Raw genomic sequence first — 57,671 nt, forward strand, 5'->3', positions numbered from 1 at the left:
CCTGAATTGCTGCTATTGAGTCTGTTTTACTTGCCTTTGCAGCCTGTAATTCTTCTTTAGTTTGTGAAAAGGAATAGACCGTGCCCGCTAGCATTGCTAACATCAACAATATTTTTTTCATAATTTCTAGTTTTTAATTTAGAGCAGCAAATGTAATGATAGTTTGGAAAATATAATAAACCGTGTTTATTTCCTTTTAAACAAGGGTACCGATGAGCAGGCTTCGCCATACATAATACTCTTAGCAACAGCTTGAAGTTTAAGAGTTGCCCATAAATAGGCATTTGGTGGTACAGGTTTATTACTACACCCCTTGATTATAACTGGTTTGCCTTTAAAGGGAGTGATATCCAAATCTTCAATTATAGGTGAAAAAAGCGCAGATTCTAAATCCTCCAAAGAACCTAAAACCAATTTTTTAGCGTAGGGTTGCAATTTTGATGCAATTAACATGTACGCCCAGCCCGGAACAATTGCTTCGGTAGAACAGTTGAGTGCCACATATGCCCCCTCATATTGTTCCCAATTATGTGAAGCGATGTAGTCCCTGAAATCCTTTTCTTTAAGAATTAGCCCTTCGTATAACCAGTCCTTAATATCAATTGTTATCCTGGAGCCCTCGGGATAGTAATCCTCTAAATCCAGGGTCACAAGTTTACTTTGGGCTACACGATTTACTATTTCAGACATCTTTTAAGATTTTCTTTGAGATAACAGAAGGTCTAGAGAAGTCCTAACTCCAATTTCGCCTCCTCACTCATCAAATCCTGCGTCCATGGAGGGTCAAAAGTGATTTCCACCTCGGCATCTTTAACCAGATCCAGAGATTTTACCCTTTCTTCGACCTCAACAGGCAAGGTTTCCGCTACAGGGCAGTTAGGAGAGGTTAAAGTCATCAATATTTTGACATCCATGGTTTCATTTACAAAAACATCATAAATTAATCCCAATTCATAAATATCAACCGGAATTTCCGGATCATAGATTGTTTTGAGAACCGTAACGATTTTTTCACCCAATTCCCTCGTATTAATGGCTGTTTCACTCATATTTCCAGGATTATCTCTTTAATTCAATTGTGTTTGGTAAGCCAAAGCATATAATTTTAGCTGTTTGATCATACTCACAAGACCATTGGCCCGAGTTGCCGATAAATGCTCCTTCAGGCCTATTTCATCTATAAAATCGGTGTTTGCATCAATGATGTCTTTAGGCCTTTGATTACTAAATGCCCTTATCAAAATAGCAATGATTCCCTTGGTAATTATGGCATCACTATCCGCTGTAAAAACCAATTTGTCCTCCTTCAGTTCTGCATGTACCCAAACCTTACTCTGGCAGCCTTTTATGATATTATCTTCTGTTTTATATTCCTCTTCTATTAAAGGAAGGGATTTACCTAATTCAATCATGTATTCATAGCGCTGCATCCAGTCGTCAAACATGGAAAATTCTTCTACAATTTCATCCTGAATTTCTTCAATAGTCATAAAAAAGATTTTGGGCTAAAATACGATAACTATCAATGGTTTTCAATAGTTTGGGAAAATGATAACATCCTATATTCAGCTTAGCATTAGCCTGGCCTTCTTTATTCCTTCCACTAAAACGTCCACTTCTTCTTTAGTATTGTAAAAGCTAAAACTCGCCCTTACAGTTCCAGGAATTTTATAGTAATCCATAATTGGCTGAGCACAGTGATGTCCCGTTCTTACGGCAATTCCTAATTTATCCAGGATTGTTCCAATATCGTAGGGATGAATCCCTTCAATATTAAAAGAGATAACTGATGTCTTATTTTCAGAAGTGCCATATATTTTAAGCCCATTAATTGCTAAAAGTTCCCCGGTCGCATATGCCAGTAGCTCTTGTTCATAATTGGCAATTGTCTCATAGCCCAGGGCGTTAATATAATCAAGTGCAGCACCAAAGGCTATTCCACCACTTATATTTGGTGTGCCGGCCTCAAATTTATGAGGTAAATCAGCATATGTAGTTTTTTCAAATGTAACTTCCGCAATCATTTCTCCCCCCCCTTGGTATGGAGGTAATTTTTTGAGCCATTCTTCCTTTCCATATAACATCCCTACCCCTGTTGGACCGCAAATTTTATGTGCTGATATGGTATAAAAGTCAACATTCAATTTTTGAACATCTACTCTTATATGTGGTGCCGCCTGGGCACCGTCAATAAGTACCGCTGCTCCGGCATTATGGGCTAAAGAAATAATTTCCTCTACAGGGTTGATGGTCCCTAAAGCATTAGAAACATGATTGGCAACCACCAGTTTTGTATTGTTTGAAAGTAATTTTGAGTACTCCCCTATCAGAAGCTCGCCATTGTGGTCCATTGGAATCACTTTTAAAGTTGATCCGGTTTGTTCACACAACATTTGCCATGGCACAATATTGGAATGATGCTCCAAAGCGGAAACCAATATCTGATCACCTTTGGTTAGAAATGATGCAAAACCATTGGCTATCAGGTTAATGCTTTCCGTAGTTCCTGAAGTAAAGATAATTTCATGCGGTTCAGCCGCATTTACATGTTGTTGAGCCTTCCCGCGTGCCTTTTCATAAGCATCTGTAGCCTCCTGTGATAAGGTATGGACCCCTCTATGAATATTAGCATTATAGCGGGAATAATAATCTACTATAACATCTATGACTTGTTTTGGCGTCTGGGAGGTCGCTGCATTGTCAAGATATACCAAAGGATAGCCATTGACTTTCCTTTTGAGAATTGGAAAGTCCTTCCGTATAGTTTCAATATCCAATTTGGATGCAATCATATCGTCCATGTTATTTGCAGTTCAACTATTTTTTAAAGGTCAAATCCCAATTGAACACCCAGCTTAGATGCAATCAACTTGTTTATTCTTATTTTCAATTCTGGTATCCGAACACTTTCCAATACATTATTAGAAAATGCATACATCAAAAGCGCCGCTGCTTCTTTCTTCGGAATGCCCCTGGTTTGCAAATAAAAGAGAGCTTCCTCATCTAACTGTCCAATGGTGCAACCATGGGAACATTTTACATCGTCTGCAAAGATCTCTAACTGGGGTTTGGTATTTATAGTAGCCTTGTCGCTTATTAAAATGTTGTTGTTTTGTTGAAAGGCATTGGTCTTTTGGGCAATCTTATCCACAATAATTTTACCATTGAATACCCCAGTGGACTTCTCCCCGTATATTCCTTTATAGTCCTGATGGCTTTCACAATTGGGTTCTTTATGATGTACCAGGGTATGATGATCTACATGCTGTTTGTTACCAAGGATGGTTACCCCTTTCATGGTAGAATCTATATACTCTCCATTCTGGTAATAATTTAGATTATTCCTGGTAAGCTTTCCCCCTAAGGAAAACGTATGAACTTTTACCGTGCTATTACTCTTTTGAGATATGTAAGTGTTATCTATTAAAGAAGCATTTTCAACATCATTTTGAACTTTGTAATAATCTATAATAGCATTTTTTGCTGCAAATATTTCAGTCACTGAATTGGTCATAACCTCGTTAGAGGTCAGATTCTGATGACGTTCTATAATCTGAAGTTCAGCATTTTCTTCTGCAATAATCAAATTTCGCGGTTGAAGTAACAGTGCAGCCTCATTGCCCGTAGCAAAATGTAATATTTCTATGGGTTTTTTTGGCATCTTATTTTTAGGAATATAAATGTAAGCCCCCTCTTTACTGAATGCTGTATTTAATGTGGTTAAAGACTCATCTTTTGAAGCCACTTGATTAAAATATACATCTATTACCTGCTTATACATGGGTTTCCTGAGTGCAGCACTCATAAGGCAAATATCTACTCCCTCATGCGTAGTTTCTGATAAGAATGAGCTATATATACCATCTATAAAGACTATTTTGTAGGTGTCTATCTCATGAAGAAAATAAGGTTTTACATCTTTGTACTCCAGGGCATTTATTTTTTTTGGAAAGATGCTGAAATCTATTTTCTGCAAATTGTTCAAAGACGTATATTTCCATGCTTCCTGTTTTCTATTAGGAAAACCTTTATTCTCAAAGTTCTTAATCGCTTCAGATCTTATGTCATGAACCGGATGGTCTACATCTACATTATTCTCGAATGCCAAGAATGACGAAACCAGTTTTTCCTTTAAATCCATTGTTTTCTTTTCCATTTATGGCCTTATTATAATTCCATCACAACGCTAAACGACTGTTTCATTTTTTATCCAATCGTATCCTTTTTCTTCCAATTCCAATGCTAGTTCTTTTGTTCCGGATTTTACAATTTTTCCTTCGTGCAATACATGTACAAAATCAGGAACAATATATTCCAGCAATCGTTGGTAATGTGTAATAACAACAATGGCGTTGTCCTTATTCCTAAGTTTATTAACCCCATTTGCTACAATACGCAGGGCATCAATATCCAATCCGGAATCTGTTTCATCTAAAATTGCGAGTTTTGGCTCTAACATCGCCATTTGAAAAATTTCGTTACGCTTTTTCTCTCCTCCGGAAAAGCCCTCATTCAACGAACGGGACAAAAATTTTCGGTCTATTTCCAATAATTCGGATTTTTCCCGAATAAGCTTCAACATTTCATTTGCCGGCATATCTTCCTGGCCACGGGCCTTCCTGGACTCATTGATTGCTGTTTTCATGAAATTGGTAACCGAAACCCCGGGAATCTCAACGGGATATTGAAAAGAAAGGAAAACTCCTTTATGAGCTCTTTCTTCAGGAGAAGTGTCTTCCATATCTTCGCCGTCTAGTTCAATATTCCCCTCGGTAATTTCAAATTCTTCCTTTCCGGCAATCACTGCGGCCAGGGTACTTTTACCTGAACCATTCGGACCCATGATTGCATGGACTTCACCTGCATTTACTTCCAGGTTTATTCCGTTTAAAATTTCATTTCCTTCTACACCTGCGTGCAGGTTATTTACTTTTAGCATACGTTTTAGTTTAAATATTGCGGTGCTTTCGGCATCTTTTTAAAGTCTTCCTTTTGATGTTGCAAATATACTTTTGCCCCTTTTTCCCGGGCGAAAGCTTCAAATTCTTTCATGCTCTTTCCCGTTTGAACCACATCATAATTAAAAATTGGAATTCTTTTATACTCCCTATTTTCGTAAAAATGATAGAGGTCTCCCGATAGAAGCAATGGCCCGTGTTCTTTTAAATCCAGAAATAGTACCTGATGACCTGGTGTATGACCGGGCATATATTTCAAAACCACTGTCCCATCGCCAAATACATCAAAATCCCCTTTTATTTTTTTAATTTGTTTTAAGTCCCTGATCGCATTATACATTTCAGGGTTCTTTTCTTTGACCTCTTTCCCCGTGACAAAATCATACTCGTCTTTTTGAACAAGCCAGGTGGCATCCTTGAATGTATTCGCATGACCACTATGATCAAAATGCGTATGTGATAATGAAATATATTGAAAATCTTCAGGGGTCATTCCGATTTCTTTTAATTGATTTAAAACAGAATCCTTTCTGGATACTGTAAATGCTCCATCGGGCGACGTATAGGGTTCGGGGAGGCCAACCAAAGATTCAGGAAGTCCTGCATCCCACATCAAATTTCCCTTTGGATGCTGAATGACATAAAAGGCATCTGCAAATTCCTTACTTTGTCCTTTATAGGTTGAATCCTGGGCAAAAAGTCCCAGCGTATTAACTATTACGGTACCTCCATCAAAAGTGTATAGTTTCACTTCAGGCCCGGAAATGTTCTCCTGGACACCAGAGATATTATTTGCCTGCTTATTTGAATCTTTACAAGCAAACAGTAAGATTACCACAACTAATACCAGATAATTTTTCATAATACTTAACCAACTGATCCTTCAAGACTGATTTCCAAAAGTTTTTGAGCTTCTACGGCAAATTCCATAGGAAGCTTGTTTAACACTTCCTTACTGAAACCGTTTACTATAAGTGCTATAGCTTTTTCTGTTTCTATTCCCCTCTGATTGCAATAAAATATCTGATCTTCTCCAATTTTACTGGTTGTAGCTTCATGCTCAATCTGTGCGGATTTAGACTTGACTTCGATATATGGAAAGGTGTGCGCTCCGCAATCATTCCCCATCAGCAATGAATCACACTGTGAAAAATTCCTGGCATTTTTAGCCCTGCTATTGACCTGAACAAGGCCTCTGTAACTATTTTGAGATTTGCCGGCAGATATCCCTTTGGAAATTATAGTACTCTTGGTGTTTTTCCCTAAATGGATCATTTTAGTACCGGTATCGGCCTGCTGATAATTATTGGTTACCGCGATGGAATAAAATTCCCCTATAGAATTGTCTCCCTTTAAAACACAGGAAGGGTACTTCCATGTAATGGCTGAACCTGTTTCTACCTGTGTCCAGGAAATTTTGGCATTTTTCTCGCAAATCCCTCGTTTTGTAACAAAATTGTAAACTCCCCCTTTACCTGCTTTATCCCCGGGATACCAGTTTTGGACAGTAGAATATTTAATTTCAGCATTATCCAATGCTATAAGTTCTACAACAGCTGCATGTAATTGGTTTTCATCTCTTGATGGTGCCGTACAACCTTCAAGATAACTCACATAACTTCCTTCATCTGCAACTACAAGGGTACGCTCAAACTGTCCTGTTCCTGCCTGATTTATCCTAAAATAAGTAGACAATTCCATCGGACATCTAACCCCTTTTGGGATATAACAAAAAGATCCGTCCGAGAATACAGCAGAATTTAAGGCCGCGTAGAAGTTATCCTTTTGGGGTACTACTGTTCCAAGATGCTTTTTTACCAATTCAGGATGTTCTTTTATCGCTTCCGAGATAGAGCAAAAAATGATGCCTTTTTCTGCTAGTGTTTTTTTGAATGTCGTTGCAACGGAAACTGAATCCATTACAATATCCACGGCAACCCCGGCCAATTTTTTCTGTTCATCCAGGGAAATCCCCAATTTTTTAAAGGTGTCCAGTAATTCCGGATCAACTTCATCGAGACTATTGTATTTTGGTTTCTTATTGGGAGCTGAATAGTAAGAAATGTCCTGAAAATCTGGTTTTTTATAATGGATATTGGCCCATTCCGGTTCCGTCATTTCTTTCCATGCACGAAAAGCCTCAAGGCGCCACGATGTCATCCATTCAGGCTCTTCCTTTTTCTTGGAAATAGCAATAACGATGTCTTCGTTTAATCCTTTTGGAAAAGTGTCAGACTCAATATCGGTATAGAAACCATATTCATATTCTTTGGTTTCCAATTCTTTTTTTAATTCTTCTTCAGTATATGCCATAGGCCTCTATATCCCTTAACGGGATTTCATATTTTTATAATGAAAAACTCTCTCCACAGCCACATGTGCGCTGTGCATTAGGATTATTAAAAACGAATCCCTTACCGTTGAGCCCTCCGGAATACTCCAGTGTTGTTCCAACCAGGTAGAGAAAACTCTTTTTATCTACAATAATGCGTACAGCATTGTCTTCGAAAACCTTATCAGTTTCATCAACTTTATTGTCAAATTTTAATTCATAGGACAAACCACTGCAACCCCCACTTTTTACACCAACCCTAACAAAATCTTTTTCAGCATTAAATCCTTCCTCAGTCATGAGTAAGGTAACACGTTGTTTTGCTGTTTCAGATACTTTTATCATTTGATATCCTTATTTGGTATTATTCTAAATAGTTTACAAATATAAGTTATAGTTAGGGTTTTACAACAATTCCTAACATTATTATAACGTATAAAACCATAGGGTTTATCTATTGCTTTTGGAGAAATACCGGCAATCAGTTGGCAATAAAATGCGGCTTTAGATACCCAGGGTTTAAGGGCGGTCTTGAATTAATGCTATTTATTTGATTTTAATAACTACAATGTCAGAAAGTCCTTTATTTAAAAGGTTTGGGAAGTCATTACTAGAACTTTCACCGACCAGGATAATACTTTTATCCAGATTCTCAACTGCGTCAAATCCATAATCTATGCCAGATCCGCCAAAAGTGCCCTGCCAAACCATATTTCCCTGCGGGTCTGTTTTTATTAACCAAATATCGTTTTCACCCATGTTTTCTTCGGTATCCCCTTCAATGCTTTTTGAATTTCCGGTGATTATAAATCCGCCATTGTAGGTGGTGCTTACACCCTGAGCGGCATCGAACCGCTCACCTCCATAGGTTTTCTCCCAAAGCAGGTTACCATCATCATCTATTTTAATTAACCATACATCAGATTCACCGTGATTCATTGAAACATCCTTATCAGTGCTAAATGTATTCCCGGTAACGACATAACCCCCATCATCGGTCTTTGAAATATCATAGGCGATTTCGATACCCGAGCCCCCGAATGAACGTTCCCATAACAATTCCCCTGTATTCGACAATTTAATTACCCAAAAGTCGTAGCTTCCTTTGGTATTTGAGATATCATAATCATCACTTTCGGAAAATCCTGCCATAACATAACTGCCGTCATCTGCTTCAATTACCGCATGAGCCCTATCATTGTTGGTCCCGCCATAATAACTCCTCCACTCCAGGTTGCCGGAAGCATCTATTTTAGTTCCCCAAAATTCACCTACACCATGCCGGGTAAGAGAGTTCCCTTTGTAATAAGTGCCATCGTCAATTGCTGCTGTAATATCTAAAAATCCTGCAAAGAAAAATCCACCATCGGCAGTTTGTAATAAATCATACGAATGATCATGGCCTGAAAATCCAAAACTTTTTTCCCATTCAATAGCTCCTAATTCATCCAATTTCAATATCCAGTTATCATGAAATCCCTGGTTGCTACTTCCGTCTCCATCATCGCTCATCGCATAACCGGTAACCGCATAACCCCCATCCGAAGTCTGGATAATTGATTGTCCCCGGTCATCCTTACTGCCCCCGTAAGTTTCGCTCCAGACTAAATTCCCTTCAGCATCTAATTTCACTAACCAATAGTCATTTACCTCTGTTGTTTTTCCGGATAAATCTCCATCTGTACTTTTAGAGTAGCCTAAAATTGCATAGCCCCCGTCTGAAGTGCGTATTACAGATTGTGCAGTTTCCTCGTCCGTTCCGCCAAAACTTTTCACCCAATCAATCTCGCCCAAAAACTCAGCCTGGTCATAGCCGTTGTCCTGAATTTCAGAATCGTCATCCGAACATGAAAAAAGAAATAAAACTACTAGAAGCAAAAAAATGTTTTTCACAGTTTTCTAATTTGACTTTTTAATAACGAAAAGACCAGAATTAATATCATTCACCAAAATCTTATCACTTTCAAAATAGGGATAGACACTCCATACACCTTCAAAAGCAGCCGTATTATTTGAGGGGTAGGTATCAAAAAATCCCTGCTCAACAATAGATTGTCCTTCTATGCCTGAAATATCGAGTATTCTAACCCCCGCAGTATAATTTGCGAGATAAAATTCATCCCCTTTCACATAACCATTGTGATCAATTGCCGCCGTCTCACCCAAATATGTGGTGTGTAAACTTGGATTGTCCAGGTCTGACAGGTCAAAGACCAATGTCCGTGAATTAAAACCTGAATTACCAATCTCATCCAATTCATCTCCTAAAAAAAAATAGCGTTGATCCTCAGAAAACCAACCCTGGTGGGTGTAGCCTATATTGCTATACTGAAAAGTACTGATCTGCTGAGGGGTATTTTTATCTGTAACATTTACTATGGCAACCTGATTTTCATTTGCCCCAATAAAAATTTCCTGCCCCGTATAATCCGTGTCAGGACCATTATAGGTAACCACCTGTGCATCATGGGAGTAACCGCCGACGCCATAACCGCCTGCAGCGATTGGATTTTGAGGGTCCTGGATATTTATAAAATGGGCTCCTCCGTTAAAAGTGCTGGTACCAACGGCATAAGCGTATCCGCTGGCTTCATTGATAACAATATTATGTGCATTCCCAAAACCAGTATAGCGGGTATCTGCCTCAAATGTTACAGGAGCATTCGCCACATTTCTCAAATTTGTTAAATCAAAAACCTGCATTCCGTGTCCCCCCGCCTCAGATACAATATAGGCATAGTCCTGATATACTTTTATATCCCTCCAGGTGCTGGATACAGTTGCCGTAGGTAATTTCCCAAGGTATACAAGATTTTCAGTATCGGTTATATCAACAAATGCAGTTCCATTAGGATATATTCCCGCCATCCCATTATTACATGGTAAAAAACCTGTTTGTGGATTCTCAATAATATTACCAGGATTGTCATCATCCATCATCATTGAATCACCATCACCCAGAGGTGAATCATCGCTACTAGAGCAGCTAAATAAAAGGAAAAGGGAAAAAATAATGGGGTAAGACTTGTTCATGGGGCAAAATTAGAAATTCTTTTTCGCCATAAAGATAATATATTATTCCCATCCGCTTATTTTTGTACCATGCTTGAAGATAAGAACCAGGAAAAAACCTCGCTAGAAAAATTGGGTGAATTTGGCTTAATTGATCATCTGACCCAGCACTTTAAAATACAACATAAATCCACAATCAAGGGTATTGGTGATGATGCCGCTGTACTGGACTTCAAAGATAAAAAGACCCTTGTCTCTACAGATTTGTTGATTGAGGGGATACATTTTGATCTTAGTTATATGCCACTGAAACACCTGGGGTATAAAGCTGTAATGGTTAATTTATCTGATGTTTACGCCATGAATGCACGGGCCACTCAGATTACCGTCTCAGTGGCCGTCTCCAATCGCTTTCCTTTGGAGGCTTTGGAAGAATTCTATAGTGGTATTACCCTGGCCTGTGAACTATACAAAATAGATCTGGTTGGGGGAGACACCACCTCCTCTACTACAGGAATGATCATAAGTATTACCGCCATAGGGGAAGCTGTGGAAGAAGACATTGTTTACCGGAGCGGGGCAAAACCCAATGACCTTTTAGTAGTCAGCGGAGATCTGGGAGCTGCATACATGGGGTTACAAGTTTTAAAACGCGAAAAGGAAGTGTTCAAAGTTAATCCAAATAATCAGCCGGATCTCTCGGCATACAGTTATATTATTGAACGCCAATTAAAACCTGAGGCCAGAAAAGATGTGGTTGAACTTTTAGGTAAACTGAATATTAAACCTACTTCCATGATTGATATTAGTGATGGTCTTTCTTCTGAAATTCTTCATCTATGCAAACAGGGTGAAGTGGGTTGCAATCTCTTTGAAGATAAAATCCCATTAGATCCAACAGTTATTTCGGCTTGTGAAGAGTTTAAACTAGATAGCACGCTTGTTGCACTAAGCGGTGGCGAAGATTATGAATTATTGTTTACTATTGATCAAAAAAAATTCCCGGACTTAAAGGGCAATCCTAACTTTACTGTTGTGGGGCACATAACAGATAAGCACGAAGGCGCACACTTAATATCCAGGAATAATTCTAAAATTCCACTTACCGCTCAGGGCTGGAATTCATTTGCCAAAGCATAATTAAGCTACCTGTTGGGTAGTCCTATGTCTTTTTTGGTATAAGTCTTCTAGGGTATCATTGATCTCCTGAAGTTCAGGAGTTAATACGGAGAGATTTCCGCTTACATCTGTTGTGACTTCTTTGCCACAGTGAACACACTTGTATTCTTTTATATGCAAGGTTACTTTCTTGGATACGGAATAATGGTGGCCAAAAATATTACAAAATATTTTCTTCATATTGTAGGTTTTAGGTCTGCATTGGTAGGGTTTGGGGATCCTTAATATGCAATGATAAACTTTCAGTAAAAGTTAATGATACTATTTTATCAAATAACTTATTTTCAGAACGCTTCAAATGCTGGTTTTATTGAGTGATCCCCATAAAAAATATTCTTTTTTCGATGAATGCCACTTTTTTCGATGAACAGGTCGGTTATGAGGTTGGGTTTTATTCCTGCTAAAGGCTTTTTTCGTTTATCTTTCGCTTTTAAAAACTAGTATGTTCAGAACAAAGGAAACGCTTGTAACAGCTTTTGCCCTCTTCTCTCTTTTTTTCGGTGCTGGAAATCTTATTCTACCTCCGCAACTAGGATTTAAAAGCGGGGAATTGTGGTGGCTTGTTTCCCTTGGGTTTGCATTATCTGCTGTTCTAATTCCAATATTAGGTATACTTGGTCATGCCAAATTGCAGGGAACCATGTATGATTTTGCCTCAAAGATATCTCCTACCTTTAGCCTTGTATATTGCTTTACGATTTACGGTGTATCAATATCCTTGCCTTCACCAAGAACGGCTTCAGTCACCCACGAAATGGGTATTGCTCCTTTACTTCATAATTCCTCCTTAAGTACAAGTATTGTCTATTTTGTTTTGGTATTCATTTTTGTTATGAATCGTTCTAAAATATTAGACATTATAGGGAAGTATTTAACCCCGGCTATCATACTAATTCTGTTATTGATATTGGGTATTACACTATTTTCCTTTCCCCTGGAATTTGGAGCGAACACTTTTGAACATCCGGTTACCCGGGGAATATTAGAAGGTTATCAAACTTTTGATGCAATTGGTGCTATTGTGGTGGGAGGAGTAATAATTACATCTATCAACCTCTTTGATAGTGAAGCTACTTATGAGAGTAAAAAAGTATTGATTACCAGGGCAGGATGGCTTGCCGGATTAGGTCTTATTATGATATATGCAGGGTTAATTTTTACAGGAGCAGTTATGCAAGAACAATTTGACCCGTCAATTTCACGCACTTCTCTTATCACAGGGATTAGTAAAATTACCCTGGGGTCTAACGCCAACATACTCCTTGGTGTATTAGTAAGCCTGGCTTGTTTTACCACGGCCGTAGGAATTGTAGCAGGCACCGCAGATTTTGTTAAGTCGCGTCTGCCAAATTCAAATAAAGCCTATTTGATTACAGCACTGATCAGTAGTTTTATGGGGGTGCTAATGGGGCAATTTAATGTAGATTATATAATTGCCATTGCATTGCCTGTACTTATGTTTATATATCCAATAACAATTGTTTTGATACTGCTCAATGTAGTTCCTCAAAAATATAGCTCCCCAAAGATCTTCAGAATTGTTGTGTTCACTACTTTCCTTTTTAGTATCCCTGATTTTTTAGGCAGTGTAGGATTGAGTAATCGTATAGAATCTATTACTGAATATATTCCCCTGAGCAACTTAAGTATGGGGTGGGTATTACCTGCCCTGATCGTATTTATCGTTGCAAATTTTGAAAAAAATACTTAGACGAAGATGCCGGTAACCAAAACAGATGGTAGGCCCATTTATCAATTCCCAAGATGGTTTTACCTCAACTATTCATCAGGTCTTCTATCTCATCTATTTCAATTGGTATATTCCTCATAAGGTTGAATGGAGCCCCTTTTTCCATTATAACTACATCATCTTCCAATCGAATTCCCATCTTCTCATCAGGAATATAAATCCCAGGTTCTACCGTAAAAACCATATTTGATTTCATGGGTGTTTTTAAGGCCCCATAGTCATGAGTATCCAATCCCATATGGTGACTGGTCCCGTGCATAAAGTATTTTTTATAGGCGGGCCAGTCTTTATTTTCTTTTTGAACGTCTTCTTTGTCAAGTAATCCCAAACCAAGTAGTTCAGATGTCATCAGCTTTCCAACTTCAACATGATATTCTGCCCAATCCGTACCAGGCACCAGCATATTTGTAGCCTCATTCTTAACCCGAAGTACCGATTCATAAACCTGGCGTTGCCTTTTGGTAAATTTGCCATTTACCGGAATGGACCGGGTCATATCACTTGCATAATTTGCATATTCGGCACCTACATCCATCAGGATAAGATCTCCATCTTTGCATTGATTGTTATTTTCAATATAATGCAGAACATTTGCATTATTGCCCGACGCTAAGATTGGTGTATATGCAAAGCCTTTAGAACGATTTCGAATAAATTCGTGTAGATATTCGGCTTCCAATTCATACTCCCAAACGCCGGGTTTTAAAAATTTCAATATACGACGGAATCCTTTTTCCGTGATATCACAGGCATGTTGAATAAGGGCAATCTCTTCTTGTTCTTTTACTCCCCTGATTTGTTGCAAAATAGGATTGCTTTTAGCTACCTGATGTCCCGGAAAATCCCTTTTGCATTTCAAAATAAATCGGTCTTCCCTGGTTTGTGTTTCTACAGACTGTCTGTAATGCTCATTTGTATTAAAATATATGATCTCCGATTCCGTCATTAAACTAAAGAACACCTTGTCAAATTCGGTTAGCCAATGCACGGTTTCTATGCCGGAAACGGCAGTTGCCTGTTCTTTATCTAACTTCGCTCCTTCCCAAATAGCTATGTGTTCGTTAGTCTCCCTTACAAATAAAATTTCCCTGTTTTTTTTATCAATGGCATCTGGGAAAAGTAAAAGAATAGATTCTTCCTGATCCACCCCACTGAGATATAAAATGTCCCTGTGCTGCTGAAAGGGCATCGTACTATCAGCACTTATCGGATATATGTCATTGGAATTAAAAATGGCAATACTCTTTGGTTTCATTTGAGCCGTGAATTTTGCCCTATTCTTTTTAAACAGCTCATTGTTTATTTGGTCATATTTCATTTGACAAAGTAGTTTTCTCAAAAATAGTCATAAGGTTGTTCTCTGCAAAAAAGAAGAATACTTATAGAAGTAAACAAATATGGGATACAAGATTTTATATAGCCTGATAAGTTGAAAGCATTCTGAATATCTTTGCATGCGCCGCAACAAATGCATATTTTCACACACTAATTTTTATTCTGAATTCATGAAATTACATCTGCTCATATTTGCTTTTATAACTCTTTTTATTGGCTCACTACAAACAGCATCAGGTCAATCTATAAACATCCAGGAAGCTTTGACCCTCAAAAAGCAAATGGAAACGAATTCCCTGGTTAAAAATATTTCATTTACCTGTATTGGCCCGACTATCATGAGCGGAAGAGTTGTAGATATTGATGTAAATCCTGATGATCCTACGGAATTTTATGTGGCCTATGCTTCGGGTGGTCTTTGGTATACTACCAATAACGGTACTTCCTTTTCTCCTGTAATGGATAATTCGGACACACAAAATATTGGAGATATAGCAGTCCATTGGGGTTCCGGGACCATTTGGGTTGGAACCGGGGAGAATAATGCTTCACGATCTTCATATGCCGGGATTGGTCTTCTAAAATCTGATGATAAAGGTAAATCCTGGCAGACCAAAGGGCTTTTGGATTCGCACCATATAGGCAGGATTGTAATAAATCCAAATAACCCCAACGAGTTGGTCGTGGGTGTAACAGGACATTTATATACTAATAATGAGGAACGCGGAATATATAAAACTTCTGATGGGGGTGCTAGCTGGGAAAAGACCCTTTATATAAATGATGCGACCGGTATTATTGACGTAACTTTTGTGCCCGGTAATTTTAATATAATGTATGCAGCGGCTTGGGAAAAAGATCGAAAAGCATGGAATTTTAAAGGAAATGGTGGTGGTTCCGGAATTTATAAGAGTATTGATGGGGGTAGTAGCTGGAGCAAGATAAGTGCCGAAAACAGTGGATTCCCCTCCGGAGAAAATGTGGGCCGTATTGGATTAGCTGTATATGATGAAAATACCATCTATGCAGTACTGGACAGTCAGTTTCGAAGAGCGAAGGAGGACGTTGATCCTGATGAAACAGACAGACTCACTAAAGATGATTTTAAATCCATGACTATTGACACCTTTCTAAAGCTGGATAATAAGGAGTTGGATAAGTACCTGAAAAGAAATGGATTTCAGGAAAAATACAAGGCTGAGAATGTTAAGCAGCTTATTAAGAGTGGCACTGCTAAACCTAAGGATCTTGCCAGCTATCTTGAAAATGCCAATTCCTTACTATTTGATACCCCGGTTGTAGGAGCCGAAGTATATAGAAGTGAAGATGGGGGATTGACCTGGAATAAGAGAAATGAAAAATATATTGATGATCTTTTTTATAGCTATGGATATTATTTTGCACAGATAAGAGTAGATGCCTCAGATAAGAATAAAATTTATTTAGGTGGCGTACCCCTAATAAAGTCTGGCGATGGTGGTAAATCTTTTACTTCCATTAACGGGGATAATGTACATGCAGACCATCACGCACTCTGGATAAATCCGAAAAATCCGGGTCACCTGATTAATGGAAATGATGGCGGAGTAAATATCTCCTATGATAACGGAGCTAATTGGATTAAAAATAATACCCCTGCCGTAGGCCAGTTTTATGCCATTAATATTGACTATGAAAAACCCTACAATGTTTATGGGGGGCTCCAGGATAATGGTGTGTGGAAAGGCGCCCATGATTCTGAAGAAAATAGTAAATGGCACCAGCAAGGACAATACCCCTGGAAAATGATTCTGGGAGGTGACGGAATGCAGGTCCAGATAGACAAAAGGAATTCAAATATTGTTTACACCGGATTTCAATTTGGCAACTATTATCGTTTGAATTTAAATGAAGACAAAACCACCGGCATACAACCCAAACATGAACTTGGTGAGCAACCTTACCGCTTTAATTGGCAAACACCCATATTGCTTTCTGAGCATAACCAGGATATTCTTTATCTGGGAAGCAATAAATTGCACCGCTCTCTTAATCAGGGTGATACATGGGAAGTAATTTCCGGCGATCTTACAGAGGGAGGTAAAAAAGGTAATGTCGCCTATGGCACTTTAACCACAATCAGTGAATCTCCATTAAAATTTGGGTTGATTTATACAGGCAGTGATGACGGTCTCGTTCATCTATCCAAAAATAATGGGGGTAGTTGGGATTTGATATCAGGTGGGCTTCCGAAAAATCTCTGGATAAGCAGGGTTGTAGCTTCAAAGCATAAAAAAGAAAGGATATATGTGAGCCTAAACGGCTACAGAAATGATGATTTTACGCCTTATGCTTATATGAGTAATGACTATGGTAATTCCTGGAAAAATATTGCTGCTAATATTCCAGCGTCACCTGTGAATGTAATACTGGAAGATCCTGAAAATGAAAATCTCTTGTTTATAGGTACAGATAATGGGTTATACATGTCGATCGATCAGGGTATTTCCTGGGAATTATTTCAAAATGGAATTCCAAATGTAGCTATACACGATTTGGTCATACAGTCAGAGGCTAAAGACCTGTTAGTGGGGACACATGGACGAAGTATATATCGGGCAAATATTTCATATTTACAGGAACTGAACAAAAAAATACTGGAAAAGGAGTTGCATGTTTTTAAACCCGACAACTTAAAGCACTCTCAAAGATGGGGTAATCCTTACAGTTCCTGGTCAAAACCAAATACACCCGGATTAGACGTTGTGTTTTATTCAAAAACAACAACGGATTTCTCGGCAAAGGTTTTTTCTTCTGATAAAACGGTTGTGAGCGAATCAATGCTGAAAGCAGACCAAGGATTGAATATTATGTCCTATGATGTCGCTTTTTCTAAAAAAGGAAAACTGGATTATTTGAAAAAAAATAAAGTGAAGCTTAAAACGGCGAAAGATGGAAAAACCTATTTACCCATAGGTACTTATGAGGTAGAAATATCGTCAGGTAAAATAAGTCAAAGAATTAATTTTAAAATTGAATAAACCTAAATTATATGCAGTTAACCCTAAGTATTCCCGCACTTTTATTTCCGGCCATTTCGTTGAGTATGTTGGCTTATAATGCCAGATATTTGGCGATTGCGGCACTGATAAGGCAATTGCATAAACAATATCAGGAAAAGGCGTCGCGTGGTTTGGGAATACAGGTCCGACAATTGGAAAGACGACTCATTATCATAAAGAACATGCAGGCAGTTGCCATTTTAAGTTTCCTCTTCAGTGCCATTACAATGTTTCTTATTTATATAGAACAAGATTTCTGGGCCAACCTCATCTTTGGTATTAGTCTGCTGGCACTTATGATTTCTTTGGTTTTGTCTCTGGTTGAAGTACAACTCTCTACAAATGCACTTTCTATACAACTATCTGATATGGGAGATAATAAGGAGAAAGAATAATCATTCCCATATTTTAAAGATTTGTTTGAGCTAAAATTCTTCGCTTTACAAAACAGATTCTTTTTAAAGTGAGCCAATCCCTCTGTATTTTCTTAAATTCAATCTAAATACCATGCTAAAAGGTCTGGAAATTTGTTAATGATTTCCTCTTACCGTAAATTTGACATCTTAAAATTTAGCTAATGAGTTCACTGATTAAATCGTCCATAGCCCGAAAAATGGTAATGGCACTTTCGGGTCTTTTTTTGGTTTTGTTTTTGGCACTTCATGTAACCATTAATCTCACCTCAGTAATTTCTCCCGACACATTTAACCAATGGTCCCATTTTATGGGTTATAATGGGTTGGTGCAATACATAATGCAACCCCTGTTAATTATTGGAGTAATAGTGCATTTTGTAATGGGTATTGTTCTTGAGTACCAAAATACGCAGGCCAGGACCATAAAGTACACGAAATTTAAAGGAGCAGCCAATGCTTCATGGGTCTCACGGAATATGATAATTACCGGCCTGGTTGTTCTTGCCTTTCTTGGTTTGCACTTCTACGACTTTTGGATCCATGAAATGACTTATAAATATATACAGGTTAACCCTGAAGATCCTACGCGATATTATGCGGAAACTGTTGAGAAATTTGCTCCTATGTGGCGCACGGTCCTTTATGTTGTTTCTTTTGGGTTGCTCAGCCTCCATTTGTGGCATGGCTTTGCTTCATCTTTCCAAAGTATGGGTTTAAATAATAAATATACCCCTTCTATCAAATCATTTACCAAGATCTATGCAGTTGTAATTCCTTTGGTATTTGTCTTTATTGCTATATATCATCATCTTAACCCTATAACGCATTAATTATGGGAATTCTTGATTCAAAAACTCCATCAGGGCCTTTAGCTGAGAAATGGACGAAACATAAAAATGAAATAGATTTAGTAAATCCAGCAAATAAGCGAAATATAGATGTCATTGTTGTGGGCACTGGTCTGGCAGGAGGTTCTGCTGCCGCTTCCCTTGCCGAATTAGGTTACAATGTTAAAACATTTTGTTACCAGGATTCACCGAGGCGTGCTCACTCTATTGCGGCTCAAGGTGGAATCAACGCATCAAAAAATTATCAAGGTGATGGTGACAGTGACTACCGTCTTTTTTATGATACCGTAAAGGGAGGGGATTATCGCTCTCGTGAGGCCAATGTATATCGCCTGGCCGAGGTATCAGGAAATATCATAGATCAGTGTGTTTCACAAGGGGTCCCATTTGCCCGCGACTATGGTGGTCAATTAGATAACAGATCATTTGGTGGGGTTTTGGTTTCAAGGACCTTTTATGCCAAAGGACAAACCGGCCAGCAATTATTATTAGGTGCTTATGCTGCAATGAACAGGCAGATACATCGTGGAAAGATTAAATCGTATACAAGACATGAAATGTTAGATTTAGTGCTTGTTGATGGTAAAGCCAGAGGAATTATAGCCAGAAATCTAATCACCGGAGAAATTGAACGACATTCGGCACATGCTGTTGTAATTGCATCAGGGGGATATGGAAATTTATTTTTTCTATCTACTTATTGTATGGGGGCTAATGTAATGGCCGCATGGCGAACTCACCGAAGAGGTGCTTTCTTTGCTAACCCTTGTTTTACACAAATTCATCCTACCTGTATCCCGGTTTCTGGCGAACATCAATCCAAGCTTACCCTGATGTCCGAATCGCTTAGGAATGACGGGCGGATATGGGTGCCAAAAAAGTTAGAAGATGCCCAGGCTATCAGGGAAGGAAAATTAAAGCCCACACAATTAAAAGAAGAGGACAGAGATTACTACTTAGAACGAAGATATCCCGCTTTTGGAAATCTGGTACCGCGCGATGTAGCTTCAAGGGCTGCTAAAGAACGTTGCGATGCAGGTTACGGAGTAAATAAAACAGGAGAGGCTGTATATCTGGATTTTGATGCAGCTATAATGCGCTATGGAAGCGAAAAGGCCCTTACATCCGGATTGACAAATGCAGACGATGCACAAGTCAGGAAACTTGGAGAGGCTGTCGTTGAAGCGAAATATGGAAACTTATTCCAGATGTACGAAAAAATTGTGGATGAAAATCCATATAAAACACCAATGATGATTTATCCTGCAGTGCATTATACCATGGGTGGTTTATGGGTTGATTACAATTTACAGACTACCATACCAGGCTGTTACGCAGCAGGGGAAGCTAATTTTAGCGACCATGGAGCAAACAGGCTTGGGGCTTCTGCTTTAATGCAAGGTTTAGCAGATGGTTACTTTGTTTTACCCTACACCATTGGTGACTTCTTGGCAGACGATATTAGAACCGGGCCTATCCCAACAGATTCTGAAGAATTTAATAAGGCTGAGAAAGATGTTATGGATAAGATTAACAGACTTATGTCTGCTAATGGAACAAATTCTGTTGATTACTATCACAAAAAACTGGGTAAAATCATGTGGGATAAATGCGGTATGTCCAGGAATGCGGAAGGACTGAAGGAGGCCATAAATGAAATTTCTGCCTTGAGGAAGGATTTTTGGGAGAATGTAAAAGTTCCCGGAAATGCGAATGACAAAAATCAGGAATTAGAAAAAGCAGGCCGCGTTGCTGATTTCTTAGAGATTGGAGAACTTTTTGCTATGGATGCGCTGGAGCGCAATGAGTCTTGCGGAGGTCACTTTAGAGAGGAGTATCAAACCCCTGAAGGTGAAGCTTTACGTGACGACAAAAATTTCAAATTTGTGTCGGCCTGGGAATATAAAGGGGAACCTAAAGATGCCAAATTGCACAAAGAAGAATTGGTATATGAAAATATTGAATTAAAGACGCGTTCCTATAAATAATAAGCTATGAAGATTTATCTTAAAATATGGCGTCAAAAAGATGCTTCCTCAAAAGGAAAAATAGTAGACTATACCATGAATGGTGTTGAAGGGGATATGTCCTTCCTGGAAATGCTGGATATATTAAACGAGGATTTAATTTCAAAAGGAGAGGTGCCTATTGAATTTGATCATGATTGTCGCGAAGGTATTTGCGGGACATGCTCGCTTCAAATAAATGGAAGGCCCCATGGCCCCGATAGACTTATTACAGCCTGTCAGCTTCATATGCGAAGTTTTAAAGATGGGGATACTATAGTAATAGAACCTTTTAGAGCCAAAGCTTTTCCCGTGATCAAAGATTTGATTGTAGATAGAAATGCATTTGAACGTATTCAGCAAGCCGGGGGTTTTATTTCTGTAAATACATCAGGTAATACCGTTGATGCCAATAATATCCCCATAAGGAAAGAAAATGCGGATAAAGCTTTTAATGCAGCAGCTTGCATTGGTTGTGGAGCCTGCGTGGCGGCTTGTAAAAATGCCAGTGCTATGTTATTTACATCAGCTAAAGTATCACAGTTTGCCCTGCTTCCTCAAGGTAGAGTAGAAGCCACGGAACGCGTACAAAATATGGTTCGGCAAATGGATCTGGAAGGCTTTGGCAACTGCACGAATACCGGTGCATGTGAGATAGAATGCCCAAAAGGTATATCTCTTGAAAATATTGCCAGAATGAACAGAGAGTATTTAAGCGCATCAATAAAAGGTTAAGAGAAGAGCATATATTACTTGCAACCCCGGATAAAACCTATCCGGGGTTTTTATTTGGAATATCCCTGTATCTTTATATATGTTTATACCTAAATAGTATCGCTATGAATTCTTCTGCACACCATCTTACTTCAAAATTACCTCAACTGCCAGAATCAATCTTTAGTACGATGAGTAACCTTGCTAAGGAACATAATGCAATTAACATTTCACAGGGTTTTCCAAATTTTGAACCCGACCCCACTCTCATCCAATTGGTAACAAAATCAATGAAGGACGGGTATAATCAATATGCTCCTTTAGGAGGTATCTATCCGCTTAGGGAAGTTATTGCTCAAAAGATTGAACTCCTATACGGCGCTAAGTACCACCCACAATCTGAAATCACCATAACTGTAGGTGCAACACAAGCCATTTTTACAGCCATCTCGGCATTTGTCTGGCCAAATGATGAAGTTATCGTGCTTAAACCTGCGTATGATTGCTATGAACCAGCTATTATCGCCAATGGTGGTATACCTGTACTAATTCAATTAAGTGGTAAGGACTATCAGGTAGACTGGGATGATTTCAAAGCACATCTTAATGAAAAGACCAGGATGGTTATTATTAATACCCCGCATAATCCTAGTGGAAGGGTCTTTTCAAAATCAGATATGTTGGCACTTCAAAATTGTCTCAAAGACACAAATATCATTTTGCTAAGTGATGAAGTATATGAGCATATCGTATTTGATTCCAACACACATGAAAGTGCTTCTAAATACCCCGACCTTGCTTCCCGGAGTTTTGTTTGTGCCTCATTTGGTAAAACTTTTCATGCCACGGGTTGGAAAATGGGATATTGCGCTGCACCTGCAGAATTAATGCAGGAATTTCAGAAAATTCATGAGTTCAACGTTTTTTGTGTAAATCATCCGTTCCAAAGGGCTCTTGCTGAATATCTCAAAGAACCAGCTCACTATTTAAATCTTAGTCCTTTCTATCAGGAAAAACGAGACTTGTTTTTAAATGCAATTCAAGGCTCCAGGTTCAGATTTACACCTACACAGGGAACCTATTTTCAACTCCTGGATTATTCCGAAATTACAGACGAAAATGATCTCGATTTCGCTTTAAGATTGGTTAAAGATTCCGGTATTGCCTGTATTCCAATTTCTGTTTTTAACAAGGACCTGGCAGATAATAAACAGATTCGCGTATGTTTTGCAAAAACCTCGGAAACCCTTCTCAAGGCCGCCGAAATTATTATAAGCATTTAGCAAAGAGGCATTAGGTGTAAACCAGTTCTTTTAAGTATAGAAATTACTATTTGTTTGCCACAGCATCCTGAATTAGGCGCATCAGATCTCCAATCCTAGAAGGTTCCAGCCATCTTGTGATTACAACCAGATCATTGGCCTTATCAATGACAATAAAATTCCCTCCAAAACCAGCAGCATAATAAATATCCTCGGAGAGTCCTTCCCAATGACGATCCCCCTTTTTATTAAGCCACCACATATAACCATAATTTATATTGGGAACAGAAGGCGTAAGTGCCTCTTCAATCCAAGCTTCACTTAGTAGTTGTTCCTTACCCCATTTGCCATTATTTAAAAATAACAAGCCAAAACGCGCCATGTCCTCAGCACTAATAAATATTCCTGCTCCGGAATGACCCCCCCCTGTTACAGAATTCATTTTAATTCCATCAATTACAGTCCACGCATTGTCGTAACCATACCATCGCCAAGTGGTTGAAGCTCCTATTTTATCCATTATTCGCTCTTTAATTACCACAGGCAAAGGTTTTCTCCAAACATGAGTTAAAGCGTATGCAAGTACATTTACACGTACATCATTATATTCCATTACGGTTCCCGGTTCACGGAGTTCCCTGAATTTCCATTCATCTAAATTTCCTTCTTTTGGAGGCCGGTCTGCCCAATCTTTTCCTCCCCATAATTCACCGGACCAATCTGAATTCTGTTGGAGTAGATGTTTCCAGGTAATTTTACTATTGTGTTCTCCGGCAAATGTGCCATCCCAGATATAGGTGGCTACCTCGTCGTCCGTGCTTCTTATAAGAGTATTATCTTTTGCAAGTCCCGCTACAGTAGATAAGAAGCTTTTGGTTACACTAAAGGTCATATCAACACGTTGAATATCACCCCATTTTTGAACTATATAGCCGTCCTTTATAATTATCCCCGCAGGACCTCCTCGTTTCTTAGTAGGTCCTAAAATTTTATGAAAAGGTTCCCTTTCAAATCCCTTCAAAATAGCAATCCTTAAATCTCTTGAACCAGAATACTCATGGTTTTTTGCAAAATCAACGGCCTCCAGAAGCTTCCCTTCATTGAAACCCATAGCCTTTGGGGGTTTTTCCTGCCAAACGGCATTCCGCTCGGGGAAATAGTAGTCTTGCTGGGCAGTAATTGTACTTATGGAAACTAATGAAAGGACAAGGAGAATTCTTTTTAGATACATGGATGATTCAATTATTTTACCAAGTTAACCAAATCAAACTTCATTAGCCAATCCATTTGTTTATCACTACCAATATAATAAGGGTGTCTTCCAAACTTCATAAAGCCGCTCTTTTCATAGAATCTAATGGCATTGTGGTTCTTCTCCCACACACCCAGCCATAAATAGCTTTTATTTTGATCGACAGCGATACGTTTAATTTGATTTAGCATCCATTCACCAATTTTTTTACCCTGATAGGCTCTTTTTACATAAATTCTTTCCAATTCTATAGCATGCTTATCTTTTGTTTCCGTTTGTGCTACATCTTCATTTAACTTAAAATAGCCTAAAATTTCATTTTCCTGAGTTACAAAATAAAAAGTCATATGCATATCCTCTAATTCCCTTTTTAACTGTTTCTTCGAAAACGCTTTTTGCATATAGGATTTAAAATCCTCAGGATTATTTACAGCTTCAAAAGCCTCAATAAAGGTCTCTCTGGAAAGGGCAATTAACTGATCCAAATCAGAAATAGAACATTTAAAAAATTTAAGTTCCATACCAATAACATTTCCCCTAAAATAAAAAAAGGAGTAAAACGTAATGCTTTACTCCTTAAAATATTTTTTTGTTTCCCTTTTAAAACATAAACAGTTTTCTGGTCAACATTACTATACCGCTAAAAAAATCATTTCGGTAAACTTGGATTTCCTCTTCAATAGGTCTGTGGTTAAATTGTGCGTCCATAGCTTTTGGAATTTAATATAAGATTTGGGGTTTAATTAATATGGTATAAAGATATATTATGTGATTTAAGTATCTAAAAATATGTTGTGAAGTATCCGCAAATTGTTGTGAAAAAAGTAACACCTTTTTATTTATCGATGAAGTGCCTGTTTTGATCGTTAAACGGTCATTTCAGGAATGTCTCCTTTAATGATTAGTGTTCCTTCCGTTGCGTTTTTAATCTCCTCAACACTCACCCCCGGTGCCCTCTCCAGTAAACTAAATCCATCAGGGGTAACTTCCAGAACACCCAGGTTTGTTACTATTTTTTTTACACAACCGACACCTGTGAGTGGGAGGGAACACTTTTTGAGGAGCTTGGATTTTCCGGCTTTGTTGGTGTGCATCATTGCCACAATGATGTTCTCTGCCGATGCCACAAGATCCATGGCTCCACCCATTCCTTTCACCATTTTACCCGGGATTTTCCAATTGGCAATATCTCCATTTTCAGCAACTTCCATAGCGCCGAGAATTGTAAGATCAACATGTTTGCCGCGGATCATTCCAAAACTAGTGGCAGAATCAAAAAATGAAGCTCCGGGTAAGGTAGTAATGGTTTGTTTCCCTGCATTAATTATATCAGCATCTTCTTCACCTTCATAAGGAAAAGGACCCATTCCCAAAACACCATTTTCACTTTGAAATTCGACACTAATATCATCTCTGACATAATTAGCAACTAAAGTTGGAATACCAATTCCAAGGTTTACATAGTATCCATCCTTCACTTCTCTTGCAATTCTTTTTGCTATACCAATTTTATCCAGCATAATATAGGCCTTACATCGTATTTAATTACGTGATCTTACCGTAAGTTGTTCTATTCTTTTTTCGTACTGCTCTCCCTTAAATATTCTTTGAACAAAAATTCCGGGAATATGAATCTCATTGGGATCAAGACTACCGGCCGGCACTAATTCTTCTACCTCAGCAACAGTAATATTTGCCGCTCCACACATGCAAGGATTGAAATTACGCGCGGTTCCTTTAAATAATAAATTGCCTGCTTCATCCCCTTTCCAGGCTTTAACAAAAGAGAAATCGGCTTCATACGCTTTCTCAAGGACGTACATTTTGCCATTAAAGTCCCTCGTTTCCTTGCCTTCAGCAACTTCAGTTCCGTAACCGGCGGGTGTATAAAACGCAGGGAATCCTGCCTGCGCTGCCCTACACTTTTCTGCAAGGGTTCCTTGTGGGGTAAGTTCAACATCTAATTCTCCACTTAACATCTGTCGTTCAAATTCATCATTTTCACCAACATAGGAGGAGATCATTTTTTTAATCTGATGATTCTGCAATAATAACCCCAGGCCAAAATCATCAACGCCCGCATTATTGCTTATACAGGTAATATTTTTTATTCTCAATCGAACAAGCTCAGAAATGGCATTCTCCGGTATCCCACAAAGTCCAAAACCGCCCAGCATAAAGGTCATTCCGTCTTTGACACCACTTAGAGCCTCCTCTACATTGGGTACTGTTTTTCGTATCATATGTACTTGACAAAGTAATTAAATGTGTAATTTCCCAGCAGTACTAAAGTACATTTTTAAATAAAAAATCCCGCAAAAAAAGCGGGATTAGTTTAATTTGATAATTATTTAAATCCGAATGATCTTCTAAAAATCAAGATCATCAAGGTCATCCTTAAGATTATCTATTTTTTTCGGGCCTTCTTCATCTACTTTTGAACAATCAACATTTATGGTAAGTTCCTCAGGCTTTGGAAATTCTTCCATGGAGATTCCTAATTCTTCATTGGCATAATTGCTCTTCATATACAACCCCCAGATAGGCAGGGCCATGGACGCTCCCTGACCATATGTAATGGATTTAAAATGTGTTGCCCTTTCTTCACCTCCAACCCATACACCGGTTACCAGATTGGGTACCATCCCCATAAACCAGCCATCACTTTGGTTCTGTGTGGTCCCTGTTTTACCTGCAATAGGATTTGTAAATTCATAAGGATAACCAGTGATAATTTCTTTATATACCGTTTGGTCTTTATTGAAGGAATGTCTTAATCTGGTTCCTGAGCCCCCTTCTGTGACTCCTTCCATTAAATTAACCATTGCATAAGCTACCTCTTTGCTTAGTACATCTTTGGTTTCAGGAACATACTCATAAAGTACTGCGCCATTTTTATCCTCTATTCTTGTAACCAAAACTGGTTTTACATACACGCCCTGATTCACAAAAGCACCATAAGCCCCAACCATTTCGTATACATTAAAATCCGGTGTTCCCAACGCTATTGATGGAACTTCAAGAATTTCTCCCGTTAAACCAAGGTCTTTTACAATGGACACGACAGGTTTAGGTCCAACCCTGTCTATTAATTGGGCAGTTACCGAATTAACAGAATTGGCAAGTGCGCGTTTTAAAGTATACATCTTTCCTGAAAATTTACCATCGGCATTTTTGGGACACCATGGTTCAGGATTACCATGCTTATTAGCTTCTATACAATATTGACTATCCGGCAGGGAGTCACAGGGGGATAATCTCAGTTGATCAATGGCCGCAGCATAGACGAATGGCTTAAAAGTTGAGCCGGCCTGTCTAGCACCCTGAATTACATTGTCATATTGAAAATGCTTATAGTTAAGTCCACCTACCCAAGACTTTACATGACCTGTTTGCGGTTCCATCGACATCATTGCAGCTCTTAGGAATGTTTTATAATACCTTATCGAATCTAAGGGGGTCATTACGGTATCCTTTTCCTGGGTCTCACTATCCCAATCAAATACGGTCATTTCCGTTTTTTTGGTAAAAGACTCCCTGATTTCCTTTTCAGATACCCCATTTGACTTCATTATCCTCCAACGTTCGGAAGTTCTAATTGCGCGTTCCATAATTCGGTCGGTCTCTTCTGTAGTAAGATCCAGAAAAGGTGTTGTTTTATTTCTTTCAGGTGTATTTTGATGAAAAAACTCTTTCTGGAGTCTTTTCATATGCTGCTTCACGGCGTCCTCCGCATTTTTTTGCATCCGGTAATCCACTGTGGTATATACCTTAAGACCATCTAAATAAATATTCCAACGATCTCTTTCGCCTTCGACGGCTGGTTTGGGGTTCTTTTCAATCCATTCATTAAGAAACCCTTGTAAGTACATTCTAAAATAGGTAGCCAAACCATCTCTATGTGATTCAGGCGTAAAGTTGATATCCATTTTTAAGGCCTGCAGGGAATCTTTTTGTTCTTCAGTAAGGTAGTCGTACTTGGCCATTTGGCCTAAAACCGTATTGCGCCTATTTAAGACCAATTCGCTTCTGCGAATAGGATTATAGAGCGAAGAATTTTTTAACATGCCAACCAGTACGGCCGATTCTTCGGTCTTTAAATCCGCCGGTTCTTTCCCAAAATATATTCTTGCTGCGGAACGTATTCCATCGGCATTATTAATGAAATCATAGGTGTTCAAATACATGGCAATAATTTCTTCTTTGGTATATTGCCTCTCCAGCCGTATGGCTATTACCCATTCTTTTACTTTTTGAATAATTCTTCCCGGGACTCCACCAGATATCCTTTTAGTAAATAATAATTTGGATAATTGTTGTGAAATAGTACTTGCTCCGCCTCGCGTTCCAAGAAATACCATTGCTCTAAGTGTACCTCTTGCATCTATCCCGGAATGTTCGTAATATCTGGCGTCTTCCGTAGCGACCAGGGCATTTACTAAGTTCTGAGGCAAATCATTATAAGACACCGGGGTTCTATTGTCATCTAAATAAAACTTTCCAAGGGTTTGACCATCTGAAGAAATGATCTCAGTAGCTAAATTTGTCTGTGGATTTTCGAGCCGTTCAAATGTGGGCATTTCGCCAAAGACTCCCCAGGAAGCCATTAGAAAAATCAAAAATGCCAAAAACAGACCTGAGGCAAATAGTATCCAAAACCATTTTATAAACTTAAAAAAACTATTGGGATTCTTCTTTTTAGGGGTTTTTGCCATAATTTAATTATGCTTTTCAATTAAGAAACCGACATCCGTAATGCCATTTAGTTCCACAACTCCCTCTGTATTACCATTTTTACGCATTGCATGGGAAATTTGTAATGTATATACGCCCATAACGGGAAAAATGATGTTTTCCTTATACCAAAGTTTATTTTCTTTTATGCTCCCATATCCTTTGCCGAGCCATTTACCATCTGGCATGGCCATTTCATACTCCAAAGTGTCTCTTTGGATGTCGCCATTTGGATATTTGAGATCTGTAATTAAAAAAAGATTACTGTAAGGAAACGATTCATCATTTCTTACAGAAATAAACATATCATTTGCCTGAATAGTGTCATTTTGAGTGAAGCTAAACACCTTGGTGTCATCTATTGCCCAAATTCCTCCCGGATTCGCCTGAAATTCTGAATGCACCAGGTTATTATCACATGCCAATATCAATAGAACACTAATTAAAAAGAAAATCCTTTTAGGCATTTTTGGCAGGTCTTTTTCTATTATTCCTTCTTTTCTTATTTTTTCTTCCCTTGTTCTTCCGTTTAGGGCGATCAAATCGTGTAAGGCTATCTTGTCCTACAACATTTTCGAAAATTAATTCTTCTTCTTCAATATTTTCAGCTGCAAATTCCTCGAGGCTGGCTACCGGTTTTTTCCTTTTGTTACTATCCAGTATTTCATGGACCTGCTCCTTACTGAGAACATGCCAGTTAGATGGGTCATTTTTATAGGAGAACCATAATAGCCCCTTAAAAATATCCGTTTTCTGACAAAAGGCAATTCCCTTTTCGGTGAGTAATTTACTATCCAGCGAAGGAAAATCTTCCAATGCTTCTAAATACAAGTCCAATTCGTAGTTTAAACAGCACTTTAGTTTCCCGCATTGCCCAGCTAATTTTTGAGGATTAAGAGAGAGTTGCTGATATCTTGCAGCAGAAGTGCTTACTGAACGGAAATCTGATAACCAGGTTGAACAACATAATTCCCTCCCACAAGAACCAATGCCACCTAGTCTTTGGGCTTCTTGCCTATAACCAATTTGCCTCATTTCTATGCGGATGCCAAAGGCTTTAGCCATATCCTTAATCAATTGTCGGAAATCTACCCGTTCTTCGGCGGTATAGTAGAAAGTTGCTTTGGAACCATCTCCCTGAAATTCCACATCAGAGATTTTCATCTGCAATTTTAACAAAATGGCCATTTCCCTCGAACGCTTCTTTATCTCCTCCTCCTTATCCCGGCACTTTTGCCATTTGTCTATGTCCTTTTGAGTTGCTTTACGATAAATTTTAGGTATTTCTTCTTCAGAATCAGAGACTTTTTTCCTCTTCATCTGTACTTTTACCAATTCTCCTGTTAAGGTAACAATGCCAATGTCATGACCAGATTTGGCCTGTGTGGCCACAATATCACCAATAGACAATGAGAGGTTTTCTGTATTTCTGAAAAACTCTTTCCTGCTATTTTTAAACCGAACTTCGGCACAATCAAATGGTTGGGAACCACTGGGCAGGGACATGTTTGAAAGCCAGTCAAACACTGTTAATTTATTGCAGCTGTCTGTGCCACAAGTACCATTATTCTTGCATCCACGCGGCTGCCCATCCTTGCCGGTTGAACAACTGTTACAACCCATATTTTGTATCTTGTTTTAGCCGTACGACATTTAGTATGACTAAAGTAGGTTCATAAATTTTACTGAAGGTAAAGATAGTACTTTTTTACTGTGATGGAAAGTAGTGACTATAGCTTCATAAGAATAGATAATTTCATTCCGAAATAACACAGTGAGGTCCATACTGTTGCCCCCGGGAAATATCCTGAAGCAGGAAAATCAATTGAAGGATTGATCTATTTTTTGAACTTCAAAACCTCAGATCTTCCTTTTTTAAATATCTTATTGCTTACCACTTTTCCCTTCCTAAGCCTTTTCTGTTCTTCAAATGGAAGTTCATGTATTTCTTTGCAATGGTTTGAACAACAATCATTCATTTTGCCTGCGCAAGCCTCGCACTGAATGAAAAGGAGATGACAAGCCTCATTAGCGCAGTTTACATGCGTATCACATGGTTTACCACATTGATGGCATTGGGCGATAATATCGTCCGATATACGTTCTCCCCTTCTGTGATCAAAAACAAAATTTTTACCTATAAATTTATTTTCAATATCCTTCTGTCTCACCTGGCGGGTGTATTCTATAATTCCACCTTCTAGTTGAAATACATTTTTAAACCCTTTATGTTTGTAGTATGCACTGGCCTTTTCACAACGAATTCCTCCCGTGCAATACATTACCAGGTTTTTACTTTCCTTATAGTTGGATAAGTCCTTTTCTATGATGTCTAATGAATCTCTAAAGGTATCCACATCCGGCGTTATTGCGGTTTTAAAATGGCCAATCTCGCTTTCATAATGATTGCGCATGTCAACCAAAATTGTATTTGGGTCATCAATCAGCTGATTAAAATGTACGGCATCAACATGTACGCCTTTGTTAGTCACATCAAAAGAAGTATCATTCAGGCCATCTGCCACTATTTTCTTTCTTACCTTAACCTTAAGTTTCAAAAAGGATTTATTATCCTGCTCAATAGCAATATTTAGGCGTACATTCTCCAGAAAGGAAATACTGTCTAAATGTGCTTTGAATTTTTCAAAGTTATTGGCCGGGACAGACAATTGAGCGTTAATACCTTCAGAGGCGACGTAAATTCTTCCGAGAACATCCAGTTCATTCCAATGAATAAACAAATGATTCCGAAATAATTTCGGATTTCGAATATGTGCATATTTGTAAAAAGAAATGGTCAGACGTTCCTGTCCGGCCTCCTCAATAAGAGCTTCTCTTTGTTTTGCACTTAATGTATTGTACAGTTGCATGCTATACCAATTATTAAGTTATATGTATTTGTAATAGAGTGCAAATCTAATCATAATCTGCTGTAGCACAAGACAATCTCTTTTGATTTTAATATAAATCTTCTAATTAATATGACTGTCTCGATTACTGCAAATAAAAAAGAGTCTTGAATTTTCAAGACTCTTTAAGACCACTTCCAGGCCATTTTCTTTTTCATAGATTAACCAAAAAAGGATGCGGTCGTTAGTATAGAAGGTTTAATGGAACTTTCGTTTATTTTGAGTTTTTACACAAATACTTATCCAAGAGATACTGGAATTCCAAAAAGGTTGCTTTTGACATTGTTATATGAAAAAAGAAATGGTAATTTAGCCTTCCTAATTTCATAGATTTTACACATGAGCAGCAATAAAGACGCTAAACTTAAAGCACTAAAACTAACATTAGATAAACTCGACAAAACTTATGGCAAAGGGGCTGTAATGAAAATGGGCGACTATGTTGTAGAAGATGTAGAAGTTATCCCTTCAGGTTCCCTGGGTTTAGATATTGCTTTGGGTGTTGGTGGTTATCCCAGGGGTAGGGTCATAGAAATTTATGGGCCGGAATCTTCTGGAAAAACTACTTTAACCTTGCATGCCATAGCAGAGGCACAAAAAAATGGTGGTATTGCTGCATTTATTGATGCCGAACATGCTTTCGACAGATTTTATGCGCAAAAGCTGGGCATTGACATTGACAACCTTATTATCTCTCAGCCCGACCATGGAGAACAGGCATTGGAAATAGCAGATAATTTAATTCGTTCAGGAGCAATTGATATTGTGATCATTGATTCTGTGGCAGCCTTAACACCAAAAAGCGAAATAGAAGGTGAAATGGGTGATTCAAAAATGGGCTTACATGCCCGATTAATGTCACAAGCCCTGAGAAAATTAACAGGTTCAATAAGTAAAACACATTGCACCGTAATATTTATTAATCAGTTAAGAGAAAAAATAGGTGTCATGTTTGGAAACCCGGAAACTACAACCGGTGGAAATGCCCTTAAATTTTATGCTTCTGTAAGATTGGATATTCGCAGATCTACCCAAATAAAAGATACGGAGGGTGCCGTTCTCGGGAATAAAACCAGGGTAAAGGTGGTTAAAAACAAAGTAGCCTCTCCTTTTAAGACTGCTGAATTTGATATTATGTATGGAGAAGGAATATCAAAAGTTGGTGAGATATTGGATCTTGGCGTGCAATATGAAATTATTAAAAAAAGTGGCTCCTGGTTCAGCTATGGCGATACCAAACTTGGGCAAGGTAGAGATGCCGTAAAATCTCTTCTGCAAGATAACCCGGAACTTCTTGATGAATTGGAAGGCAAAATAAAAGTAGCAATCAGCGCCGTAAAAGCCTGATTTCTGACCGTTGTAATTTTCGTTTATCTTTTTTAAGCAACCTTTGCTTATTCTTATCATCTTGTTCTAAAGATTAAATAGATGATTATGAGAAAAGTTGTTTCCCCCTTTTTTGTAGTATTGGCGTTTGTTTTGTCTTCCTGCAGTTTGGATGATGATCAACCAAATTTTTATTTTATTCCGCTTCAAGTTATTAGTGCAGAAGTTCCAGAATCTTTTAATTTGCATGAAACCTATGAAATTAGTGTAACGTATATGTTACCAAATGGGTGTGCTTCCTTTGAAGGTTTTGATGTTACTCCTATTGAGCAAACAACAAGAAATGTTGTTCCTATTGGTTCTCAATTTAATGACCCGGAATGTGTAGATGGAATGGCCGAAGCCGTATCAACCTTCGACTTTATTTGTCTATATTCAGACACTTACCTCTTTAGGTTCTGGACAGGTGAGGACGAAAACGGTGAGCAGGAATATTTGGAAATAGAAGTTCCTGTAAACCAATAATCTACTAAATTAGATAATTAATCTGACCAAAATTTTGAGTCTGAAAGAACTCATACATAATTGTAAAAAAGGAGATAGATCAGCGCAGGAACAATTGTATAGAACTTATGCAAAAATATTGTTTGGTATCTGCCTGAAATATTCACGTAATAAGACGGAGGCCGAAGATAACCTCCACGATAGCTTTATGATTATCTATGAAAAAATTGGGCAATTTAAATTTAAAGGTTCATTTGAAGGCTGGATTAAACGCATTACAGTTAACACGGTACTTCAGAAATATCGAAAGGAAGAATACCTGAAAGTGGTGTCAGAAAATGTAGCGGAGCTGGACTCAATTGAATCAGAATATCTCGATATTGAACTCCCCACCTTACTGCGATACATTCAGGAACTCCCCAATAAATATAGAATAACCTTCAATATGTATGTCTTAGATGGTTTTACCCATAGGGAGATCAGTCAACAATTAGGGACATCAGAAGGTACATCAAAATCAAATCTTGCAAGGGCAAGAATGATATTAAAAGAAAAAATAAAAAAACAAAATATAAATATTGCTTAATTACCTAAAGCATGAAAAAAGATAATATTGACAAATTGTACCGGGAAAAGTTGAAGGACTTCAACGAAGTTCCTGATGAAAAAGTTTGGGAGGCAATATCCGCTTCCTTAGACAAAAAGAAAAAGTCATCACGCATTATTCCTCTGTGGTGGAAATTGGGTGGTATTGCGGCCGTTTTGGCCATTCTAATGTATGTTTATATCCCTTCAGAAGAAAATATGGGTTCGGATGTAATAATTACGGATGTGGAAAATACCTCTCCAAAGAATGATTCCGGGATAGATGCTCTCGAAAAGGACCTTCCTGTGGGAAATAATGATGAAAGTGAAGATGTGGTTAACCCAGCCGAGAAGAGTGAAGAATCTGAAAATGCCATTCCTTCAAATGATGTTAAAAAATCAAAATTGGGGCTCCAAAATAATTCGGCAATCACCAAATCGGCTGAAAAACAGAATACAAAAAAGAAAGAAAAAGCGGATGACGGCAAAAAGAGTGATGTAGAATCAGGTATTGCTTCGGTTGGTTCTAAGGACTTACAGAATAAAGCACAAAAAGATGATGCCACGGAAGTAGATAGGGAATCTCAAAATACAAAAATTGCAGTTATCGATTCTCCTGACAACAAAGCAATGGATAAGGTAAATCAGCCGCGTCTTCCTCAGAAAAATCCAAATATGGAAAGTCCAACCGTGAAGAAAAATGCGATGGACGGAGTAGCTGTTCTTACAGACAATAAAAAAGAGGAAGAACAAAAGGCTGAAAAACCGAAGAAGTCGATTTTTGACGAAATTGAGAAAACTAAGGAACCAAAAGTAGTTGAAAGCAAAGTTACTAAATGGTCGGTGGGCCCTAATATTGCACCTGTTTACTTTAGTTCATTTGGGAATGGTTCACCAATCCACTCTAATTTTGTCTCCAGTTCCAAATCCGGTAATGTTAATCTAAGTTATGGCTTAACTGTGTCCTATGATATAAGTAAGAAATTGAGTATTCGTTCCGGGTTACACAAGACAAATTATAGTTATGATACCAATGAGATTTCATTTTCAGCTTCACTTACCGCCTCTACAAATAACCAGATTGATAATATAAATTATGTTTCGACTTCCAAAAATTTAGTTGTCAGAAATAATGATGACAACAGAATTTCACAAGAGGCAGTTAATATTGAAGTCTCTGGCCAAAGTCCGGCACGGGATGGCAGAATGACACAGGATTTTGGTTATATAGAATTGCCCCTGGAAGTAAATTTTGCGCTTCTTGACAAGAAATTTGGGATAAATGTCATTGGAGGGTTGAGTTCCCTCTTTCTTGTGGATAACTCCGTGGTTCTGGAATCGAATGGTAATTCTGTTGAAATGGGAGAAGCTAATAATATTAATAATGTGAATTTAAGTACAAATATCGGTTTCGGTCTTAATTATAAGTTTTCGAAGACCTTGCAATTAAACCTTGAGCCTATGTTTAAGTATCAGTTAAACACCTTTTCTGAAACGGCCGGAAATTTTCAACCTTTCTCCGTGGGGGTCTATACAGGTTTAAATTTTAAATTTTAGCTCCTTCTATAAGTAGTCCGCTTTTGAAGAGTGACGTCGCACTGAATAATTATACTATTTGGTATATTTAAACGAGCTTTACTGTGCGTAGTACGTTCCTTATTTCTGAAGTTCATTAAAAATAACTGATCTTACCTTGTCTTTTAATTCTGATTTTTGCTGTTCTGCAAATCCCTCCGTTTTATAAAATGTATGAACCTTCGCCCTTGTAATGCCGGGGCTACCGCTATAAAATGTGAAAGGAAAACGTTTTTTGTTGTCATAAAATGTAATTGGAACAACTGGTATATTATGAGCTATTGCCATCTTAAAAGCACCTTCCTTAAACTCATCAAGTACCACGTGTTCCTCCGGTACGCCCCCTTCCGGAAAAATACAAATACTGAGCCCCTGATTTAATCTTTTCTGCGCTCTGCGGTATACGGCTGTTCTGCTTTGGCTATTTTCACGATCAACGAGGATACATACGCGTTTATAAAAAAATCCGAATACCGGAATCTTCACTAACTCCTTCTTTCCAACAAAAACAAAAGGATTTTTGCTTGTTTTCAACATCATCATAATATCCAGCATGCTGGTATGATTTGCAACTAGCATATAGCTTTGACCTCTTACCAATTTTTGTTCATAATGAATTCTTGGAAAGCAGAACATACCATATAAAATTGTATTTGCCCATATATTTCGCGCTAACCAAAAAAATTGTGGATAGGTTTTGTAGGAAAGCGCCAATAATAGGAGAATGGGGAAAAATATAAAAATGGGGAGGCCAACCAGGATATAAAACCAAATTCGATATAGAACATGTCCCAGTTTTACCATAAGTAAGCGCATAAATCAAAAATAACAATTTTAGCAGGGTAATCGTATTTCTTTTACATTTGCCAATGTAATTTATATTAAATGGCAAGAATATTAACAGGCATACAAAGTACAGGAACCCCACACCTCGGAAATATCCTTGGGGCCATTATACCCGCAATAAATATGGCCAGGGATCGTAAAAATGATTCTTTCCTCTTTATTGCTGATATGCATTCACTTACTCAAATTAAAAATGGTGATGAACTTCGAAATAACACCTATGCAACAGCGGCCACCTGGCTTGCATTTGGGCTTGACATAAAAAATACCGTTTTTTACAGACAAAGTGATGTTCCTCAGGTAACACAGCTGGCATGGTATTTAAGCTGCTTTTATCCATACCAGCGACTTACCCTGGCACACTCCTTTAAAGACAAGGCAGACAGGCTTGAAGATGTAAATGCCGGCTTGTTTAGCTATCCTATGCTCATGGCGGCAGATATACTGTTATATGACGCGAACATTGTACCGGTAGGTAAGGATCAGTTGCAACATATAGAAATGACAAGAGATGTTGCTTCGCGTTTCCATTCAAAAATGGGAGAGACCTTTGTGATGCCGGAAGCCCAGGTCCAAAAGGATACTATGTATATTCCCGGCACTGATGGGGCCAAAATGAGTAAAAGCAAGGGTAATCTCATAGATATTTTTCAGCCGGATAAAAAACTGCGTAAACAAATCATGAGTATTGTCACGGATAGCAAATCTTTGGAGGAGCCAAAAGATCCCGAGACAGATACTACTTTTTCATTATATAAGATTTTGGCCTCTGATACCCAGATTGATGAAATGCGAACAAATTATCTTAACGGTAATTATGGTTACGGGCACGCCAAACAAGCATTATTTGAACTAATTCTTGAAAAATTCAAATCCCCACGGCAAAAGTTTAATTACTATATGGATAACCTTAATGAGGTCGATGATGCGCTATCTTTAGGGGCTGAAAAAGCCGGGAAAGTGGCCGATAATGTGCTTGAAAGAGTCAGGGTTAAAGTAGGGTATTAGTTTTTTGTTTACCAACTACCCGGTTTGTCAGCATTCTTTTATCCTATCCTATAAAATTCAAAACTCCGGGTTCAAAAGTACATTTAATCGATAGATGCAATAAATATCAGCAATTGATACTAGTAATTCAAAGCGAACAAACTACCCGGTCTTAAATTAACCTAAATTGCCTCATACTGTTTCCCGGGCAAAGGCCGTATCATACCTTTCATTTCCATGTTTAAAAGGCTGGATACCGTTTTAAATACCGGCATTTGACATTTCAAGGCAATTTGATCTACCAATTGCCTTCCATCTTTCTGTAAAAAAGAATAAATAATTTTCTCATTGTCATCCAGTTCAACAAAAAGCTGTTTTTGTACAGTAACTGCTTTATTTTCTTCCGGTTGCCAGCCCATGATATACGCAAGGTCTCCGGCAGAAGTAAGCATATGGGCCTTTTGCCCCTTTATAAGATTATTGCAACCTAAACTATACTTGTCTTTTACCCGGCCGGGCACAGCAAATACGTCGCGATTATAACTATTTGCAATATCCGCTGTTACGAGACTTCCTCCCTTTTCAGCTGATTCAATTACAATAGTAGCTTCACTCATCCCAGCTATAATCCTGTTTCTTTTCAAAAAATTTTCCCGATCAGGATTGGATGTGCTCCAGAATTCAGTTAAAAAACCCCCATTTTTACGAATTTCATCTACATATCTGTGATGTGATTTTGGATATATTTGATTTAATCCGTGCGCCAGGCATGCAATGGTCTGCAATCCATTTTTTAAAGCGGCCCGGTGCGCACAAATATCAATCCCATACGCAAAACCGCTTACTATAACGGGATCTAAAGGCGCGATATCTTCTATGAGTTTTTCGCAGAATGCGCTTCCATAAGCAGTATTATTCCTTGTACCTACAATGCTTATGATTTTCTTGTCCTTTAAATTGATATCCCCTTTTTTGAAAATTAGGATGGGGCCATCTATACAATGTTTTAAATAGTTAGGAAATTCCGGATCTAAAAAGTATGAATATGATATTCCGTTTTGAAGGATAAATTCGTATTCTGCTTCTGCCGCATGCAGATATTCCTTTTTATGTAATCCACCCAGGGTTACAGTACCAATTCCTTCAATTTTTTGAAGATGATTCACTTTATCAGAAAAAACTGCCATTGGACTGCCACAGTGAGAAATCAGCTTTTTGGCTGTAATATCTCCAATATGAGGAATCTTTTGTAACCTCAAGACCGCAATTAACTCATCCTTAGTCATTTATGCTATTTTCTTAGTTATTCACAAATTACATAAAATATTATGTTAATAAAAAGTTCTCTCGTCCGGTTTGAAGCCCCCTAAATTTTTTTCATCTTTGTATTAATGGGCATTGAGCATTACATACAGCAACTTTTATATCGCTACAACTGTGTTGTAGTCCCTGATTTTGGTGCATTTCTAACCCAAATGAAGTCGGCAGTACATCAAAAAGCGACCAACACCTTTTATCCTCCTTCAAAACAAATTTCCTTTAACGAACAATTGTCTTCCAATGATGGTTTATTGGTTTCCTATATGGCCAATGCCGAAAACAAGTCCTATGAAGAAATGTTAAAGGAAACATTAGATCTTGCTAAATCATGGAAAAAGCAATTACATTCTGGTGAAAGGCTAAAAATATCTTCTATAGGTGAATTATGGTTAAACAGAGAAGGTAAATTGCAATTCCAGCCTTCAAATGAGATTAATTACCTCACCTCCTCTTATGGTCTGTCTTCATTTGTGTCTCCAAGGGTTACACGCGAAATTCTAAAAGAGCAAGTGGTTGAAATGGAAGAAAAAATTCCTTTTATAATTACCCCTGAACAGCGAGAAAGAAAGTCATTCAGACCATATTTGAAATACGCCGCAATAATTCTATTAGCCTTGTCCACAGGCATGACAGCTTACAGATTTTATGGTGAATCGCTTAACAAAAAGGAACTCGTTCAGCAAGAAGCACAAACACGGGTATACAAAAATATTCAGGAAGCCACATTCTTTAACTCCAAGCCTCTGGAATTACCTGAACTTAAACTCCATGTGACCAAGAAAAGTGTTGGAAATCACCATATAATCGCCGGCGCATTTAGAATTCAGGAAAATGCGGATAAGAAAGTAACCCAATTGCGAAATAAGGGCTATGATGCAACATATCTTGGTGTTAATAGTTATGGTTTGCATCAGGTAACCTACGGTAGTTATGAAAACCCGGAAGATGCACTGATCTTTCTTAGAAAAATTAAGCGCACAGAATCCCAGGATGCCTGGATGTTATCTACAAAATAGTTCCTTTCTTTTTCTTCAATTTAATTGGGCGTATCTTTGATAAAAACGAATATGCAGCCTAAAACACCCAGTGAATCCAGAACAATAATGACGGATATGGTTTTACCCAGTGAAACTAATCCACTAAATAATTTATTTGGCGGCGAATTGTTAGCACGTATGGACAGAGCTGCCAGTATTGCCGCACGAAGGCACAGTAGGCGAATTACCGTAACCGCCTCTGTTAATCATGTTGCATTTAACCGATCTGTTCCATTGGGCAGTGTTGTCACCGTAGAAGCGAAAATATCCCGAACTTTTAGGACTTCAATGGAGGTTTATATCGATGTTTGGATGGAAGACCGGTTTAGTGGTGAAAGTTCTAAAGCTAATGAAGCCATTTATACTTTTGTCGCTGTAGACGAAACAGGCAAACCAACGGCGGTCCCTCCAATAATCCCTGAAACGGAATTGGAAGCAGAACGTTTTGAAGGTGCACTTAGGAGAAAACAGCTTAGTCTTGTTTTGGCAGGCAAAATGAAACCCGGTGAGGCTACAGAACTGCGCGCCCTATTTATAAAAGAATAATTTTCCTGAGTTTCTTAGTTTAGAAATCAAAGTTATCCGGGTCTGGTCCAAAACGCTGTCCTTTGTCTAAACTATCCAGATAAGCTATATCCCCAGCTGATAATTCAAAATCAAAAATATCAGCATTTGATATAATCCTGTCCTTCTTAGAAGATTTAGGAATGGTAATAACACCTTTTTGCAGATCCCAGCGCAGCACTATTTGAGCAATTGTTTTATTGTACTTCTTTGCAAGCTCTTTAAAATTGTCGATGCCAAATATCTTGCCCTGCATCATTGGCGACCAGGCTTCATATTGGATGTTTTTATCTAAACAAAAGTTAAGCAGGTTTTGTTGAACGAGGTATGGATGAAATTCCATCTGATTTACCATTGGGACTATCTCGGCTTTACTCAAAAGATCTTCCAAGTGATGCTGCATAAAGTTACTCACCCCTATGGCTCTAATTCGCTTCTGTTTATAAAGAAATTCCAGTGCTTTCCATGTATTCTTATATTTACCTGAAACCGGCCAGTGTATCAAATAAAGGTCCAGGTAATCCAGGCCAAGTCTTTCGAGGCTCGCATCAAAAGCTTTTAGGGTGCTTTCATAACCCTGATCTGAATTCCATACTTTGCTGACCACAAAAATATCTTCCCTTGGTACGTTACTTTGGACTATCCCTTTACCTACGCCAATTTCATTGTTATAAACAGAAGCGGTATCAATATGTCGATAACCAGCCTCAATAGCGCATTTTACCGCATTTATAACTTCTTTTCCATCCTCCGAAAGGTAAACCCCCAAGCCCAGATATGGCATTTTAACTCCATTATGCAGTGTAAAAGTCCCTTTAATATCTGTAATTGGCCCCATAATTAAATTGATTTTAAAGTCGGTAAATCCACTCCTCCGGATTTAGCCTGGTCGCATCCTTGTAGAGGTAAAATTTCAATTGTGTCAATCCATTATACCGATTAGTATATATTTCTCCGAGTTCTTCTTTAATACTCACTTTATCTCCTTTTTTTACGAACAAGTTGGACAAATTATAATAGGTACTTATGTAATTTCCATGTTTTATCTGCACCCCCTTATTGCCGCCGGGAATAGCCAAAATAGCTATTACTTCGCCCTCAAAAACCGCCCGTGCTTTTGCCCCTTCATCTGTAGCAATTATGACTCCATTGCTCTGATGTTTGATCCCGGGATAAACGGCATCCTTATAAACGCCGAAACCCTGTTGCTTTATCCCTTTTTCCACCGGCCATATCAGTTTCCCTTTATTCGCTGAAAAATTGTTCGCTACCAAAGTAGCTTCCGGTGTTAAAACAAATCTATTGGATGTTCCTCTTTTTCCCGCTTTTTTGTTTGAGGCGGCTATTGCATTACGTATTAATTTTTCAATTTGCTTGTCAATTTTACGCGCTTCTTGCTTCTTTTTTCTTATTGCCGAGGCATAACTGCTCTCATTTTCTCTAATTGTCTTCAAAAGTGCTTTCTGGGCCTTTATCTCAGTAAGTAATTCCCCCTTGGCTTTCGTATTCTGCGCTATCAGGACTTGTTTAACTTTGCGTTGTTCGGTTAAATCCTTGTTTAATTTAGTAAGTTCATCTGTTTTTTGTAAAATATCCATTCCCTGTTGTTTTCTAAACTGGGTATATTGCTTCATATACTGGAGTCTTTTAAAAGCTTGAAAAAAATTCTCAGATGACAAAAGAAACATCAGCCTGCTTTGCTGTGATCTGTTTTGATATGACTTCTGAATCATTAAGGCATATTCTTCCTTCAAGGCATCCAAATCTTCTCTGAGTTTAGAGATATTCCTAATGTTCGCATTTATTTGTCTGTTAAGGAGGTTAGCTTGCTGATTGGTGACCCGGATCAATTGCTGTCTTACATTTATCTTTTGATCTAATACTTCCATTTGATCAAGAACGCTTCCCTTTTGTTTTTTTTCAGCAAATAAGAGCCTGTTGATATCATCTATTTCCTTTTGCAGCTGTTCTCTCCTGGTTTCCAATACTTTTTGCTCATTAGTTTGTCCTTGCGCGGATGAACTCAGCAGCAGTATAAGAATGAATACTAAATAGGTAGAATATTGCTTTGGAATTCTCATCTTATTTCAAAACTATTTCTTCGTAACCTTTAGGTATTTTGTATGGGAAATTTAATGCTCTATTTAATTCAATACTTCTAAATTGTATCGCAATATTTGTGGTTTGATCAATATCAATTGCGGTAATTTGAATTACCTCAGGGAAAACCATTTTATCCTTTTTCTGATATGATTTATAATAGATTTCCAAAAGCCTTTTATTCCAGGGTTGTGATAACTGTTGCGTAGCAATTTTAAAATTCTTTGGTTCAATTAAGAACAATGTTTTGAACAAACTGCCCATAATTTTAGGTTTAAGTTCATAGTATTCCTGCAGTGGAATAGAAACATATTTTTCAGTCCTTAGATCAAATAATGCTTGCCCCAGCAATAGATTTTGTAATTTATCAAAATCTAAATCTGTTCCCAGTAGCTCACTGAAATAATTAAAATCTCCATCGAAATATTCATTCTGTAACTTGTTGTAAAAAGTCACCCTTTTCGGTGTAACTAATGCCTTTACAACGCCCAGAGGGGCGCTTATCCAAATAGCATTGTCCTTTTCAAGTCTTAGGCTAACACTAACAGTCTGAACAGAACTTCCATCATTATACTCAATTTTTAACTTGCCACTAATGGTCTTGAATTCTAATTGGTTTTTATAATGATTTTTTATTATTGCCTTAGTCGTCAGCTTTTCATCAACTTTTCCTTCTAAAACTACCTTGCTTGATTTGCAAGAGAACGAAAGTATTGCCAAGATGGCTGTGACTATCCAGTTTTTCCAACTATAGGTCTTATATTTCATTCTATCAGGAACCAGATTTTATTTTACTAAGATACATATTTGCCTTCGATGTATTTCCCAAAAACATATGCGCATTGGCCAACTCTTTGTAAATATTGTTGCCCAGTGGAATATCGTCTATCAAAAAATCCAGGGCTGCTTCTAATTCACTAATGGCTTCGCTTTGATTGCCAGATCTATTGAGAGCCATACCTTTTGCGTAATAGAAATAGGGTTGTGAGGGAAATTGCTCTAAAGCTTCGTCTGCCTTTTTGATCAAAGAGCTATAATTCTTATTTTGAATTAATTCTTCGATATCTGATTTATAGTTTTTGAGTGGATCAATGTCCTTGTTTTGGACTGTAATCCCCTCTTTAATTTCTTTCTTTCTATTTATTTGATCCAAAGAATCACTAATCCTGCGAGAAAGTGTCTCTTTAAATGAAGTGTTTTTCATTTCCTTCAAGACATTTAAGGCCTTCTGATAATTTTTTCTCTGAAAATATACTACTGCCAGATTCTCTTTTAGCATATCATTATCAAATATGATTTGATCCTGTATCATCTCTAGATCGTTCCCTTGTTTATCCATAATATCTACCAGAGTATCCAGATACCAAATGTTTTCAGGTTCAGAATTTAATGCCTCGATTCCGTATTGCTGAGCTAAGATATATTGTTTATTAGCCAGATAGCATTTAGCCAGTTCAAAGTCAATTACCTTATAGGAATCATCCAGGTCTTTGCATTTTAATAAAAGATTAATTGCCTTATCATAATTTTCAATGCCTTTTTGCTTTAATGCCTCAAAGAATGCTTCCTGAAATTCGTCCGTATAGTCTTCCAAAAAAACCGCTGCACTCTCCTCCTCCTGGGCATAACCTATCTGCAAGAAAATCAATATTCCCAGAAAGATAACCAACCATTTATGCCTTAAGTTCATATAATAAGACTAATATCAATCTCAATTCTTAATGTTCTCCTATTTTGAGCCTGTACTTCCAAACCCTCCTTCACCTCTGGTGGTTTCAGATAATATTTCCGTTTCAATCCACTCCGCACGATCATGTTTTGAAATTACTAATTGTGCAATGCGCTCGCCATTGACAATGGTAAATTCCTCATTAGATAAATTCACAAGAATCACGCCAATTTCTCCTCTATAATCCGCATCCACTGTTCCGGGCGAATTAAGAACTGTTATTCCTTTCTTTAAAGCCAATCCGCTTCTTGGCCTTACTTGTGCTTCGTACCCAACAGGAATTTCTAAGAACAATCCTGTTTTAACCAGTACCCTCTCCAATGGCTGTAGTGAAATTGCTTCCGTTATATTTGCCCTGAGATCCATTCCTGCTGATGCTGCTGTTTCATATTCAGGAATTGGATGTTCAGATTTATTGATGATTCTAACTTTCATATTAGCTACTGTTTTTTTGTGCCTTTCGAACCGATTAAAAATATCCTTTTCAGGGTTTCATTTTCCATTTTGTAGAGTAGAACTAAAAATACTAAAAGCAGGGCACTACCTATTATTAAATTTCTGTTAAACACGTAAAAGGACAGGGTAGCGAATAATATGGATACGCCTAAATAAAATGTTATTTTTCTCAAATTATAAGGAATCGGATAGTATTTTTTTCCAAAAAAATAGGATATAAGCATCATACTTCCATAGGCTGCCAGCGTTGCCAGTGCAGAAGCATAGTACCCCCATTTCGGAATGAACAAATAATTAATAACAATTGTAATCACTGCTCCAATAATGGAGATATATGCGCCAAATTCTGTTCTGTCCGTAACTTTATACCAAACCGAGAGATTATGATAAATTCCGAGACAAAAACTGGCTAAGATTATTACGGGAACTATTGGCATTGCTTCCCAATATGCAGGATTTTGAATAAAGATGACTTTCAGTATATCGGCAAAAACAACAACGGCCAATAATATTACACTCCCCAAAACAACAAAATAGTTAGTAATCTGTGCATAAGCCCGTTGAGGGCGTTCAGAAGAGGAATGGCTAAAGAAAAAGGGTTCTATGCCGAGACGAAATGCCGTGGCAAACAAAGTCATAAAAAGGGCTAGTTTATAGCACGCGGAATACTTGCCCATTTCACTTTTAGCAATATCCTGAGGCAATAAATCTGCAAGCAGTATTCTGTCAAATACTTCATTTATTGTAAACGCAATTCCTGCTATCATCACCGGCAATCCATACTTTAACATCCTAACCAATAAGGATTTATCAAACACATAGGGCCTTTTTGCATAAAGGCTCCCCATCATAATCAAAGTAATACCGCTGGCGATCAGATTTGAAATAAAAATATACGATATCTCAAAGTTAGGAATATAAATGGCGTTTAATAATCCTTCAGGGTTGGCATTTGCAAGCCCGGGGAGTAAGAGGAGCAAAAAGATATTTAAACCTAAATTTACAATCACATTTACGATTTTTACCATCGCATATCGCTTGGGCCTTTCATTTGCGCGGAGCCAGGCAAAAGGGATGATTGCAAGAGCATCCAAAGCCAGAATAAAAATGAAATATTTAATGTATTGTGGTTCAATATTAAGCAAATCAGCTAATTGGCTCTGAAACAACAAAGCGAATAGCGTGAATAACACTGTGCTGAATGACAAGGAAATTAATGAGGTGGACACTACCTTATTTTCATCATCTTCCTTATTAAAAAATCGAAAAAATGCTGTTTCCATCCCGTAAGCCAGGATCACATTAAAAATGGCAAACCAGGCAAAAATCAGGGTCACCTCGCCATACGACCCGGGTGGCATAACTTTAGTATAAATAGGGACCAATATAAAGGACAGCATACGGGGAAGTACTGTAGCCAAACCATAAATGAAGGTTTGTTTAAAAAGTTTTTTGATTAAACTCAATGGCTTTTAGATTTGGTCTTAAAATTAGGTATTTAAACCCATGGAACAAAGTCTGCTATATGGTGGTTATCGATATACCCGCATAGGTTTATCTTTTATTCCCTCTACTTTATAATAGTCTACTTTCGTATTATTAAAATTCCCTGTGGTATTTATATAGCTAATTACCGCCTCATTTTTCTTCAAACTAAATGGAAAGTCTTCATTTTCTTTACTGATTAAATTCGGAGGTTGATTCCCAACTTCTTTTTTTGGGTCTGAATGCATTATAATATCAGGTTTTTTGTCCTTAGGTGTCTGTTTATAATTACAAATGATCATAATGCTTTCTTCCTCCTTCTTGATCTCTGATGCTAAAACATGCCCCCTGAAAAAAACTTCAAGAAATTCTATTTCGACTCCTTCCTCTAACGAAACCGGTATTTCCAGGATGAAGCCTGTACCGCTATTTTCTAATCCTCCTGCATATTGTTGACATGTGGGATTAGCAATGCTGAAAGGCGGATTTGTATTTAAATTCTTCTGAGAACTGCATCCACAATAGCTAAATGCAGTTAGAATCATCAGTATTGATACATTTTTCATTTTCATATTTATTTTTTAGTAGCTACATGGTAAAGATATAAAACCAAATATGGTGCCAAAACAGTATTCTTTAGTAACTCACAACAGTCCATAAAAAAATCCCGTATAACACGGGATTCTTATTTTGTTTAGAACATAAATCAACTAAAACTAGTTATTCAATGCCTCAGCACCACCAACGATTTCAAGAATTTCATTGGTAATGGCAGCCTGACGAGCCTGATTGTAAGTCAATTTAAGCTGATCTCTTAACTCAGTCGCATTATCTGTTGCTTTATGCATAGCAGTCATCCTTGCTCCATGTTCACTGGCATATGAATCTCTCACAGCCTTGAATAGCTGGGTTTTTAAGGACTTTGGAATAAGTTGTTCCACAATTTCTGCCTTTGTAGGCTCAAAAATATAGTCCGCCGTTGACGTTGTTGTATCTGAGGGTTGTTCTGAAGGCATGATTGGAAGGAACTGTTCTGTTGTGACTATTTGAGTGGCTGCATTTTTAAACCTATTATACACTACCTCAATTTTATCATAAGATCCATCCGTATACAACTTCATCAATTGTTCTGCAATTTGTGCAGCTCTATCAAACCGAAGTTCATCATATATTGTACTGTGGTCTTCTACAATATCGTATGACTTGCCTAATTGATCACCAGCCTTTTTTCCTATAGTTAAAAAATCGACTTTACAGCCATCATCAGCATTTTCAGCCATAGAGAGGCATTCCTTTATGATATTTGAGTTAAACGCTCCACACAGTCCCCTATTGGAGGTAATGGCCACAATAAGTACGTTTTGCACTTCCCTGTTGTCGGCAAATTTACTGCCACTTTCTCCATCTAAGCTTCCGCTAAAATTTTGCAAAAGTTCTGTGAGCTTGTTGGCATAAGGTCGCATTGCAGTAATGGCATCCTGTGCTTTTTTGAGCTTTGCAGCAGACACCATTTTCATGGCACTGGTTATCTGCATGGTTGAAGATACCGATGCTATCCTATTTCGTATTTCCTTTAAATTAGCCATCTCCTAAATTGAAAACTATAAATTAGCTCTGATATTTCCCTGCCAGATCTTTACAAACTGAAGTTAAGGTTTCTATTGCTTCATCTGTTAACTTCCCGGACTTCAATGAATCCAATATATCCCTGTGCTTGGCATTTAAAAACTCCAAATAATCCTTTTCGAATTCCTTTACCTGGTCAACCGGAACATCCTTTAATAAATTCTTAGACCCCGCATAAATTATAGCAACCTGATCTTCCACAGTAAATGGGTCGCTCTGGGCCTGCTTCAAGATTTCCACATTTCGCTTCCCCTTTTCAATTACATTTAAGGTAGCCGCATCCAGGTCCGATCCAAATTTTGCAAATGCCTCTAATTCCCGGAATTGTGCCTGATCCAGTTTTAATGTCCCCGCAACCTTCTTCATTGATTTAATCTGAGCATTACCCCCAACACGAGATACTGATATCCCCACATTAATTGCCGGGCGAACTCCCTGGTTAAACAAATCCTGCTCCAAAAATATTTGTCCGTCTGTAATAGAAATTACATTAGTAGGAATATATGCCGAAACGTCGCCAGCCTGTGTTTCAATTATGGGTAAAGCCGTTAAAGAGCCTCCCCCCTTAACCATAGGCTTTAAAACCTCAGGCAAATCATTCATGTTTTGTGCTATAGCATCATCATTTATCACTTTGGCCGCACGTTCCAATAATCTTGAATGCAAGTAGAAAACATCCCCTGGATATGCTTCACGTCCGGGTGGTCTTCTCAGCAATAATGAAACTTCACGGTATGCTACAGCCTGTTTGGAAAGATCATCATAGATTATTAATGCCGGACGTCCCGTATCCCTGAAATACTCTCCAATAGCCGCCCCTGCAAATGGCGCATAAACCTGCATTGGAGCTGGTTCAGAGGCATTAGCCGCCACAATTGTTGTATAAGCCAGTGCTCCTTTATCTTCCAGTAATTTTGCAATACCGGCTACTGTTGACGCCTTTTGGCCAATTGCTACATAAATACAATAGACCGGTTCTCCGGCATCATAAAATTCTTTCTGATTAATAATCGTATCAATACAAACCGTCGTTTTTCCAGTTTGGCGGTCACCAATAACCAATTCACGCTGTCCTCTACCTACGGGTATCATAGCATCTACTGCTTTTACACCAGTTTGTAATGGTTCATATACCGGCTGACGGAAAATTACCCCGGGAGCTTTTCTCTCCAAAGGCATTTCATAAAGTTCACCGGAAATAGCTCCTTTACCATCGATAGGGCTTCCAAGAGTATTAACAACACGCCCTACAATACCTTCTCCAACCTTTATTGAGGCAATTCGCTGTGTACGTTTTACTACTGCACCTTCTTTAATTTCCCTTGAGGGTGCCAGTAACACAACACCAACATTGTCTTCTTCAAGATTTAGAACAATCCCTTCCAAACCGCCTTCGAATTCAACTAATTCACCGTATTCAGCATTGGACAAACCATATACTCTGGCTATTCCATCACCTACTTGTAATACGGTCCCTATCTCATCTAATGAAGCTTTAGCTTCAAATCCGGATAATTGTTTTTTTAATATTGCAGATACTTCTGCGGCTTTTACTCCTGCCATGTTATTTTAGATCTAAGATGAAAAAAAGGAATTATCTCCCTTTACCTTCGTGATTTCTATTTAAATACTATTTGTAAATTCTCTTTTTATATTATTTAACTTATTGGAAATACTAGCATTGAATTGCAAATCTCCAAGGCGTAATATAAAACCTCCTATTATGCTTTCGTCAATTTGATTTTCCAAAGTGACTTTATTATTCGTAATTTTTTCTACTTGTTTAAGAATTTTCTTTTCCATTGATGCCGTTAGCGGAATCGCTGTGGTCACATATGCCACGTTCTCCCCTCTTAAATCCTCATTAAGAGCAATATATTTTAAGGCAACCTCATTGAGCAATCCTATTCTTTTTTTAGATACCAGTAATGAAAATAACTCTTTCGTAATATCGTTGGCATTCTTAAAAATAGATATGAGGACTTCTTTCTTTGATAGTCCTTCAAGAATTGGACTTGCCAGCACATCCTTCAGCTCATCACTGTCCGCAATGGTTTGAACCACTACACGCATATCCTTTTCAATTGCGTCTGTAGCCTTCTTATCCACGGCCAGGTTTAAAGTGGCTTTTGCGTATCGCAGAGCTGCTCTTGATTCGTTCATTGGTATCTAATTCAATTTAATATCACCAAGCATATCATCAACCAACTTTAACTGCTTCTCCTTATTAGAAAGTTGTTCTTTGATAACTTTTTCTGCAATTTCAACAGAGAGTTCAGCTACCTGATTCTTAATATCCGCTACCGCAGCCTTTTTTTCACTTTCAATGGTTGCTTTTGCCTGCTTAATGAGTTTATCCCCTTCTACCTGGGCCAGTTCTTTGGCGTCAGTGACTATCTTATCTTTTATTTCTCTAGCCTCTTTAAGGAGCGTTTCACGTTCTGCCCTGGCTTCCTTCAATAATTTTTCATTATCTGCAGTTACATTCTGCATTTCCTTTTTAGCTTCCTCAGCAGCGGCTAAGGCGTTTTTAATGCCCTCTTCACGATCATTTACTGCATTGAGGATTGGTTTCCATGCGAACTTCCACAATAAGAACACTAAAGCAATAAACAATAGTGTTTGCCAAAAAAACAGGCCTAACGAAAAATCTTCTATTAATTTCTCCATAACTATTACATCCTATTTGTTCAAGTTTTTAATTAAACTAATGGTAGCAACCAACCGTTACTACCATTAGTTATCCTTCTAGTTTTCTGCAGTTGCAAAAAGTGCAGCAAAACCGATACCTTCAATAAGCGCAGCAACAATTAGCATAGCCGTTTGAATTTTTCCGTAAGCTTCAGGTTGACGTGCAATCGCTTCCATAGCCTGGCCACCGATTCTCCCGATACCAACACCTACACCGATTACAATTAATCCTGCTCCTACAATTCTTGGAATTGTCATAGTATATATAATTAAAAATTAAACATTCAAATTAATGTGCTTCCGCATGCTCATGCTCTTCCGAAGCAAATCCAAAATACAATGCGGACAACATCGTAAATATATAAGCCTGTAATACGGCCACCAATATTTCAATCAATGAAATGGCAAAAGCCAATCCAAATGACAGCGAGCTGCCAATCCAATTCTTAAAAAGGAACATAAGTCCATAACAATATGACCTGCCTGCATATTTGCATACAAACGAATCAATAATGAAAATGGTTTTATAAAAATTCCTAAGATCTCAATAGGAATAAGGATGACATATAAGGGTATTTTAGCATACCATGGCATAGAATCCCCCAGTGGATCAAATAAATGTTTCCAATAGTCCTTTGTACCCGTTAAATTGGTGATTAAAAAAGTTAGAATAGCCAAAGCTGTAGTTATTGCAATATTCCCTGTAACATTAACCCCTGCAGGAGTTAGACCGAACATATTCAAAAACCAAATAAAAAAGAAAATAGTAAGTAGAAAAGGCATATACTTCTTATACCTTTTTTCACCTATTGTAGCAATAGCGATATCATCGCGAATGTATAGGATTATCGGTTCAAAAAACCTTCCTACCCCTTTTGCAATTCCTCCGTTCTTAGCATACGATCTGGCAAGTCCGCCAAATAATAAGAGCATCAAAATACCTGTTAGCACTATCATAACGACAGTCTTGGTGATTGATAAATCCAGGGGCTTTATGTTAGTAGGATGGTGTTCGGCATCATAATTAATCGTGCCCTCTGCATCTGTTTTATAAATTTTCCCGTGATATAAGCTATAATACTTATCTCCGGAGACAGCTACCTCCTCCCCATGATGGAACCTGGAGGACGAAAAAACCACGAATCCATCATCCCATAGAATAACAGGTAATGGAAACCCGACATGATGTGTAACCTCATCATCATCGGTATAAGAAAACAAGGAGAAATCATGTGAATCCTTAAGGTGATGTTGTATATAGTCGTCGATTTCGGTTTTTAGATCGGTATTTGTTTCTTCGCTAACCATCTCCGCATCTTTTGCGAAAATTGCCGCATTAAAAAATAATGTGGAAACCAGAAAGAACTTTACCAAAAGAGGATTTCGCATATCACTTAAAAAAAAAGGGTCTCTAAAAATCGGTGCAAATGTAAGCTATTCTCCCAAAAAGAAAAAAGCATTTAGAATTTTATTTTGCCCTTAAAACAAGCACTGGCCATTCTATTGTTGATCCAATTCGCGCATTAATTTTATAAGCTGAAAAGTCTCAACGAAAAGGCAGGTAAAGTAGGGTATAAAAAAAGTAAAAAATTCAACCTTAGAGAGTTTGCCATCCACCATAAAAATTGGATCAAAAATAAGGAAGTATATAATAAACTTTAATGTGCTTCCAAACATAAATAGAAATCCGAGATGTTTATTATGTCTTTCAGCAAAATAGAGTAGCGCAGAATAGATCCCCAGGGCCATGGCAAAATTTATGACATATCCCAGAAAAAATAGCTTGTAATCCAGATCGTAGTTGCGAACAAGGTAATATCCGGCATGTAGCAGGCCAACAATCAAGAGTGCACTAATTAACAGCCCGGTGAAAACAAGAATTCTTTTATTCAAATCAGGAGTTCAATTTTTTCGTTTGCTGAATAACCAAATACATCGAAATAGCCACTGCAAATAACGTAAGAATTATGGTATAGGTATTATTTTCCTTCTCGTATTCTGTATCGAGCCACTGCCCCAGCCTTGCGCCCAAATATATAATGACCCCCATTTGCACGGCTATCCCTGTAAGACTTAGCCAATATTTAACTTCCTTTTTCCCTTTTGTCATTTTGAGAAATATCTCTTTTGTTAGTTTCCTATTTGTCCTTGCAAGAACTACAAGATTATTGGCGTAGCAGAAACTGTTGTACAATAGTAAAGAAAGTTAATTCCTTTTTCACCTCAAAATAAGGCGGTATTTATTCGAATTAGAAATTCTGAATCTGATCAGGAAGCTTTTGCCGGTTCATTTTTGCTGCCGGATCCGCTTGTAACTCCCGACTTGAAACCTCTGGTTTCTGAACCCGTACTGCTCGCACTGCTGCCGGAATCTGGCTTAGCAGGAGCATTAGAGCCTATTCCTCCTTTACCTTTCATTGTACAAGATGCATTAAACGTGGCGCCGGGTTCAACAGCCAATTTAGCAACAGTCACGGTACCTTCAATAACCGCGGATGCCTTTAATGCCAATAAGTTGGATACCTGAAGCTCTCCGTTAAAACTACCTTCTATGTCTGCATTAACACATTCTACTTTGCCATGTATGTAGCCATCTTTGCCAATAACCACTTTGCCAGAGGTTTTTACATTGCCATCTAATTTTCCGTCGATCCTAAAGTCAGCTTCAGAAATTATATCGCCTTTGATTTTTGTGTTCTTTTCAATTCTGTTGGGTTGTCCGCCTATTTCGTTCATAGTTCTAGGTTTTTTGTTATCAGAAAACATTTTATTTATGGTTTTGGGGTTAAAACTTGATTTTTATATTCTTGTAAGTTTTTATGTACTTGGATAATTTTATAGTTGGAAGATAAAATTACGAAATTCTCATTAGCAATGCGGTAATCTTTATTTTTATTTAGTAGTTCTACATAGCCCAATGCATATTCTTTGGATCTAAATCCATGCACGACTATAAATTCATTTTCTAGATTATAAATATCCCTGGATACACTGTTGCTGTAGTTTAAATCGACTATGGATTTTTCCAAAATCTTCTTGAGAATCAATGCTTTATCATCATTTTGTCTCCTAAATGGAAATACCACCTTCCAATTGGAAGTTCCTTTTGAATCAACTTCCATTGAGAAATCCTTTGGTTCCAATTTAGGTAACTGCTCGGCGATCATTTGCTGAGCTTTTTTACCTTCCGGATTATTCGGATAATTAAGTGCTACGTAATTCAGGGCTTCCTTGAAGTCTTCATAACCCTGCAATCTCCCAATTGCATTTGCTTTTAACATCTCAAATTTAGGTACAATTGGATCTCCGGTGTATAGATTTATATTTTCTTCGGCTCCGGTTATGACCATTAAATAATCCTGATTTTTATACAATTTGAAAAGTTGCGTGTATTTGGCATCCGGGCTATCGGATGAGCCGGTTAACACTGCCTGTGGGTTAACTAAAATTTCAGCATACCTGGAATCAGGATACTTCTGTATAATATTCTGTTTCATATTGGCGGCAAGGGGAGAGCCAGATTCCTCATATATCTTGTAGAGGTTGTACATGGAAGGAAGTACCAGACGTTCCTCGGGATCTGACTTTAGCACATTCTCCAATTTACCAGAAGCCAGGAGGTTTTCCTTAAACTTCTCCTTATAAATGATCCCAAGTTGATAGTTTGCAAAATTTCTCTCCTTTTTTAGACTATCTATTACTGCAACATCTGTTGGAATCTGATCCAGATAATACTCTACCGAATATTTCTGTTCTTCCGTTAAGTCTTTAGCTTCTTCAGGTGTTCCATCGGAAATCTGACCATCCCTGGCGCCCTCTAAAAGCTGAGCTGTGTTTCTATTGCTCCAGCGCCAATCATCTTCCAAAACGCGGTCTCCCCATTTCGTTTTAAAATCATTTTTACCATATCCAAGGCTGGCAATATTATAAAAATAAAACTTCCCCTTGTTTTCTTTACCCCCTTTAGATTCGGCAAAAGCAGCAAAACCGGCATTTGCCTGAATCTCCTTTTTTAAGGCTGCTTCTTCTTCTGCCAACTTTAATTGGGCAATATAATCTTCAAAATATGCTAATTGTTCATTTTTCGGCAGATTGTAAAGTGTTATTACGCTGTCTGCGTATTGTACAATGTCTTCATAAATTATGACATCCTCAAGGTTATCCAATTTCTTCTTAATAGCCCTGAATTTCTTTGTGTTCTCGGGCAAATTAGTTAGAACGCTATCGTAATAATTACCGGCAATTTTGTATTCATTGCCATCGAAATTATATTCTGCCAGATTTTCATAGTTCAGTGCATTTAACTGAGGTGAATTTTGGGTTGCCCTAATTGACTTGTTATAATATACCACGCCAAGACTGTCTGATCCCGTTGCCATGTAAAATTCTGCCCTTTGATTGTATATTTTATCCAGAAACGGTCTGTTTTCCCTATTTTCCTCAAGATCAACGAGTTCTTCCAATATCTGTTCTTTGTTCTCCTCAGTTATATCAGTGTTTTGGATTATATGTAAATGCGAATTGATCATATAGACCCGTGGGGACCTTCTTTTAAGTTCAATAATTTTATTGAAAGCATAATTGGCGCTATCTCTATAGCCCAACTGGTTATATAGCTGCCCTATAATAAAGTAATACCTGCCTTTTTCGGGAGCCTTTTTGGTATAGGCAGAGGCTAATTTTAATTCTTGAATTGCAGTGTCGGGTGCTTTTAAGTTTATGTATGCCTGGGCCATCATTGCATGTGTATCAGCATATTCCTGGTCATTGAGCTTTTCAAACTTTAGAAGGCGGTTTAAATTTTTCAACGCAAGTTCTTCGTTGTTAAGCCTAATATTGGTTTTTTCTCTCCAAATTGTAGCTTCGTTCAGCTTATCGCTTTGTGTATATTTCCTTAGGATGTAATTAAATGCCTCAATTGCAGGTATATATCGCTGGTCAAAATATCTGGCCTTCCCCAGGAGCAGAAACGCCTCATCTGTTTGTGGATTACGCTCTTCATCAGCGATATCCATGCTATGTTTTTGAATGGCTTTGGTAGCTTTTTCTTCCGCAATTATGAAATTCGGGTTGTTATCTTCAGAATCAAGTTTTATCTCATCTTTTACTTCAAGGCGTTCAATGGGTAAAATCTCCCAATAATTATCCTGATAAGAATTGTTGAGTGCAACTCTACCTTCCTCAAATGCGTTATTCCCATTGTACAGTACATTGTACTTGGTATTCATCGCATGCCAATTGCGGTTTACAAATGTGTCTTTCTTGGTAGAACAAGCGCTAAGAATTATGCCCCCAAGAACACCAGCCAGAATAAATTTAATGCGCAGCTTCAAAATTGTTGGTATTCTATCTAATCTTAACTTAAAAACACTAAGATTATTATGCCGACGAGCCTGAATTATCGGGATTCTTTCGTATCAGTATCTAAAATATGGAAAAGCTGTTGTATTCGGACAAAAAACAACAGTGCGATTAAAAGAAAACCCTATCCATCCAAGTGATTCTTTCTTAACCCCCAAAAAACGTCTCAAGTTCTTTCAAAGTTTCTGTTGAGGTTTGAATATCCTTAACTATTTCACCTTTATTCAACACAACAATACGTTCACAAACTTCTGTAACATGGATTAGGTCATGACTGGAAACCAATACAGTGACTTCCCTGTTTTTAGTTAAATTCTTAATAATCCCTTTAAGCCTGATCTGCGTTGTAGGGTCTAAATTAGCAAAAGGTTCATCGAGGATAATAACTTGAGGGTTACCTATGAAAGAAGCTACTATCCCTACCTTTTTCTGGTTTCCTTTTGACAAATCGCGCAAATACTTTTTCTGACCCAGAATCTCCCCATGAAAAAAGTCCGAAAAATTGGACAAAAGTTCATTGACATCAGTTTTAGACTGACCTCTTAACTCACCAATGAAATAAAAATATTCTTCGGGTGTTAAATACCCTATGAGAAATGTCTCGTCTATAAAAGCTGAAGTAAAAGGTTTCCAGGCTTCACTGGTATTCACCTGTACTTCGTTGTTTAGTACTTTCCCGGTAGTTGGTTGAATAAGATCTAAAAGTAAGCTAAAAAAAGTGGTTTTACCTGCACCATTATTGCCTACCAGACCAAAACTTTGGCCTTTTGGTATTTCCAAACTTTCGATATTTAATACGATTTGATCTCCGTATTTTTTTGTAAGATTATTCGAGTAAATCATTATGCGAAAACTTATTTTTATGCAGCTTTTTGTTTATAAGCCAAAAGCGTTTTATATTTTTCTTTTTTATATATTTTTTCAATCTTTTTGAAGACTACATTTTTGAAGGCAAAGCCTAATATCCCTGTAAGTGCAACGAATATATATCCCGCAGTGGGATTAATTAGGTAATGGCCTAATCCATATATTGCCAAAGGCAATAAAAGTTTTGGCAACGTCAGCAGAAGTGTTTTTATATTAAAGGCTTGTTTATCTCCAAAGGCTTTTTTGTTAGAAGTCAGATCAATGGGAGTTTTAATATATGCGCCGCCCCATAAAACCAGGTATGAGTTTACCCCAACATTGTAAATTGCACCAACTATTACGGCCAAATAAGCATCAAGCCCAAAGAATAGGTAGAAAGCAGACAGGATTGTACTTATGATAGTAGCAATTATAATTAGATACCATTTGGAAGAAAGATACTCTTTGTATTGAATGTTTTGACTCATCATAAGAGGATAATAGGAACTATCCCAACTAGGGACAAACTGTCCAAAACTAAAGAGAAAACCTCCGGAAACAAAGATGCCTGCAAAAATCTTCCAAACAGGATTTTCATACACCTCAAGGCTCCCTGTAAAAAATAAAAGCCCATAAAAAATGAATATAAAACTCATTATAACTGTGGTTTTAGAGCGTTTATTCCTTTTAATTAGTTTAATATCATTTTTAAGGAAAGTTCCCAAGTTTCCAAATCGATTTAACCAGGTATAGTCTTCAGATTTTGCAATATCGTGCTTGGTGGCCAAACCTGCATCCAGGTACATATTTCTTTTAAAGTAACCAAAGGCAGCAAAACACAGCGCTGCTAATGCTCCCCAGGAAATTAGGGCAGTCCATGGAATA

General features: G+C 37.8%; 56 protein-coding genes and 1 pseudogene (1 of these 57 running past the window's edge). 15 read left to right on the plus strand and 42 right to left on the minus strand.

Annotated features, from left to right (window positions below):
• Positions 1-186: 186 nt before the first annotated feature.
• The 11 genes from Q0X77_RS09965 to Q0X77_RS10015 form a co-directional block, all read right to left on the minus strand.
• Positions 187-690: a DUF2480 family protein gene (locus tag Q0X77_RS09965; protein WP_297796765.1), complete on the minus strand. Its 504-nt coding sequence runs from the start codon at positions 688-690 to the stop codon at positions 187-189.
• A gap of 32 nt (positions 691-722) precedes the next feature.
• Positions 723-1,049, minus strand: a complete 327-nt coding sequence (locus Q0X77_RS09970) for a DUF59 domain-containing protein (RefSeq protein WP_297796767.1) — start codon at positions 1,047-1,049, stop codon at positions 723-725.
• Between the two features lie 18 nt (positions 1,050-1,067).
• Complete coding sequence (locus Q0X77_RS09975; RefSeq protein WP_297796769.1) at positions 1,068-1,490, minus strand: SufE family protein; 423 nt, start codon at positions 1,488-1,490, stop codon at positions 1,068-1,070.
• Positions 1,491-1,565: 75 nt separating this feature from the next.
• Positions 1,566-2,792 carry a cysteine desulfurase gene (locus Q0X77_RS09980; protein WP_297796771.1) on the minus strand — a complete coding sequence of 409 codons (1,227 nt, stop codon included), beginning with the start codon at positions 2,790-2,792 and terminating at the stop codon, positions 1,566-1,568.
• A gap of 32 nt (positions 2,793-2,824) precedes the next feature.
• On the minus strand, positions 2,825-4,141 hold the full coding sequence (sufD, locus tag Q0X77_RS09985; RefSeq protein ID WP_297796915.1) for a Fe-S cluster assembly protein SufD: 1,317 nt from the start codon (positions 4,139-4,141) through the stop codon (positions 2,825-2,827).
• Positions 4,142-4,186: 45 nt separating this feature from the next.
• Positions 4,187-4,939, minus strand: a complete 753-nt coding sequence (gene sufC, locus Q0X77_RS09990) for a Fe-S cluster assembly ATPase SufC (RefSeq protein WP_297796773.1) — start codon at positions 4,937-4,939, stop codon at positions 4,187-4,189.
• Positions 4,940-4,944: 5 nt separating this feature from the next.
• Positions 4,945-5,820, minus strand: a complete 876-nt coding sequence (locus Q0X77_RS09995) for an N-acyl homoserine lactonase family protein (protein WP_297796775.1) — start codon at positions 5,818-5,820, stop codon at positions 4,945-4,947.
• 5 nt (positions 5,821-5,825) lie between these two features.
• Positions 5,826-7,271: a Fe-S cluster assembly protein SufB gene (sufB, locus tag Q0X77_RS10000; protein WP_297796777.1), complete on the minus strand. Its 1,446-nt coding sequence runs from the start codon at positions 7,269-7,271 to the stop codon at positions 5,826-5,828.
• A gap of 34 nt (positions 7,272-7,305) precedes the next feature.
• On the minus strand, positions 7,306-7,635 hold the full coding sequence (locus Q0X77_RS10005) for an iron-sulfur cluster assembly accessory protein (protein WP_297796779.1): 330 nt from the start codon (positions 7,633-7,635) through the stop codon (positions 7,306-7,308).
• 201 nt (positions 7,636-7,836) lie between these two features.
• Complete coding sequence (locus tag Q0X77_RS10010; protein ID WP_297796781.1) at positions 7,837-9,183, minus strand: hypothetical protein; 1,347 nt, start codon at positions 9,181-9,183, stop codon at positions 7,837-7,839.
• 6 nt (positions 9,184-9,189) lie between these two features.
• Positions 9,190-10,323: a choice-of-anchor B family protein gene (locus tag Q0X77_RS10015; protein WP_297796783.1), complete on the minus strand. Its 1,134-nt coding sequence runs from the start codon at positions 10,321-10,323 to the stop codon at positions 9,190-9,192.
• Positions 10,324-10,392: 69 nt separating this feature from the next.
• Between Q0X77_RS10015 and thiL the strand changes: the two genes are divergently transcribed.
• The gene (gene thiL / locus Q0X77_RS10020) at positions 10,393-11,442 is read left to right on the plus strand and encodes a thiamine-phosphate kinase (RefSeq protein WP_297796785.1); all 1,050 of its coding nucleotides are present in this window, start codon (positions 10,393-10,395) and stop codon (positions 11,440-11,442) included.
• Here the strand turns inward: thiL and Q0X77_RS10025 are convergent, their stop codons facing one another.
• Entirely contained in the window at positions 11,443-11,661 is a 219-nt protein-coding gene (locus tag Q0X77_RS10025) for a hypothetical protein (protein WP_297796787.1), read from the minus strand. It lies immediately after the preceding gene.
• A 262-nt stretch (positions 11,662-11,923) separates the two neighbouring features.
• Between Q0X77_RS10025 and brnQ the strand changes: the two genes are divergently transcribed.
• Positions 11,924-13,192 (plus strand): branched-chain amino acid transport system II carrier protein, encoded by a 1,269-nt coding sequence (gene brnQ, locus Q0X77_RS10030; protein WP_297796789.1) that lies wholly within the window; start codon positions 11,924-11,926, stop codon positions 13,190-13,192.
• A gap of 64 nt (positions 13,193-13,256) precedes the next feature.
• On the opposite strand, the gene Q0X77_RS10035 is transcribed toward brnQ, so the two are convergent.
• Positions 13,257-14,549 carry an aminopeptidase P family protein gene (locus Q0X77_RS10035; protein ID WP_297796791.1) on the minus strand — a complete coding sequence of 431 codons (1,293 nt, stop codon included), beginning with the start codon at positions 14,547-14,549 and terminating at the stop codon, positions 13,257-13,259.
• A gap of 187 nt (positions 14,550-14,736) precedes the next feature.
• Between Q0X77_RS10035 and Q0X77_RS10040 the strand changes: the two genes are divergently transcribed.
• From Q0X77_RS10040 to Q0X77_RS10065, 6 genes are all read left to right on the plus strand, one after another.
• A complete protein-coding gene (locus Q0X77_RS10040) occupies positions 14,737-17,586 on the plus strand; it encodes a glycosyl hydrolase (protein WP_297796793.1) in 2,850 nt (949 codons plus the stop codon).
• An 11-nt stretch (positions 17,587-17,597) separates the two neighbouring features.
• Positions 17,598-18,002: a DUF2721 domain-containing protein gene (locus Q0X77_RS10045; protein WP_297796795.1), complete on the plus strand. Its 405-nt coding sequence runs from the start codon at positions 17,598-17,600 to the stop codon at positions 18,000-18,002.
• Positions 18,003-18,184: 182 nt separating this feature from the next.
• Positions 18,185-18,853, plus strand: a complete 669-nt coding sequence (locus Q0X77_RS10050; RefSeq protein ID WP_297796797.1) for a succinate dehydrogenase cytochrome b subunit — start codon at positions 18,185-18,187, stop codon at positions 18,851-18,853.
• A 2-nt stretch (positions 18,854-18,855) separates the two neighbouring features.
• Positions 18,856-20,859, plus strand: coding sequence for a fumarate reductase/succinate dehydrogenase flavoprotein subunit (locus Q0X77_RS10055; RefSeq protein WP_297796799.1), 2,004 nt, complete (start codon positions 18,856-18,858; stop codon positions 20,857-20,859).
• A gap of 6 nt (positions 20,860-20,865) precedes the next feature.
• A complete protein-coding gene (locus Q0X77_RS10060; RefSeq protein ID WP_297796800.1) occupies positions 20,866-21,612 on the plus strand; it encodes a succinate dehydrogenase/fumarate reductase iron-sulfur subunit in 747 nt (248 codons plus the stop codon).
• Positions 21,613-21,716: 104 nt separating this feature from the next.
• Positions 21,717-22,874: a methionine aminotransferase gene (locus Q0X77_RS10065; RefSeq protein WP_297796802.1), complete on the plus strand. Its 1,158-nt coding sequence runs from the start codon at positions 21,717-21,719 to the stop codon at positions 22,872-22,874.
• A gap of 46 nt (positions 22,875-22,920) precedes the next feature.
• Here Q0X77_RS10065 and Q0X77_RS10070 read toward each other — a convergent pair whose 3' ends face one another.
• The 8 genes from Q0X77_RS10070 to Q0X77_RS10105 all read right to left on the minus strand — a co-directional run bounded on the left by Q0X77_RS10070 (position 22,921) and on the right by Q0X77_RS10105 (position 31,709).
• Complete coding sequence (locus Q0X77_RS10070; RefSeq protein WP_297796804.1) at positions 22,921-24,084, minus strand: serine hydrolase; 1,164 nt, start codon at positions 24,082-24,084, stop codon at positions 22,921-22,923.
• A gap of 11 nt (positions 24,085-24,095) precedes the next feature.
• Positions 24,096-24,626, minus strand: coding sequence for a GNAT family N-acetyltransferase (locus tag Q0X77_RS10075; RefSeq protein WP_297796806.1), 531 nt, complete (start codon positions 24,624-24,626; stop codon positions 24,096-24,098).
• Between the two features lie 345 nt (positions 24,627-24,971).
• Positions 24,972-25,625, minus strand: coding sequence for a CoA transferase subunit B (locus tag Q0X77_RS10080; RefSeq protein WP_297796808.1), 654 nt, complete (start codon positions 25,623-25,625; stop codon positions 24,972-24,974).
• 21 nt (positions 25,626-25,646) lie between these two features.
• The gene (locus Q0X77_RS10085; RefSeq protein WP_297796810.1) at positions 25,647-26,348 is read right to left on the minus strand and encodes a CoA transferase subunit A; all 702 of its coding nucleotides are present in this window, start codon (positions 26,346-26,348) and stop codon (positions 25,647-25,649) included.
• A 126-nt stretch (positions 26,349-26,474) separates the two neighbouring features.
• Positions 26,475-28,820: a transglycosylase domain-containing protein gene (locus tag Q0X77_RS10090; RefSeq protein ID WP_297796812.1), complete on the minus strand. Its 2,346-nt coding sequence runs from the start codon at positions 28,818-28,820 to the stop codon at positions 26,475-26,477.
• Positions 28,821-28,823: 3 nt separating this feature from the next.
• Positions 28,824-29,306 (minus strand): gliding motility lipoprotein GldH, encoded by a 483-nt coding sequence (locus tag Q0X77_RS10095; protein WP_297796814.1) that lies wholly within the window; start codon positions 29,304-29,306, stop codon positions 28,824-28,826.
• Complete coding sequence (gene ricT / locus Q0X77_RS10100) at positions 29,299-30,462, minus strand: regulatory iron-sulfur-containing complex subunit RicT (protein WP_297796816.1); 1,164 nt, start codon at positions 30,460-30,462, stop codon at positions 29,299-29,301. The genes Q0X77_RS10095 and ricT overlap by 8 nt, the downstream gene beginning before the upstream one ends.
• 215 nt (positions 30,463-30,677) lie before the next feature.
• Positions 30,678-31,709, minus strand: a complete 1,032-nt coding sequence (locus Q0X77_RS10105) for a rhodanese-related sulfurtransferase (protein ID WP_297796818.1) — start codon at positions 31,707-31,709, stop codon at positions 30,678-30,680.
• 378 nt (positions 31,710-32,087) lie between these two features.
• Here Q0X77_RS10105 and recA point away from each other — a divergent pair, with 378 nt between their 5' ends.
• The 4 genes from recA to Q0X77_RS10125 all read left to right on the plus strand — a co-directional run bounded on the left by recA (position 32,088) and on the right by Q0X77_RS10125 (position 35,720).
• Positions 32,088-33,095: a recombinase RecA gene (gene recA, locus Q0X77_RS10110; RefSeq protein WP_297796820.1), complete on the plus strand. Its 1,008-nt coding sequence runs from the start codon at positions 32,088-32,090 to the stop codon at positions 33,093-33,095.
• Between the two features lie 87 nt (positions 33,096-33,182).
• On the plus strand, positions 33,183-33,599 hold the full coding sequence (locus tag Q0X77_RS10115; RefSeq protein WP_297796823.1) for a hypothetical protein: 417 nt from the start codon (positions 33,183-33,185) through the stop codon (positions 33,597-33,599).
• A 34-nt stretch (positions 33,600-33,633) separates the two neighbouring features.
• Complete coding sequence (locus Q0X77_RS10120) at positions 33,634-34,164, plus strand: sigma-70 family RNA polymerase sigma factor (protein ID WP_297796825.1); 531 nt, start codon at positions 33,634-33,636, stop codon at positions 34,162-34,164.
• 11 nt (positions 34,165-34,175) lie between these two features.
• The gene (locus Q0X77_RS10125) at positions 34,176-35,720 is read left to right on the plus strand and encodes a hypothetical protein (RefSeq protein WP_297796827.1); all 1,545 of its coding nucleotides are present in this window, start codon (positions 34,176-34,178) and stop codon (positions 35,718-35,720) included.
• A gap of 99 nt (positions 35,721-35,819) precedes the next feature.
• Here Q0X77_RS10125 and Q0X77_RS10130 read toward each other — a convergent pair whose 3' ends face one another.
• Complete coding sequence (locus Q0X77_RS10130; protein WP_297796830.1) at positions 35,820-36,554, minus strand: 1-acyl-sn-glycerol-3-phosphate acyltransferase; 735 nt, start codon at positions 36,552-36,554, stop codon at positions 35,820-35,822.
• A gap of 69 nt (positions 36,555-36,623) precedes the next feature.
• Between Q0X77_RS10130 and trpS the strand changes: the two genes are divergently transcribed.
• On the plus strand, positions 36,624-37,592 hold the full coding sequence (trpS, locus tag Q0X77_RS10135) for a tryptophan--tRNA ligase (protein WP_297796833.1): 969 nt from the start codon (positions 36,624-36,626) through the stop codon (positions 37,590-37,592).
• A 161-nt stretch (positions 37,593-37,753) separates the two neighbouring features.
• On the opposite strand, the gene dprA is transcribed toward trpS, so the two are convergent.
• Positions 37,754-38,857, minus strand: coding sequence for a DNA-processing protein DprA (gene dprA, locus Q0X77_RS10140; RefSeq protein WP_297796836.1), 1,104 nt, complete (start codon positions 38,855-38,857; stop codon positions 37,754-37,756).
• 105 nt (positions 38,858-38,962) lie between these two features.
• Between dprA and Q0X77_RS10145 the strand changes: the two genes are divergently transcribed.
• Together Q0X77_RS10145 and Q0X77_RS10150 are read left to right on the plus strand one after the other, a co-directional pair.
• Complete coding sequence (locus Q0X77_RS10145; RefSeq protein ID WP_297796839.1) at positions 38,963-39,907, plus strand: SPOR domain-containing protein; 945 nt, start codon at positions 38,963-38,965, stop codon at positions 39,905-39,907.
• Positions 39,908-39,958: 51 nt separating this feature from the next.
• A complete protein-coding gene (locus Q0X77_RS10150) occupies positions 39,959-40,474 on the plus strand; it encodes an acyl-CoA thioesterase (protein ID WP_297796842.1) in 516 nt (171 codons plus the stop codon).
• A 19-nt stretch (positions 40,475-40,493) separates the two neighbouring features.
• Here the strand turns inward: Q0X77_RS10150 and Q0X77_RS10155 are convergent, their stop codons facing one another.
• The 19 genes and pseudogenes from Q0X77_RS10155 to Q0X77_RS10245 form a co-directional block, all read right to left on the minus strand.
• On the minus strand, positions 40,494-41,330 hold the full coding sequence (locus Q0X77_RS10155) for an aldo/keto reductase (protein WP_297796846.1): 837 nt from the start codon (positions 41,328-41,330) through the stop codon (positions 40,494-40,496).
• 13 nt (positions 41,331-41,343) lie between these two features.
• Positions 41,344-42,573, minus strand: coding sequence for a peptidoglycan DD-metalloendopeptidase family protein (locus Q0X77_RS10160; protein ID WP_297796849.1), 1,230 nt, complete (start codon positions 42,571-42,573; stop codon positions 41,344-41,346).
• Position 42,574: 1 nt separating this feature from the next.
• Entirely contained in the window at positions 42,575-43,360 is a 786-nt protein-coding gene (locus Q0X77_RS10165; protein ID WP_297796852.1) for a DUF4292 domain-containing protein, read from the minus strand.
• A gap of 4 nt (positions 43,361-43,364) precedes the next feature.
• The gene (locus Q0X77_RS10170; RefSeq protein ID WP_297796855.1) at positions 43,365-44,282 is read right to left on the minus strand and encodes a hypothetical protein; all 918 of its coding nucleotides are present in this window, start codon (positions 44,280-44,282) and stop codon (positions 43,365-43,367) included.
• A 39-nt stretch (positions 44,283-44,321) separates the two neighbouring features.
• Positions 44,322-44,756, minus strand: coding sequence for a dUTP diphosphatase (gene dut, locus Q0X77_RS10175; protein ID WP_297796858.1), 435 nt, complete (start codon positions 44,754-44,756; stop codon positions 44,322-44,324).
• A gap of 5 nt (positions 44,757-44,761) precedes the next feature.
• Positions 44,762-46,243, minus strand: coding sequence for an oligosaccharide flippase family protein (locus Q0X77_RS10180; protein ID WP_297796861.1), 1,482 nt, complete (start codon positions 46,241-46,243; stop codon positions 44,762-44,764).
• A 66-nt stretch (positions 46,244-46,309) separates the two neighbouring features.
• Entirely contained in the window at positions 46,310-46,828 is a 519-nt protein-coding gene (locus Q0X77_RS10185; RefSeq protein ID WP_297796864.1) for a hypothetical protein, read from the minus strand.
• A 150-nt stretch (positions 46,829-46,978) separates the two neighbouring features.
• Complete coding sequence (atpG, locus tag Q0X77_RS10190; protein WP_297796867.1) at positions 46,979-47,848, minus strand: ATP synthase F1 subunit gamma; 870 nt, start codon at positions 47,846-47,848, stop codon at positions 46,979-46,981.
• A gap of 22 nt (positions 47,849-47,870) precedes the next feature.
• The gene (atpA, locus tag Q0X77_RS10195) at positions 47,871-49,451 is read right to left on the minus strand and encodes a F0F1 ATP synthase subunit alpha (protein WP_297796870.1); all 1,581 of its coding nucleotides are present in this window, start codon (positions 49,449-49,451) and stop codon (positions 47,871-47,873) included.
• Positions 49,452-49,511: 60 nt separating this feature from the next.
• Positions 49,512-50,051 carry an ATP synthase F1 subunit delta gene (atpH, locus tag Q0X77_RS10200; RefSeq protein WP_297796873.1) on the minus strand — a complete coding sequence of 180 codons (540 nt, stop codon included), beginning with the start codon at positions 50,049-50,051 and terminating at the stop codon, positions 49,512-49,514.
• Positions 50,052-50,057: 6 nt separating this feature from the next.
• Positions 50,058-50,558 carry a F0F1 ATP synthase subunit B gene (locus Q0X77_RS10205; RefSeq protein ID WP_297796876.1) on the minus strand — a complete coding sequence of 167 codons (501 nt, stop codon included), beginning with the start codon at positions 50,556-50,558 and terminating at the stop codon, positions 50,058-50,060.
• A 78-nt stretch (positions 50,559-50,636) separates the two neighbouring features.
• A complete protein-coding gene (gene atpE, locus Q0X77_RS10210) occupies positions 50,637-50,837 on the minus strand; it encodes an ATP synthase F0 subunit C (RefSeq protein ID WP_019670925.1) in 201 nt (66 codons plus the stop codon).
• Positions 50,838-50,868: 31 nt separating this feature from the next.
• A pseudogene (gene atpB, locus Q0X77_RS10215) lies at positions 50,869-51,968 on the minus strand (F0F1 ATP synthase subunit A).
• 111 nt (positions 51,969-52,079) lie between these two features.
• Entirely contained in the window at positions 52,080-52,472 is a 393-nt protein-coding gene (locus tag Q0X77_RS10220; RefSeq protein ID WP_297796879.1) for a hypothetical protein, read from the minus strand.
• A gap of 1 nt (position 52,473) precedes the next feature.
• Entirely contained in the window at positions 52,474-52,689 is a 216-nt protein-coding gene (locus tag Q0X77_RS10225; protein ID WP_297796882.1) for an AtpZ/AtpI family protein, read from the minus strand.
• A gap of 158 nt (positions 52,690-52,847) precedes the next feature.
• A complete protein-coding gene (locus Q0X77_RS10230) occupies positions 52,848-53,315 on the minus strand; it encodes a polymer-forming cytoskeletal protein (RefSeq protein ID WP_297796885.1) in 468 nt (155 codons plus the stop codon).
• Between the two features lie 35 nt (positions 53,316-53,350).
• The gene (locus tag Q0X77_RS10235; protein ID WP_297796888.1) at positions 53,351-55,912 is read right to left on the minus strand and encodes a hypothetical protein; all 2,562 of its coding nucleotides are present in this window, start codon (positions 55,910-55,912) and stop codon (positions 53,351-53,353) included.
• 175 nt (positions 55,913-56,087) lie between these two features.
• Entirely contained in the window at positions 56,088-56,783 is a 696-nt protein-coding gene (locus tag Q0X77_RS10240; protein WP_297796891.1) for an ABC transporter ATP-binding protein, read from the minus strand.
• Between the two features lie 17 nt (positions 56,784-56,800).
• Positions 56,801-57,671, minus strand: partial view of a DUF5687 family protein gene (locus Q0X77_RS10245; protein WP_297796893.1) — the 3' portion only. The gene runs 605 nt beyond the window's last position; 871 of the gene's 1,476 nt are visible here — the last part of the coding sequence; the start codon falls outside the window, past its right edge; its stop codon occupies positions 56,801-56,803.

Source organism: uncultured Eudoraea sp. (assembly GCF_947258925.1).
Classification (GTDB): Bacteria; Bacteroidota; Bacteroidia; order Flavobacteriales; family Flavobacteriaceae; genus Eudoraea.

What these genes read in the sequence shown, in the direction of transcription:
- Q0X77_RS09965 (WP_297796765.1), bottom strand. Translation starts at nt 690, where the DNA reads ATGTCTGAAATAGTAAATCGTGTAGCCCAAAGTAAACTTGTGACCCTG.
- Q0X77_RS09970 (WP_297796767.1), bottom strand. Translation starts at nt 1,049, where the DNA reads ATGAGTGAAACAGCCATTAATACGAGGGAATTGGGTGAAAAAATCGTT.
- Q0X77_RS09975 (WP_297796769.1), bottom strand. Translation starts at nt 1,490, where the DNA reads ATGACTATTGAAGAAATTCAGGATGAAATTGTAGAAGAATTTTCCATG.
- Q0X77_RS09980 (WP_297796771.1), bottom strand. Translation starts at nt 2,792, where the DNA reads ATGATTGCATCCAAATTGGATATTGAAACTATACGGAAGGACTTTCCA.
- sufD (WP_297796915.1), bottom strand. Translation starts at nt 4,141, where the DNA reads ATGGATTTAAAGGAAAAACTGGTTTCGTCATTCTTGGCATTCGAGAAT.
- sufC (WP_297796773.1), bottom strand. Translation starts at nt 4,939, where the DNA reads ATGCTAAAAGTAAATAACCTGCACGCAGGTGTAGAAGGAAATGAAATT.
- Q0X77_RS09995 (WP_297796775.1), bottom strand. Translation starts at nt 5,820, where the DNA reads ATGAAAAATTATCTGGTATTAGTTGTGGTAATCTTACTGTTTGCTTGT.
- sufB (WP_297796777.1), bottom strand. Translation starts at nt 7,271, where the DNA reads ATGGCATATACTGAAGAAGAATTAAAAAAAGAATTGGAAACCAAAGAA.
- Q0X77_RS10005 (WP_297796779.1), bottom strand. Translation starts at nt 7,635, where the DNA reads ATGATAAAAGTATCTGAAACAGCAAAACAACGTGTTACCTTACTCATG.
- Q0X77_RS10015 (WP_297796783.1), bottom strand. Translation starts at nt 10,323, where the DNA reads ATGAACAAGTCTTACCCCATTATTTTTTCCCTTTTCCTTTTATTTAGC.
- thiL (WP_297796785.1), top strand. Translation starts at nt 10,393, where the DNA reads ATGCTTGAAGATAAGAACCAGGAAAAAACCTCGCTAGAAAAATTGGGT.
- Q0X77_RS10025 (WP_297796787.1), bottom strand. Translation starts at nt 11,661, where the DNA reads ATGAAGAAAATATTTTGTAATATTTTTGGCCACCATTATTCCGTATCC.
- brnQ (WP_297796789.1), top strand. Translation starts at nt 11,924, where the DNA reads ATGTTCAGAACAAAGGAAACGCTTGTAACAGCTTTTGCCCTCTTCTCT.
- Q0X77_RS10035 (WP_297796791.1), bottom strand. Translation starts at nt 14,549, where the DNA reads ATGAAATATGACCAAATAAACAATGAGCTGTTTAAAAAGAATAGGGCA.
- Q0X77_RS10040 (WP_297796793.1), top strand. Translation starts at nt 14,737, where the DNA reads ATGAAATTACATCTGCTCATATTTGCTTTTATAACTCTTTTTATTGGC.
- Q0X77_RS10045 (WP_297796795.1), top strand. Translation starts at nt 17,598, where the DNA reads ATGCAGTTAACCCTAAGTATTCCCGCACTTTTATTTCCGGCCATTTCG.
- Q0X77_RS10050 (WP_297796797.1), top strand. Translation starts at nt 18,185, where the DNA reads ATGAGTTCACTGATTAAATCGTCCATAGCCCGAAAAATGGTAATGGCA.
- Q0X77_RS10055 (WP_297796799.1), top strand. Translation starts at nt 18,856, where the DNA reads ATGGGAATTCTTGATTCAAAAACTCCATCAGGGCCTTTAGCTGAGAAA.
- Q0X77_RS10060 (WP_297796800.1), top strand. Translation starts at nt 20,866, where the DNA reads ATGAAGATTTATCTTAAAATATGGCGTCAAAAAGATGCTTCCTCAAAA.
- Q0X77_RS10065 (WP_297796802.1), top strand. Translation starts at nt 21,717, where the DNA reads ATGAATTCTTCTGCACACCATCTTACTTCAAAATTACCTCAACTGCCA.
- Q0X77_RS10070 (WP_297796804.1), bottom strand. Translation starts at nt 24,084, where the DNA reads ATGTATCTAAAAAGAATTCTCCTTGTCCTTTCATTAGTTTCCATAAGT.
- Q0X77_RS10075 (WP_297796806.1), bottom strand. Translation starts at nt 24,626, where the DNA reads ATGGAACTTAAATTTTTTAAATGTTCTATTTCTGATTTGGATCAGTTA.
- Q0X77_RS10080 (WP_297796808.1), bottom strand. Translation starts at nt 25,625, where the DNA reads ATGCTGGATAAAATTGGTATAGCAAAAAGAATTGCAAGAGAAGTGAAG.
- Q0X77_RS10085 (WP_297796810.1), bottom strand. Translation starts at nt 26,348, where the DNA reads ATGATACGAAAAACAGTACCCAATGTAGAGGAGGCTCTAAGTGGTGTC.
- Q0X77_RS10090 (WP_297796812.1), bottom strand. Translation starts at nt 28,820, where the DNA reads ATGGCAAAAACCCCTAAAAAGAAGAATCCCAATAGTTTTTTTAAGTTT.
- Q0X77_RS10095 (WP_297796814.1), bottom strand. Translation starts at nt 29,306, where the DNA reads ATGCCTAAAAGGATTTTCTTTTTAATTAGTGTTCTATTGATATTGGCA.
- ricT (WP_297796816.1), bottom strand. Translation starts at nt 30,462, where the DNA reads ATGGGTTGTAACAGTTGTTCAACCGGCAAGGATGGGCAGCCGCGTGGA.
- Q0X77_RS10105 (WP_297796818.1), bottom strand. Translation starts at nt 31,709, where the DNA reads ATGCAACTGTACAATACATTAAGTGCAAAACAAAGAGAAGCTCTTATT.
- recA (WP_297796820.1), top strand. Translation starts at nt 32,088, where the DNA reads ATGAGCAGCAATAAAGACGCTAAACTTAAAGCACTAAAACTAACATTA.
- Q0X77_RS10115 (WP_297796823.1), top strand. Translation starts at nt 33,183, where the DNA reads ATGAGAAAAGTTGTTTCCCCCTTTTTTGTAGTATTGGCGTTTGTTTTG.
- Q0X77_RS10125 (WP_297796827.1), top strand. Translation starts at nt 34,176, where the DNA reads ATGAAAAAAGATAATATTGACAAATTGTACCGGGAAAAGTTGAAGGAC.
- Q0X77_RS10130 (WP_297796830.1), bottom strand. Translation starts at nt 36,554, where the DNA reads ATGCGCTTACTTATGGTAAAACTGGGACATGTTCTATATCGAATTTGG.
- trpS (WP_297796833.1), top strand. Translation starts at nt 36,624, where the DNA reads ATGGCAAGAATATTAACAGGCATACAAAGTACAGGAACCCCACACCTC.
- dprA (WP_297796836.1), bottom strand. Translation starts at nt 38,857, where the DNA reads ATGACTAAGGATGAGTTAATTGCGGTCTTGAGGTTACAAAAGATTCCT.
- Q0X77_RS10145 (WP_297796839.1), top strand. Translation starts at nt 38,963, where the DNA reads ATGGGCATTGAGCATTACATACAGCAACTTTTATATCGCTACAACTGT.
- Q0X77_RS10150 (WP_297796842.1), top strand. Translation starts at nt 39,959, where the DNA reads ATGCAGCCTAAAACACCCAGTGAATCCAGAACAATAATGACGGATATG.
- Q0X77_RS10155 (WP_297796846.1), bottom strand. Translation starts at nt 41,330, where the DNA reads ATGGGGCCAATTACAGATATTAAAGGGACTTTTACACTGCATAATGGA.
- Q0X77_RS10160 (WP_297796849.1), bottom strand. Translation starts at nt 42,573, where the DNA reads ATGAGAATTCCAAAGCAATATTCTACCTATTTAGTATTCATTCTTATA.
- Q0X77_RS10165 (WP_297796852.1), bottom strand. Translation starts at nt 43,360, where the DNA reads ATGAAATATAAGACCTATAGTTGGAAAAACTGGATAGTCACAGCCATC.
- Q0X77_RS10170 (WP_297796855.1), bottom strand. Translation starts at nt 44,282, where the DNA reads ATGAACTTAAGGCATAAATGGTTGGTTATCTTTCTGGGAATATTGATT.
- dut (WP_297796858.1), bottom strand. Translation starts at nt 44,756, where the DNA reads ATGAAAGTTAGAATCATCAATAAATCTGAACATCCAATTCCTGAATAT.
- Q0X77_RS10185 (WP_297796864.1), bottom strand. Translation starts at nt 46,828, where the DNA reads ATGAAAAATGTATCAATACTGATGATTCTAACTGCATTTAGCTATTGT.
- atpG (WP_297796867.1), bottom strand. Translation starts at nt 47,848, where the DNA reads ATGGCTAATTTAAAGGAAATACGAAATAGGATAGCATCGGTATCTTCA.
- atpA (WP_297796870.1), bottom strand. Translation starts at nt 49,451, where the DNA reads ATGGCAGGAGTAAAAGCCGCAGAAGTATCTGCAATATTAAAAAAACAA.
- atpH (WP_297796873.1), bottom strand. Translation starts at nt 50,051, where the DNA reads ATGAACGAATCAAGAGCAGCTCTGCGATACGCAAAAGCCACTTTAAAC.
- Q0X77_RS10205 (WP_297796876.1), bottom strand. Translation starts at nt 50,558, where the DNA reads ATGGAGAAATTAATAGAAGATTTTTCGTTAGGCCTGTTTTTTTGGCAA.
- atpE (WP_019670925.1), bottom strand. Translation starts at nt 50,837, where the DNA reads ATGACAATTCCAAGAATTGTAGGAGCAGGATTAATTGTAATCGGTGTA.
- Q0X77_RS10225 (WP_297796882.1), bottom strand. Translation starts at nt 52,689, where the DNA reads ATGACAAAAGGGAAAAAGGAAGTTAAATATTGGCTAAGTCTTACAGGG.
- Q0X77_RS10230 (WP_297796885.1), bottom strand. Translation starts at nt 53,315, where the DNA reads ATGAACGAAATAGGCGGACAACCCAACAGAATTGAAAAGAACACAAAA.
- Q0X77_RS10240 (WP_297796891.1), bottom strand. Translation starts at nt 56,783, where the DNA reads ATGATTTACTCGAATAATCTTACAAAAAAATACGGAGATCAAATCGTA.